Source organism: Sulfitobacter sp. 1A13679 (assembly GCF_043557115.1).
GTDB lineage: Bacteria > Pseudomonadota > Alphaproteobacteria > Rhodobacterales > Rhodobacteraceae > Sulfitobacter > Sulfitobacter faviae.
In genome coordinates, this window is the sequence record NZ_JBIFFO010000007.1 from 1 (window position 1) to 56,196 (window position 56,196).

General features: G+C 63.5%; 55 protein-coding genes (1 of these 55 only partly in view). 28 read left to right on the forward strand and 27 right to left on the reverse strand.

Annotated features, from left to right (window positions below; all coding sequences use genetic code 11):
- The first annotated feature begins 5 nt into the window (after positions 1-5).
- From ACGYLA_RS07110 to msrB, 3 genes are all read left to right on the forward strand, one after another.
- Positions 6-698 carry an anti-sigma factor domain-containing protein gene (locus ACGYLA_RS07110; RefSeq protein WP_394431658.1) on the forward strand — a complete coding sequence of 231 codons (693 nt, stop codon included), beginning with the start codon at positions 6-8 and terminating at the stop codon, positions 696-698.
- A gap of 172 nt (positions 699-870) precedes the next feature.
- Entirely contained in the window at positions 871-1,425 is a 555-nt protein-coding gene (locus ACGYLA_RS07115; protein ID WP_067268384.1) for a fasciclin domain-containing protein, read from the forward strand.
- Between the two features lie 83 nt (positions 1,426-1,508).
- Positions 1,509-1,991: a peptide-methionine (R)-S-oxide reductase MsrB gene (msrB, locus tag ACGYLA_RS07120; protein ID WP_394431431.1), complete on the forward strand. Its 483-nt coding sequence runs from the start codon at positions 1,509-1,511 to the stop codon at positions 1,989-1,991.
- Between the two features lie 54 nt (positions 1,992-2,045).
- Here the strand turns inward: msrB and hrpB are convergent, their stop codons facing one another.
- Positions 2,046-4,469, reverse strand: a complete 2,424-nt coding sequence (gene hrpB / locus ACGYLA_RS07125) for an ATP-dependent helicase HrpB (RefSeq protein ID WP_394431660.1) — start codon at positions 4,467-4,469, stop codon at positions 2,046-2,048.
- 80 nt (positions 4,470-4,549) lie between these two features.
- Between hrpB and meaB the strand changes: the two genes are divergently transcribed.
- Complete coding sequence (meaB, locus tag ACGYLA_RS07130; RefSeq protein WP_394431433.1) at positions 4,550-5,524, forward strand: methylmalonyl Co-A mutase-associated GTPase MeaB; 975 nt, start codon at positions 4,550-4,552, stop codon at positions 5,522-5,524.
- On the opposite strand, the gene ACGYLA_RS07135 is transcribed toward meaB, so the two are convergent.
- From ACGYLA_RS07135 to ACGYLA_RS07145, 3 genes are all read right to left on the reverse strand, one after another.
- Positions 5,521-5,949: a PACE efflux transporter gene (locus tag ACGYLA_RS07135; protein WP_394431435.1), complete on the reverse strand. Its 429-nt coding sequence runs from the start codon at positions 5,947-5,949 to the stop codon at positions 5,521-5,523. The two genes, meaB and ACGYLA_RS07135, sit on opposite strands and share 4 nt — an antisense overlap.
- A gap of 106 nt (positions 5,950-6,055) precedes the next feature.
- Positions 6,056-7,000: a tyrosine recombinase XerC gene (locus ACGYLA_RS07140; RefSeq protein WP_394431437.1), complete on the reverse strand. Its 945-nt coding sequence runs from the start codon at positions 6,998-7,000 to the stop codon at positions 6,056-6,058.
- On the reverse strand, positions 6,997-7,704 hold the full coding sequence (locus ACGYLA_RS07145) for a DUF484 family protein (RefSeq protein WP_394431439.1): 708 nt from the start codon (positions 7,702-7,704) through the stop codon (positions 6,997-6,999). Before ACGYLA_RS07145 ends, ACGYLA_RS07140 begins: the two co-directional genes overlap by 4 nt.
- A gap of 271 nt (positions 7,705-7,975) precedes the next feature.
- Between ACGYLA_RS07145 and ACGYLA_RS07150 the strand changes: the two genes are divergently transcribed.
- Entirely contained in the window at positions 7,976-8,896 is a 921-nt protein-coding gene (locus ACGYLA_RS07150; RefSeq protein ID WP_394431441.1) for a nitrilase-related carbon-nitrogen hydrolase, read from the forward strand.
- A 63-nt stretch (positions 8,897-8,959) separates the two neighbouring features.
- On the opposite strand, the gene fsa is transcribed toward ACGYLA_RS07150, so the two are convergent.
- A complete protein-coding gene (gene fsa / locus ACGYLA_RS07155; RefSeq protein WP_067263530.1) occupies positions 8,960-9,613 on the reverse strand; it encodes a fructose-6-phosphate aldolase in 654 nt (217 codons plus the stop codon).
- A gap of 122 nt (positions 9,614-9,735) precedes the next feature.
- On the opposite strand from fsa, the gene ACGYLA_RS07160 reads away from it, so the two are divergent.
- The 4 genes from ACGYLA_RS07160 to ACGYLA_RS07175 all read left to right on the forward strand — a co-directional run bounded on the left by ACGYLA_RS07160 (position 9,736) and on the right by ACGYLA_RS07175 (position 14,828).
- Positions 9,736-11,925, forward strand: coding sequence for a primosomal protein N' (locus ACGYLA_RS07160; RefSeq protein ID WP_394431443.1), 2,190 nt, complete (start codon positions 9,736-9,738; stop codon positions 11,923-11,925).
- Positions 11,926-12,185: 260 nt separating this feature from the next.
- Entirely contained in the window at positions 12,186-13,418 is a 1,233-nt protein-coding gene (locus ACGYLA_RS07165) for an MFS transporter (RefSeq protein WP_394431445.1), read from the forward strand.
- An 82-nt stretch (positions 13,419-13,500) separates the two neighbouring features.
- Positions 13,501-14,373: a 50S ribosomal protein L11 methyltransferase gene (locus ACGYLA_RS07170; protein WP_394431447.1), complete on the forward strand. Its 873-nt coding sequence runs from the start codon at positions 13,501-13,503 to the stop codon at positions 14,371-14,373.
- Positions 14,374-14,483: 110 nt separating this feature from the next.
- Positions 14,484-14,828, forward strand: a complete 345-nt coding sequence (locus tag ACGYLA_RS07175) for a hypothetical protein (RefSeq protein ID WP_271688065.1) — start codon at positions 14,484-14,486, stop codon at positions 14,826-14,828.
- Between the two features lie 89 nt (positions 14,829-14,917).
- Here the strand turns inward: ACGYLA_RS07175 and ACGYLA_RS07180 are convergent, their stop codons facing one another.
- Positions 14,918-15,136 carry a DUF1127 domain-containing protein gene (locus ACGYLA_RS07180; protein ID WP_394431449.1) on the reverse strand — a complete coding sequence of 73 codons (219 nt, stop codon included), beginning with the start codon at positions 15,134-15,136 and terminating at the stop codon, positions 14,918-14,920.
- Positions 15,137-15,489: 353 nt separating this feature from the next.
- Here ACGYLA_RS07180 and ruvC point away from each other — a divergent pair, with 353 nt between their 5' ends.
- The 18 genes from ruvC (at position 15,490) to folD (ending at position 32,702) form a co-directional block, all read left to right on the forward strand.
- Positions 15,490-15,996 carry a crossover junction endodeoxyribonuclease RuvC gene (ruvC, locus tag ACGYLA_RS07185; protein ID WP_394431451.1) on the forward strand — a complete coding sequence of 169 codons (507 nt, stop codon included), beginning with the start codon at positions 15,490-15,492 and terminating at the stop codon, positions 15,994-15,996.
- The gene (ruvA, locus tag ACGYLA_RS07190) at positions 15,993-16,670 is read left to right on the forward strand and encodes a Holliday junction branch migration protein RuvA (protein WP_394431453.1); all 678 of its coding nucleotides are present in this window, start codon (positions 15,993-15,995) and stop codon (positions 16,668-16,670) included. The genes ruvC and ruvA overlap by 4 nt, the downstream gene beginning before the upstream one ends.
- Positions 16,671-16,746: 76 nt before the next feature.
- Positions 16,747-17,766 (forward strand): Holliday junction branch migration DNA helicase RuvB, encoded by a 1,020-nt coding sequence (gene ruvB / locus ACGYLA_RS07195; RefSeq protein WP_067263549.1) that lies wholly within the window; start codon positions 16,747-16,749, stop codon positions 17,764-17,766.
- Between the two features lie 30 nt (positions 17,767-17,796).
- Positions 17,797-18,420: a hypothetical protein gene (locus ACGYLA_RS07200; RefSeq protein WP_271689990.1), complete on the forward strand. Its 624-nt coding sequence runs from the start codon at positions 17,797-17,799 to the stop codon at positions 18,418-18,420.
- On the forward strand, positions 18,417-18,815 hold the full coding sequence (locus ACGYLA_RS07205) for a YbgC/FadM family acyl-CoA thioesterase (RefSeq protein WP_394431455.1): 399 nt from the start codon (positions 18,417-18,419) through the stop codon (positions 18,813-18,815). The genes ACGYLA_RS07200 and ACGYLA_RS07205 overlap by 4 nt, the downstream gene beginning before the upstream one ends.
- Before the next feature lie 130 nt (positions 18,816-18,945).
- Positions 18,946-19,641, forward strand: coding sequence for a protein TolQ (gene tolQ, locus ACGYLA_RS07210; protein WP_394416768.1), 696 nt, complete (start codon positions 18,946-18,948; stop codon positions 19,639-19,641).
- Between the two features lie 3 nt (positions 19,642-19,644).
- On the forward strand, positions 19,645-20,118 hold the full coding sequence (gene tolR, locus ACGYLA_RS07215; RefSeq protein WP_394431457.1) for a protein TolR: 474 nt from the start codon (positions 19,645-19,647) through the stop codon (positions 20,116-20,118).
- A 60-nt stretch (positions 20,119-20,178) separates the two neighbouring features.
- Positions 20,179-21,270, forward strand: a complete 1,092-nt coding sequence (locus tag ACGYLA_RS07220) for an energy transducer TonB (protein ID WP_394431459.1) — start codon at positions 20,179-20,181, stop codon at positions 21,268-21,270.
- A gap of 1 nt (position 21,271) precedes the next feature.
- Complete coding sequence (gene tolB / locus ACGYLA_RS07225; RefSeq protein ID WP_394410222.1) at positions 21,272-22,615, forward strand: Tol-Pal system beta propeller repeat protein TolB; 1,344 nt, start codon at positions 21,272-21,274, stop codon at positions 22,613-22,615.
- Positions 22,616-22,713: 98 nt separating this feature from the next.
- Complete coding sequence (pal, locus tag ACGYLA_RS07230) at positions 22,714-23,238, forward strand: peptidoglycan-associated lipoprotein Pal (protein WP_067262930.1); 525 nt, start codon at positions 22,714-22,716, stop codon at positions 23,236-23,238.
- Between the two features lie 73 nt (positions 23,239-23,311).
- The gene (gene ybgF / locus ACGYLA_RS07235) at positions 23,312-24,172 is read left to right on the forward strand and encodes a tol-pal system protein YbgF (RefSeq protein ID WP_394431662.1); all 861 of its coding nucleotides are present in this window, start codon (positions 23,312-23,314) and stop codon (positions 24,170-24,172) included.
- Between the two features lie 6 nt (positions 24,173-24,178).
- Positions 24,179-25,450 carry a tRNA lysidine(34) synthetase TilS gene (gene tilS, locus ACGYLA_RS07240; protein ID WP_394431462.1) on the forward strand — a complete coding sequence of 424 codons (1,272 nt, stop codon included), beginning with the start codon at positions 24,179-24,181 and terminating at the stop codon, positions 25,448-25,450.
- A 101-nt stretch (positions 25,451-25,551) separates the two neighbouring features.
- Complete coding sequence (gene ftsH, locus ACGYLA_RS07245) at positions 25,552-27,468, forward strand: ATP-dependent zinc metalloprotease FtsH (RefSeq protein ID WP_394431464.1); 1,917 nt, start codon at positions 25,552-25,554, stop codon at positions 27,466-27,468.
- Between the two features lie 161 nt (positions 27,469-27,629).
- On the forward strand, positions 27,630-28,553 hold the full coding sequence (locus ACGYLA_RS07250; protein ID WP_394431466.1) for a COG2958 family protein: 924 nt from the start codon (positions 27,630-27,632) through the stop codon (positions 28,551-28,553).
- 117 nt (positions 28,554-28,670) lie between these two features.
- Complete coding sequence (locus ACGYLA_RS07255) at positions 28,671-29,324, forward strand: hypothetical protein (protein ID WP_394431468.1); 654 nt, start codon at positions 28,671-28,673, stop codon at positions 29,322-29,324.
- A 40-nt stretch (positions 29,325-29,364) separates the two neighbouring features.
- Positions 29,365-29,949 carry an MOSC domain-containing protein gene (locus ACGYLA_RS07260; protein WP_394431470.1) on the forward strand — a complete coding sequence of 195 codons (585 nt, stop codon included), beginning with the start codon at positions 29,365-29,367 and terminating at the stop codon, positions 29,947-29,949.
- 111 nt (positions 29,950-30,060) lie between these two features.
- Positions 30,061-31,737, forward strand: coding sequence for a formate--tetrahydrofolate ligase (locus tag ACGYLA_RS07265; RefSeq protein ID WP_394431472.1), 1,677 nt, complete (start codon positions 30,061-30,063; stop codon positions 31,735-31,737).
- Between the two features lie 74 nt (positions 31,738-31,811).
- The gene (gene folD, locus ACGYLA_RS07270; RefSeq protein WP_394431474.1) at positions 31,812-32,702 is read left to right on the forward strand and encodes a bifunctional methylenetetrahydrofolate dehydrogenase/methenyltetrahydrofolate cyclohydrolase FolD; all 891 of its coding nucleotides are present in this window, start codon (positions 31,812-31,814) and stop codon (positions 32,700-32,702) included.
- On the opposite strand, the gene ACGYLA_RS07275 is transcribed toward folD, so the two are convergent.
- The 16 genes from ACGYLA_RS07275 to ACGYLA_RS07350 all read right to left on the reverse strand — a co-directional run bounded on the left by ACGYLA_RS07275 (position 32,699) and on the right by ACGYLA_RS07350 (position 48,760).
- The gene (locus ACGYLA_RS07275; protein WP_394431476.1) at positions 32,699-33,121 is read right to left on the reverse strand and encodes a PaaI family thioesterase; all 423 of its coding nucleotides are present in this window, start codon (positions 33,119-33,121) and stop codon (positions 32,699-32,701) included. The genes folD and ACGYLA_RS07275 overlap by 4 nt on opposite strands.
- On the reverse strand, positions 33,121-33,792 hold the full coding sequence (gene pdeM / locus ACGYLA_RS07280; protein WP_394431478.1) for a ligase-associated DNA damage response endonuclease PdeM: 672 nt from the start codon (positions 33,790-33,792) through the stop codon (positions 33,121-33,123). Before pdeM ends, ACGYLA_RS07275 begins: the two co-directional genes overlap by 1 nt.
- 285 nt (positions 33,793-34,077) lie before the next feature.
- A complete protein-coding gene (locus tag ACGYLA_RS07285) occupies positions 34,078-36,531 on the reverse strand; it encodes a ligase-associated DNA damage response DEXH box helicase (RefSeq protein ID WP_394431480.1) in 2,454 nt (817 codons plus the stop codon).
- A gap of 38 nt (positions 36,532-36,569) precedes the next feature.
- Positions 36,570-37,877 (reverse strand): ATPase, encoded by a 1,308-nt coding sequence (locus tag ACGYLA_RS07290; RefSeq protein ID WP_394431482.1) that lies wholly within the window; start codon positions 37,875-37,877, stop codon positions 36,570-36,572.
- Between the two features lie 121 nt (positions 37,878-37,998).
- On the reverse strand, positions 37,999-38,493 hold the full coding sequence (locus tag ACGYLA_RS07295) for a prepilin peptidase (RefSeq protein WP_322328221.1): 495 nt from the start codon (positions 38,491-38,493) through the stop codon (positions 37,999-38,001).
- Between the two features lie 3 nt (positions 38,494-38,496).
- Complete coding sequence (locus tag ACGYLA_RS07300) at positions 38,497-39,348, reverse strand: tetratricopeptide repeat protein (protein ID WP_394431484.1); 852 nt, start codon at positions 39,346-39,348, stop codon at positions 38,497-38,499.
- A gap of 27 nt (positions 39,349-39,375) precedes the next feature.
- The gene (locus ACGYLA_RS07305) at positions 39,376-39,975 is read right to left on the reverse strand and encodes a tetratricopeptide repeat protein (RefSeq protein ID WP_394431486.1); all 600 of its coding nucleotides are present in this window, start codon (positions 39,973-39,975) and stop codon (positions 39,376-39,378) included.
- Positions 39,975-40,952: a type II secretion system F family protein gene (locus ACGYLA_RS07310; protein ID WP_394431488.1), complete on the reverse strand. Its 978-nt coding sequence runs from the start codon at positions 40,950-40,952 to the stop codon at positions 39,975-39,977. The genes ACGYLA_RS07305 and ACGYLA_RS07310 overlap by 1 nt, the downstream gene beginning before the upstream one ends.
- Positions 40,953-40,962: 10 nt before the next feature.
- A complete protein-coding gene (locus ACGYLA_RS07315; protein ID WP_271693166.1) occupies positions 40,963-41,925 on the reverse strand; it encodes a type II secretion system F family protein in 963 nt (320 codons plus the stop codon).
- Positions 41,926-41,936: 11 nt separating this feature from the next.
- Entirely contained in the window at positions 41,937-43,406 is a 1,470-nt protein-coding gene (locus ACGYLA_RS07320; protein ID WP_394431490.1) for a CpaF family protein, read from the reverse strand.
- A 24-nt stretch (positions 43,407-43,430) separates the two neighbouring features.
- Positions 43,431-44,675, reverse strand: coding sequence for a CpaE family protein (locus tag ACGYLA_RS07325; RefSeq protein ID WP_394431492.1), 1,245 nt, complete (start codon positions 44,673-44,675; stop codon positions 43,431-43,433).
- 289 nt (positions 44,676-44,964) lie between these two features.
- A complete protein-coding gene (locus tag ACGYLA_RS07330) occupies positions 44,965-45,660 on the reverse strand; it encodes an OmpA family protein (protein ID WP_394431494.1) in 696 nt (231 codons plus the stop codon).
- Entirely contained in the window at positions 45,647-47,074 is a 1,428-nt protein-coding gene (locus tag ACGYLA_RS07335; protein WP_067267251.1) for a type II and III secretion system protein family protein, read from the reverse strand. The genes ACGYLA_RS07330 and ACGYLA_RS07335 overlap by 14 nt, the downstream gene beginning before the upstream one ends.
- Positions 47,075-47,278: 204 nt before the next feature.
- The gene (gene cpaB / locus ACGYLA_RS07340) at positions 47,279-48,139 is read right to left on the reverse strand and encodes a Flp pilus assembly protein CpaB (protein ID WP_394431496.1); all 861 of its coding nucleotides are present in this window, start codon (positions 48,137-48,139) and stop codon (positions 47,279-47,281) included.
- Between the two features lie 142 nt (positions 48,140-48,281).
- On the reverse strand, positions 48,282-48,449 hold the full coding sequence (locus tag ACGYLA_RS07345) for a hypothetical protein (protein ID WP_394431498.1): 168 nt from the start codon (positions 48,447-48,449) through the stop codon (positions 48,282-48,284).
- Between the two features lie 107 nt (positions 48,450-48,556).
- Positions 48,557-48,760 (reverse strand): Flp family type IVb pilin, encoded by a 204-nt coding sequence (locus ACGYLA_RS07350; RefSeq protein WP_394431500.1) that lies wholly within the window; start codon positions 48,758-48,760, stop codon positions 48,557-48,559.
- Positions 48,761-49,119: 359 nt separating this feature from the next.
- Between ACGYLA_RS07350 and ACGYLA_RS07355 the strand changes: the two genes are divergently transcribed.
- The gene (locus tag ACGYLA_RS07355) at positions 49,120-49,935 is read left to right on the forward strand and encodes a lytic transglycosylase domain-containing protein (protein ID WP_394431503.1); all 816 of its coding nucleotides are present in this window, start codon (positions 49,120-49,122) and stop codon (positions 49,933-49,935) included.
- 45 nt (positions 49,936-49,980) lie between these two features.
- Here the strand turns inward: ACGYLA_RS07355 and ACGYLA_RS07360 are convergent, their stop codons facing one another.
- From ACGYLA_RS07360 to dprA, 5 genes are all read right to left on the reverse strand, one after another.
- Positions 49,981-50,604: a CoA transferase subunit B gene (locus ACGYLA_RS07360; RefSeq protein ID WP_067267257.1), complete on the reverse strand. Its 624-nt coding sequence runs from the start codon at positions 50,602-50,604 to the stop codon at positions 49,981-49,983.
- A complete protein-coding gene (locus ACGYLA_RS07365; protein WP_394431505.1) occupies positions 50,604-51,308 on the reverse strand; it encodes a CoA transferase subunit A in 705 nt (234 codons plus the stop codon). The genes ACGYLA_RS07360 and ACGYLA_RS07365 overlap by 1 nt, the downstream gene beginning before the upstream one ends.
- Positions 51,309-51,403: 95 nt before the next feature.
- The gene (locus ACGYLA_RS07370; RefSeq protein WP_394416720.1) at positions 51,404-51,991 is read right to left on the reverse strand and encodes a L,D-transpeptidase; all 588 of its coding nucleotides are present in this window, start codon (positions 51,989-51,991) and stop codon (positions 51,404-51,406) included.
- A 151-nt stretch (positions 51,992-52,142) separates the two neighbouring features.
- A complete protein-coding gene (gene topA / locus ACGYLA_RS07375) occupies positions 52,143-54,812 on the reverse strand; it encodes a type I DNA topoisomerase (RefSeq protein ID WP_394431507.1) in 2,670 nt (889 codons plus the stop codon).
- A gap of 243 nt (positions 54,813-55,055) precedes the next feature.
- Positions 55,056-56,196, reverse strand: the 3' portion of a protein-coding gene (gene dprA, locus ACGYLA_RS07380) for a DNA-processing protein DprA (RefSeq protein WP_394431509.1). Its footprint extends 14 nt past the window's final position; 1,141 of the gene's 1,155 nt are visible here — the last part of the coding sequence; the start codon falls outside the window, past its right edge; it ends in the stop codon at positions 55,056-55,058.

Consider the following 56,196-nt stretch of genomic DNA (forward strand, 5'->3'; position numbering starts at 1 on the left):
TTTGTGTGGCTTTCAACACCACGACCTTGGCACATTGCGATGCCGTCTGGGGAGGGCGGCAACCACTCCATCTGTTGGAGGGCGAAGACCGTGCCGCGGCCCGCGCCCGGCTGATGCAAGACCGTGAATTTGCCCGTCGCGTGGCCGATTGGCAGGAGCGTTTCGTGGCGATGACCGACGATATCGCCCCCGTCGCCCCGCCCGCTAAGCTGCGCCGCGCGCTGATGGCGCGGCTCTTCCCCGCGCGGCATGTGCCACTGTTGCAGCGGCTCTGGCTGTGGCAGGGGGTGTCGGTGGCAGCACTGGCCACCGTGGCCTTCCTTGCCCTGCCGATGCTGCGCGAGCCGCCGATGCAGCCCCCGGCCGAGGTCTATGCCACCCGCATGGCCGCCGAGGACAGCGCGCTGGAATTGCTGGCCGTCATGGATATGTCGCGCGGAAATATCGCGCTGCGCCGTGTCTCGGGCGACGCGCCCGCGGGCCGCGTGCTGGAGCTTTGGGCAATCCTGCCAGACCGCGCGCCGATCTCTCTGGGCGTGCTGCCTGAGGGGGAGGTCAACCGCGTGGCCTTGCCCGCCGATCTGGCGCCTGAGGCGGCGCAGATCACGCTGGCCATCACCGATGAGCCGCCCGGCGGCGCACCCGGCGGTGTCCCCACCGGGGAGGTCATGGCCGCTGGTGCTGTTGCGGAACTTTAAACCCCCGAAACGCCCTGCTTTGACCGAGCAGGGCGTTTCATTTTTCACCCCCCTTACAACGCGTTATGCTTTTGTTGCGAATTTTTTGAACCATTCTGAAACTCCTCTCACGTCTGCCCCGTGGGTCCAGTATCGCCGCCCACAACGGGGGGCATTCAAGGGAGGAAACCCAATGAAGACGCTCAAGACATTCGCCGCCGCCACCGCCACTGCCGCGCTTTTGGCCACCGGTGCCATCGCCGCCAATCCCGAAGTGGGCGGCGCGCCCATGTTCGAGAATAAGAACATTGTCGAAAACGCCGTGAACTCCGCCGATCACACCACGCTGGTCGCCGCCGTGAAGGCCGCCGGTCTGGTCGACACGCTGGCCTCCGAAGGGCCGTTCACCGTTTTCGCCCCGGTCAACTCCGCCTTTGACGCGCTGCCTGCGGGCACTGTCGAGACCCTGCTCAAGCCCGAGAACAAGGACATGCTGACCAAAGTGCTGACCGCCCATGTGGTGGCCGGTAAATGGTCCGCCGCCGACATCGCCGCCAAGGCACGCGCCTCCAGCGATGGGTTCTACCACTTCAACGCCGTGTCCGGCGATGCGCTTTCGGCGCAGGTGAAGGGCCGCAACGTCTATATCATCGACGAAAGCGGCAATGCCTCGCGCGTGACTATCGCAGATGTGAACCAGTCCAACGGGGTGATCCATGTTGTAAACAGCGTGCTGGTGCCCAAATAAGAGGCAACCCATAGGCCTGTTGCCGGGCCAGTACCCCCCATGCTGGCCCGGCGCTATCCCACCCGAACGCGAGGAGTAACACCATGAACAGACGTCATTTTCTGACATCGACCTTTCTGGGCGCCACCGCCATCGGGTTGGGCGCGAGCGGCACCTTGGCGGCCTATGTCGAGGGCGACTTTGAGGTTACCCGCAGCGAGGCCGAGTGGCGCGCGATGCTGAGCGATCTGGAATATGCGGTCATGCGCGAAGGCGATACGGAGCGGGCCTTTACCAGCCCGCTGAACGACGAGAAACGCCCCGGCACCTTCATCTGCAAGGGCTGTGATCAGCCGCTTTACGATGCGGCGACCAAGTTCAAAAGCGGCACCGGCTGGCCGAGCTTCTATCAGCCGCTCGACAATGCGGTTGAGACCATGGCCGACAACAGTTTCTTCATGCGCCGGACCGAGGTGCATTGTGACCGTTGCGGCAGCCATCTGGGCCATATCTTTGATGACGGGCCAGAGCCTACGGGCAAGCGGCATTGCATCAACGGCGTCTCGCTGAAGTTCGTCGCGGCTTAACGGATAGGTCTCACCCCAACGGATCGCGCGCCGCTTTCGGCGCGCGTTGTCTTGTCAGGTGCCGCGCGGTTTGGCGCGCAGGGTCGGGTCCGCCACCGTGGGGTCTTCGGGCCACGGATGACGCGGATACCGCCCGCGCATGTCCTTTCGCACATCGGCATAGGAGCTTGCCCAAAAGCCGGGGATGTCCATCGTGACCTGCACCGGGCGCTGCGCAGGCGACAGCAGGGTAACTTGCAACGGCTGGCCGCCCACCGTCGGGTGCCGCGTCACGCCGAACATCTCTTGCAAACGCAGCGCGATGCCGGGGGTCTCACCGCTGTAGTCGATGGCCACGCGCCGCCCGAGCGGGGTTTCAAAATGGGCAGGGGCCGAGCGGTCCAACTCTTGTTGCTGTTCCCAACTCAGCCGGGCTTTGAGCGCCGGGCTGATGTCGAACCCTTTCCAATCGGCGCTGCTGCGCACGCCCGTCAGATGCGGCAGCAGCCAGTCTTCCAGCGTCTCCATCAGATGCGCTTCGCTGAAATCGGGGAAGGGCGCGGGCATCAGCCGGGCGCGGGCCAGAAACAGCGCCGCCGACTTGCCGGGGTTCAGCCCCAATTGCCGCACCCCGTCCAGCATCGCGACCGCCACTGCATCGGCGGGCGCATCGGGCCATGTGCGGTCCTCTAGAACCAGCGCGCCAAAGACCTCTTGCTTGCGGGCCAGCACACGCCCCTCACGGCGCGACCATAGGCAGACATCCTGCCAGCGGATTTGATCGGCGAAGGTAGCGCGCAGCTCGGCGTCCGAGATCAGCGCCGCCTGCCGGATGCGCGCCTCGCGCGGGTCGCCGTCGAGGTCCGTGGCCACCAAGAGCCGCGCGCCCGCCATCGGGTCGGCCTCTGGCAGCACCGCGCCCTTGCCGCCCGAGAGCACATAACGCGGTGCCTCGCCCTTGCGGCGCAGCCCGACGCGGTCGGGGTAGGCGAGGGCCGCCAGCACGCCCAAGGAGTCCGGCCCGTCGCCCTTCGCGCCGCGTGCAAGGCGTTTCGCCTCGGCCTTGATGCGCGCTAGCGTGGGCGCATGGGGCGGCGTGGCGGTGCGTTTTCCGGCCAGCGCGTCCATCCGCTGCGCAAGGTCGACGGGTGCGCCGCGCATCGGGTCGCGCTCGGCAAGAAGGGCTGCGAGCATCGGTGCGCGAGGGCCGCCGCGCGCCACCATATGCGCCAATCGTGGGTGCAGGGGGAGTTTTGCCAAGGCGCGGCCATGCTCGGTGATGCGGCCCGCAGCGTCGAGCGCGCCCAACATCTGCAGCACCGATTGCGCCTCGGCGAGACGGCCCGCGTGGGGCGGGGTGACGAAGCTAAGATCACTCGCCTGCGCGCCCCAGAGCGCCAGTTCCAGCGCGAAACCGGTGAGGTCGCCGGCCTCGATCTCGGCCGGGGGGAAGGCCGCCAGCGCGCCTTCCTCGCCCCGGGTCCAGAGCTTGTAGGCCACCCCGGTATCCAGCCGCCCGGCACGGCCCGCGCGCTGCGTGGCCTCGGCGCGGGTCACCCGCTCGGTCACCAGTCGCGACATGCCGGAGGCGAGATCGAAAAGCGCGCGCCGCGAACGACCCGCGTCGACGACGATGCGGATGCCTTCGATGGTGAGGGAGGTTTCGGCGATGGAGGTCGCCAGCACCACCTTGCGGCCCGAGGGCGCGGGCGCGATGGCGGCCTGCTGCGCCTTGAAGTCGAGCGCGCCGAACAGGGGCGCCAGGGTGCAGTCTTGGGGCAGGGCGGGGCGCAGAAGCGCCTCGACGCGGCGGATTTCGCCCTCGCCAGGGAGGAAGACCAGCGCCGAGCCCGGCGCCTCCGACAGCGCCTTCAGCGTAAGATCGGCCACGGCATTCTCAAACCGCTGCTTGCCCATGGGCTTGTCGAGCCAGCGCGGTTCAACCTCGAAACTGCGCCCCTCGGAGGTCACGATCGGCGCCTCCATCAGCGCGGCCACCGGGGCGGCGTCGAGCGTGGCGGACATGGCCACCAGCATCAGGTCGTCGCGCAGCGCGCCCGCGACTTCGAGCGCCAGCGCGAGGCCAAGATCGGCGTTCAGCGAGCGTTCGTGGAATTCGTCGAAGATCACCGCGCCGACGCCCGGCAGGTCGGGGTTGTCCTGCAACATGCGGGTCAGGATGCCCTCGGTGACGACTTCGATGCGCGTGCCCTTCGACACCGCGGAGGCGCCGCGCACGCGAAATCCGACGGTCTGGCCGGTTTCCTCCCCGAGGCTTTCCGCCATCCGCGCGGCGGCGGCGCGGGCGGCGAGGCGGCGCGGTTCCAGCATCAGGATGCGGCCTTGGGTCAGCCCGGCCTCCAGCATCGCCAGCGGCACCCGCGTCGTCTTGCCCGCGCCGGGGGGCGCTTGCAGCACGACGCGGCCCGTGTTGCGCAGGGCGGCGATCACATCCGGCAGAACGGCGTCGATGGGCAGGGCGAAATCAGCGTTGGACATGGCGCGGTTATCGGGCAAAGCCGTCGCCGCGCCAAGGGTGGGGATGGACAATTCCACGCCGCCCCCGCAAAAGTTGCCCCATGGATATCGAGACATTGGCCGAAGGCATCATAGCAGGAGAGCGCCGCGCATTGGCGCGGGCGATCACCTTGGTGGAATCGGGCCGCGCCGATCACCGCGTGGCGGCGGCGGAGCTGTTGGCGAAGCTGCCCACCGACCGGCAGGCGCTGCGCATCGGGCTGTCGGGCACGCCCGGTGTGGGCAAATCCACCTTCATCGAAAGCTTCGGCATGATGCTGACGGGGCAGGGCAAACGCGTGGCGGTGCTGGCGGTGGACCCCAGTTCGGCGCGCTCGGGCGGGTCGATCTTGGGCGACAAGACGCGGATGGACCGGCTTAGCCGGGAGCCGCGCGCCTTCATCCGGCCCTCGCCCAGCCAGACCCATTTGGGCGGCGTCGCGCGGCGCTCGCGCGAGGCGGTGCGGCTTTGCGAGGCGGCGGGCTTTGACGTGGTGCTGATCGAGACCGTTGGCGTCGGCCAGTCGGAAACCGTGGTGGCCGAGATGTCGGATGCCTTCGTGCTGCTTCTGGCCCCCGCTGGCGGGGATGAGTTGCAGGGCGTCAAACGCGGCATCATGGAGATTGCCGACCTCATCGTCATCAACAAGGCCGACGGCGATCTGAAATCCACCGCCGCGCGCACCCGGGCCGACTATGCCGGTGCCCTGCGCCTGCTCCGCAAGCGCCCGCAAGACCCCGAGGGCTTTCCGCGCGCCACCGCCGTCTCCGCGTTGGAGGAAAACGGGCTGGAGGAGACTTGGGCCGCCTTGCAGGAACTGACTGACTGGCGCCGGAAGAACGGGTTCTGGGACCGCACCCGCGCCGCACAGGCGCGCTATTGGTTCGAGCAGGACGTGAAGCAGCGGCTTTTGGCGCAGCTTGAGACCCCGCAGGCCAAGGACGATATGACGCGGCTCAGCGATGCCGTGGCCGATGGGGCGCGTGATCCGGCGGAAGCGGCGGCGGAATTCGTTCGCCGCCTTAGGGCAGATTAAGACGCGTTTGCGGGTTCCGAGACGGGGAAGAGCACGTCGTAGATCCAGTTAAAGACGAAGGCGTAGATCAGGTAGAAGAGCGCGAAGCTCACGTCGATGAGGAAGGCCTCCATCAGCGAAATGCTCAGGTACCACGCGATGAAGGGCATCAGCACGAAGAGCAGGCCAATCTCGAAGGTCACGGCGTGAAGTACCCGGATCGGCACCGTCTTGCGGACCGTGCCGCGCAGACGGCGCAGGGCGTGATCGAAGCCAAGGTTGTAGAGGTAGTTCCACCCCGTCGCGATGCTGGCGCTGACAATGGTGACGACGCCGATGATGTGGATTGGCTTGTTGAACAGCCATGCGCTCATGGGGGTGACGATCAGCAGGGCGATGATCTCAAAACTAAGGGCGTGGCGGATGCGGTCTGCGGTGCTGCGCATGGGGTGGTCCCGGTATTGGTCGGGTCGTCCCGAGTGGCTGCCCAAATGGGGGAGGTCGTCCTCGCTTGGGGCCAATATGGCGATTGACGCGCGGGGTGCAAGGGGTTCAGCGGCCCGCCTTGGGGTGGGCGTTGTTATAGACCTCCATCAGCCGCGCAGTATCGACGGCGGTATAGGCCTGCGTGGTTGAGAGCGAGGCATGGCCCAGAAGCTCCTGAATGGCGCGCAGATCGCCGCCCGCGTCGAGCAGATGGGTGGCAAAGCTGTGGCGCATGGCGTGGGGCGTGGCGCTGGCGGGCAGGCCCAGTTGCATCCGCGCATCGGCCATCACCTGCGCCACGGCGCGCGCGCCCAAACCACCGCCGCGGATGGCGCGAAACAGCGGGGCCTGCGCCTCACGCGGGTGCGGGCAGAGGGCGAGGTAGTCTTCGACCGCGGCGCGGGCGGCGGGCAAGACAGGCACGACACGTTCCTTCCCGCCTTTGCCAAGGATGCGCAGGCTGGCGGGCAGGGGCGCATCGCCGCCTTTCAGCGCCAGCGCTTCGGAAATCCGCAGTCCGCAGCCCCAGAGCAGGGTCAGCACCGCCACGTCACGCGCCGCGACCCATGGGGCGCGGGCTTGGGTCTCGACACAGTCGATCAGCGCGCGGGCGGCGTCTTCGGCCAGCGGGCGGGGCAGTTTCTTGGTGAACTTGGGCGACCGGGCGAGGAGGACCGCAGTAGGCTCGAACCCCTCCCGCTCGGCCAGCCAGCGGTAAAAGGCTTTCACCGCCGAGAGCTTGCGCGCGACTGACCGTGACCCCGCCCCGCCGCTGCGGGTGCGGGCCATCCATGCGCGCATATCGCTGATGGTGATTTTCGCCAGCGCTCCCAGACCTTGGGTGTCGCCCTTATGCAGCGTCATGAAGGTAAGGAATTCGGTCACATCACCCCGGTAGGCGATGATCGTATTCTCCGCCGCATCCTTCAGCGCGCTTTGGTGTTCCAACCACGTCTGAAGCGCGTCCCGCGCGGCGGGGCTGATCAGCAGCGGATTTGCCTTCTCGCTCAAGACAGCCAGCGGCGCATGGAGCGCTCCAGCACGCCGGTAAAGAAGGTGAGCAGATCGGTGCTCTGTTGCGGGCCGAACATATGCGGGTCTTCGGCGCCCATGACCAACAGGCCGGGCAGCCGTCCGGGGCCGAAATCAAGCTTGAGACAAGCCTCGGACCGGATCCACCCCGCCTTGCTGCCATAGAGCGCTTCGGACCCATCTTGCAGCGCGCGCAGGGTCACCTGCCGCACCATGCCGCCGCGCCCTTGGCTCAGGTAGTCGTCGATAAACCCTGGCTCGGCCACGCTGAGCACATCGCCCAAACGCTGCACCGCCGGGTCATTGTCGTTCTGGGTGGATTCCAACACCAGCCGCACCGCATCGACGCGCAGGATATCGGCCACTTCGCCGCCGAGATCGCGCAGGAAAGTCTCGAACTCCACTGGGTCGAGCATGCGCAGGATGGCGCGGTGGATCTGGTTGGTCCCGGCAAGGTTCTCATAGGCCGCTGCGATGACGCTGCGATGGGTGTCTTCCAGCCGGTCGAGCCGGGTTTCAAGCCGCTCCATCGCGATGCCGCGCAGGTCGACGATATTGCCGCCCATGGCCTTTTCATTGGCCGCAATCAGCGCCTGCATCACGTCGCTGTCGTCAAGAATGACGTCAGGCGCTGAGATGATCGCCTCCCGCAGGGCGTCGTCGATTTTGGGGCTGCTGCTCATGGGCGTCTCTTTTTGATTTGCGGTGTCATAGCATGCTGGGGCGTCAAGATCTGCCCCCAATTGGTCACGGGTCCTGCCGCCTGCGGTCTTTGTTGCCGCATTGCGTCAAGCCGGGATGTAGAACGAAGCCCGGCGGAACAAAAGCTGCGCAGACGTGTTGGCCTCGGTCGACGCGCGGATTTCAGCCGTAGGGCCGCGCGTACCTGATCGAAGCCTGCCGCATATCCCCGGATGCGGTGGGAGAGGTCTTTGCCGGGAGAGGAAATCTTACATGGAACATGTCTCTGTCGATCTTTGGGCCGCCAACCTTCAGGTCGCGCCGGACTCGCTGCAAAGCTGGCTCGCCAGTGTCGAGACGCGCCTGCAACAGGCCGCCGCGCGTGAGGCGCAGCTTTTGGTAATGCCCGAGTTTTGCTGCGCCCAGTGGCTGAGTTTCGCCCCCGCCGACCTGCCTGCGGAAGAGCAGCTTGGCTGGCTCGCGCAGACCGCCACGCTGGCGCTCGACCCGATGCGGCGCATGGTTGAGCAAACCGGCGTGGCCCTGCTGCCCGGCACCTTTCCCGTGGCCTTCCCTTCGGTCGATGCGCCCGAAGGTTACCTTAATCAAGCGTGGTTTCTGACCCCCGATGGCGGGCTGCAAGTGCAGAACAAGCTGAGCCTGACCCCGCTTGAGGCGAATGGCGCCAGCGGCGTGACCATCGCAGGCACGGGGATCAACCTGTTCGAGTGGAACGGTTTGCGCTGTGTCATCGCGATCTGTCTCGATGCGGAATATACCGCGCTTTGGTCGAAGCTGGGGGAATTGAACCTCGATCTGGTGATCATTCCGGCCAAGACCGACATGATCACCGGCTATAACCGTGTGTTCAGCTGTGCGCGGGCGCGGGCGATCGAATTGCAAACCGCCGTCTGCTGTGTCGGCGCCGTCGGCGCGCCGCTGACCCCATGGCAAGAGGATACCGGCGTGGGCGGGGCGAGCGTTTACCTGCCGTGCGACGTTTCGGTGGCTTTGGACGGAATGCATGCGGCCCTGCCGCCCCAGACGGCGGCGCAGGGCATGGATTTGGTTTTGCAAGCACCCGCAATTCCCGTGGGACAGTGCCGCCGCATCCGCGCAGGCGCGGCCGAGGCCGAGGTGCGTCCGGGCCTGTGGTCGGGCGATCACCTGACGGTCGAAGGGAGTGCGGCCTAAGGCAAAGAAAAACCCCCTCCGCCACGGGCGGAAGGGGTTTGATGTTCGCGCGTTAAGGCCGGATCAGAGGATGTTCTGACCGGTCTTTTTCCAATCGGCCATGAACTGCTCCAGCCCCTTGTCGGTCAGCGGATGCGCGGCCAGTTTCTTGATCACCTCGGGCGGCGCGGTCATCACATCGGCACCGATGCGCGCGGCGTCCAGAATGTGGTTCACGCTGCGGATGGAGGCGGCGAGGATCTGCGTCTCGAAACCGTAGTTGTCATAGATGGTGCGGATGTCTTGGATCAGGTCCATGCCATCGAGGTTGATGTCATCCAAACGGCCAATGAAGGGCGAGATGAAGGTCGCGCCCGCCTTGGCCGCGATCAGCGCTTGGTTCGCCGAGAAGCAGAGTGTCACGTTGATCATGTGACCTTCGCCCGACAGAACCTTACAGGCTTTCAGCCCGTCCCATGTCAGCGGCAGTTTGATGGTGATGTTGTCGGCGATCTCGGCCAGTTTGCGGCCTTCGGCGATCATCGCGTCGGCTTCCAGCGCCACGACTTCGGCGGAAACGGGGCCATCGACGAGGTCACAAATCTCTTTGGTGACTTCAAGGATGTTGCGGCCCGATTTCAGGATCAGGGAGGGGTTGGTGGTCACGCCGTCGACCATGCCAAGGTCGTTGAGTTCGGCGATGGCGTCGATCTCGGCTGTATCTACGAAGAATTTCATGGGCTTTCCTTTCGGGTTGGAATGTGATCGCTATCGGGTCAATTCGTTGCCTTGGCTTTACCGCATGATCTGCGATGCTTAAAGCCTCAATTCCCCCAAGTGACACGGAGCATGCAGCAGGTATGGCTGAATTCTACCACCATGGTGAGTTGTTGTCGGTGATGACCACCCAGCCTTTGGGCCGCGCGCTGGATTATCGCGCGCCCGAGGGCGGTTGCCGTGCAGGGGCCTTTGTCGAGGTGCCGCTGGGGCCGCGCAAGGTGATGGGTGTGGTCTGGGGGCCGGGTGCCGGGGATTACGACATCAACAAGGTGCGCCACGTGATCCGGGTGCTCGACGCGCCGCCGATGCGCGAGGAGATGCGCGAGTTTCTGCTACGGTCCGCAGCCTATACGCTGACCCCGCTGCCCGCCATGCTGCGGTTGGCAACCCGTGCGCCGGGGCTGGGCGATCCGCCCTCGATGCGCAAAATCTACCGGGCCGGTGAGGGCGTGCCGTCGCGCATGACCGATGCGCGCCAGCGGGTCATGGCGGTGCTGGAGGAATATGGCGATCTGGCTTTCACGCTGAAGGAGCTTTCTGAGATGGCCGGGGTGACGTCCTCGGTCGTGAAAGGGCTGGTCGACCAAGGCGCCGTGCGCGAGGAGGAAAGCCCCCGCGACCTGCCGTTCCGCCCGCTCGATCCCTCGCTGCCGGGCAAGGCGCTGACCGAGGATCAGGCCAAGGCAGCGGCGGTGCTGCGCGAGGGGATCAAGTCCGAGACCTACGGCACGACGCTTTTGCGCGGGGTCACCGGCTCGGGCAAGACGGAGGTCTATCTCGAAGCCGTGGCGGCGGCGGTGCAGGCGGGGCGGCAGGCGCTGGTGCTGCTGCCCGAGATCGCGCTGACCGAGCAGTTTTTGGAGCGTGTCGAAGAGCGTTTCGGCGCCAAGCCCGCCGAATGGCACTCGGGCGTGACCATGACCGAGCGGCGCCGCATCTGGCGCATGGTGGGGCAGGGCAACGCGCAGCTGGTGATCGGCGCGCGCTCGGCGCTGTTCCTGCCGTTTCAGAATCTCGGGCTGATCGTCGTGGATGAGGAACATGACACCTCCTACAAGCAGGAGGACGGCGTGCTCTACAATGCGCGGGACATGGCGGTGCTGCGGGCCTCGATCTGCGGCGCGCAGGTGGTGCTCGCAAGCGCCACGCCGAGCCTCGAGACATGGGCCAATGCCGAGGCCGGGAAGTACCGGCGGCTGGAGTTGACCTCGCGTTTCGGCCCGGCGGTAATGCCGCAGATGGGCGCGATCGACATGCGGCAGGCGGGGCTGCCGGGGGATAAATGGATTTCGGGCGAGATGAAGCGCGAGGTCGATGCGCGATTGGCGCGCGGCGAGCAGGCGATGCTCTTCATCAACCGCCGCGGCTATGCGCCGGTCACGCTTTGCCGTGCCTGCGGCGAGCAGATCGGCTGCGATCAATGCGATGCGCGGATGGTCGAACACCGGTTTCTGAAACGCCTAGTCTGTCACCAGTGTGGCGAGAGCAAACCGATGCCCGAGGCCTGCCCCTCCTGCGAGGTCGAGGGCAAGCTTGCGCCCGTGGGCCCCGGGGTGGAGCGTCTGGGCGAGGAGGCCGCAGCGCTCTGGCCGGAGGCGCGGATCGCGACGCTAAGTTCGGATATGTACGGCTCGGCCCGTGCGCTCAAGGCCGAGATCGCGGGCATCGCCGAGGGGGCGGCGGATATCATTATCGGCACGCAGCTGGTGGCCAAGGGGCATAACTTTCCCAAGCTGACGCTGGTGGGGGTGATCGACGCCGATCTCGGGCTCACCGGGTCGGACCTGCGCGCGGCGGAGCGGACGTTCCAATTGATGCGGCAGGTGGCGGGGCGTGCGGGCCGGGCCGAGGCGCCGGGCGCGGCCCTGTTGCAGACCTATCAGCCCGAGCACCCGGTGATCCGGGCGATCTTGGCGGGTGAGGAGGAGGCCTTCTGGGCCGCCGAGGCCGGAGAGCGGCGCCAAGCCGGGGTGCCGCCCTACGGGCGCATGGCGGGGATCATCCTGAGCGGCAGCGATGCGGCGGCGGTCTTTGATCTGGGCAACCATCTGGCGCGGCATGACGGGCCTTTGCGTGCGGTAGGGGCGCAGGTTTTCGGCCCCGCCCCCGCGCCAATCGCCCGGGTGCGCGGGCGGCATCGTGTGCGGTTGTTGGTGAAGGCGGACAAGGGCGTGGCGCTGCAGGAGGCGCTGGGCCGCTGGGTCGGTGGGCTGCGGCTCAAGGGGGATTTGCGGCTGGCGGTGGATATCGATCCGCAGAGTTTTTATTGAGGCTGGCTGGCAAGACGTTTGCACCTCGCGCACCAGCCCGGAATCAAGGGCGTATGCCCGCCGGGCAGCGCCAGACCGTCCCATGGTCTGGCGCTTTTGCAATCGGAGTGGCGGCTTGCGCAAGTTTCATATGACCTGCTGCCATAAAGTGCCCACCTGAAAGTTCGTGTGCGCCAGCCCCCGGTCTGGCACTGCCCGGCTCCTGAGCCGGATCGTCCTTTTCTCTCGCCATCCCCGGGCCTTGGGCGTAATGAAATCCCATGACCCGTTTCATCACCCTCGAAGAGGCCAAGCGCCTGCCGTTCTGGCGCCGTCCCGTGGCCCTGCTGTTTCTCATGGCGCTGGCCATGCCGATTGCGTTCAACACATGGTCGGCGTTGCTGAACAACTTCGTCATCGAGGTCGCCGATTTCGACGGGTCCGACATCGGGCTGCTGCATACGGTGCGCGAGATCCCGGGGTTTTTCGCCATCGGTGTCATCGCCATTCTGCTCTTCATGCGCGAACAGGTGTTGGGGCTGGTCTCGCTCGCGCTTCTGGGCGCGGCCACGGCGGTCACGGCCTATTTCCCCTCCATGGGCGGTATCCTGACGATCACCATGCTCAGCTCCATCGGGTTCCACTACTACGAGACGGTGAACCAGTCGCTGCAACTGCAATGGCTGAAGATTGAGGACGCCCCGCGGATGATCGGCTGGCTCATGGCCGCGGGCTCGCTGGCCACGTTGGTGGCCTATCTCGCGATCATGGCGCTGTGGGAGACGCTGAGCCTCAGCTACAGCATCGTCTATATGATCGGCGGGGGCGTTACCGTCGCCATCGCACTCACCGCCATGCTGGCCTATCCGCAGTTCGAGGCGCCCACGGTGCAGAACAAGAAAATGGTGCTGCGCCGCCGCTACTGGCTCTATTATGCGCTGCAATTCATGTCCGGCGCGCGGCGGCAGATCTTCGTGGTCTTCGCGGGCTTCATGATGGTCGAGCGCTTCGGCTTTGAGGTGCATGAGATCACCATGCTGTACCTCATCAACCTTGTCGCCAATATGCTCTTTGCCCCGCTGATGGGCCGCGCGGTGGGCCATTTCGGCGAACGCCGGACCTTGGCGGTGGAATACATCGGACTGATCTTGGTCTTTCTGGCCTATGGCGGGGTCTATTACCTCGGCTGGGGCGTGGTGATCGCGGCGGCGCTCTATGTCATCGACCACATGTTCTTTGCCCTCGCACTGGCGTTGAAGACCTACTTCCAGAAGATCGCCGATCCGGCGGATATCGCGCCCACGGCGGCGGTGGCCTTCACCATCAACCATATCGCCGCGGTCTTCCTGCCGGTGCTCTTGGGGCTCTTGTGGCTGGCCTCTCCGGCGGCGGTGTTCTTCCTTGCGGCTGGGATGGCGGCTGTGTCGCTGATGCTGTCGCTGCTGATCCCGCGCCACCCTGCACCGGGGCATGAGACGATCTTTCAGCGTGTCCTGCCGCAGGCCGCCGAATAACGGGCAAAACCCGGCATGGCTTGACCCGGCGCGCGCGCGGCCCTAGGCGAAACGCAACCGCACCGCAGCAAAGGACCGCGCCATGCCCACTTTCACCGCCCTGACCACCCTCGAAGGCCGCGACCCCGCCTATGCTCTGGGCGAGGCGATGGAGCGGCTGACCCCTGAGCCCACCGGCGTGGGCGTTTTCGAGGTCGAGGACGGCTCGGGCCTGTGGGAAGTCGGCGGCTATTTCGAAGAAGCGCCCGATACCGCAGCACTTGCCGTGCTGGCCAAGGCCATGGGCGCCAAGGAGTTCACCGTCTCCGAACTGCCGGAAACCGATTGGGTCGCCCATGTGCGCCGCGAATTGGCACCGGTGGAGGCGGGCCGCTTCTTCGTCTACGGCAGCCATGACGCGGACAAGGTGCCCGAAGACTGCGAGCCGCTGCTGATCGAGGCCGCCATGGCCTTCGGCACGGGTCACCACGGCACCACCTTGGGCTGCCTCAAGGCGCTCGACCGGCTGGCGAACGAGGGGTTCCACGGCAAGAACGTGGCCGACATCGGCTGCGGTACCGCGGTGCTGGCGATGGCCGCCGCGCGCATCTGGCCGGAAACCGTGCTGGCAAGCGACATCGACGAAGTCGCGGTCGAGGTGGCGCAGGCCAATGTCGACGCCAACGGGCTAACGGGCCGCGTGACCTGCGTGGAGGCCGCGGGCTTCGACCATCCCGCGTTGGCCGAAGCCGCGCCTTTCGATCTGGTCTTTGCCAATATCCTCAAAGGTCCGCTGGTGGCGCTCGCGCCCGACATGGCGGCGGCGCTGCAGCCCGGCGGCTATGCGATTCTCTCTGGCCTGCTGAACGAACAGGCGGAAGAGGTGATCGAGGTTTATGCACGATCCGGCATCAATCTGACCCACCGCGAGAGCATTGGTGACTGGACGACACTAACGCTTCAAACGAAAGTATAATTCACGCCTCATTTTCGTTGCATTCGACCCTTTTGCCGCTTTGTTGCCACATTTGGACTTTATTCAAATTGGCAGCAAACGGTGGGGGCCGGATTGCTACGGAGGCTGTGATGGCTGAAGGACACGCTCAATTCGCGAAACGGATCGAACTTCTGGGGCGCAAGCATCGGAAGCTGGAACGAGGATATGTCACCCGCGTCGGACGCGATGGGTTGATCTCTGTCTTGCCGAAACGCGCCCGCCGGGGGTTCCCGATGACAGGGCTTTTCCTGATCGTACTGGTGTTTTTTGGCTTCAAAGCCTTCACCCTCGCCGCGATCGGCCCGGTGACCTATAACGAGCGTCTCTCGCGCCTCGCCAATGGGTCGAACCTTGAGCAGATCGGCGCCAAGATGATGGCCATCGACCCGGTGACCCAGACATTGGCCGAGCTGACCGGCCCGATCATGCGGTAACGGGGCATCGCCTCTTGCGTAAAGAAAAAGCCGTAGCGGAGGCTCTCCGCTACGGCTTTTCTAATGGGGCTGATGCTTATCCCGTAGGATCAACGCACGAAGTGGTTTTGCGCCACAAGGTCGATGTCGCCCCGGATCAAGCCGATGTCTTGCAACTCGAGATCGGTCAGGTCCGACAGCGCCTTGCGGGTGGCGCGGCTGTCTTGCCAAGCTTCGACCGCGGCGAAGAAGGTGCCGAAAAAGCCAAGGATGCGTGTGACGGCCGAGGGGGAGCCGTAAGCGGTGCGGGTAGTGTCGAAAGCTGCCATGGGGCCGTCCTTTGTTTGATCTCAGGTTGCGTCGGCAGGGGGGCGGGATGGCGTTCCTTACCGAACGGAATTTTCGGCAAGTATGCCCGAAATTCGCCCCGCGCAATCCCTCAAAAACGACAGTGAGCCTTGCGTTTTTTGCATGGGTCGAGAACAGGGTTAACCCACTATCATTAAGGGAAAAATTCACCGCGCGGCATGTCGGTTTTGAGCCATGGAGAGGCGCAATTCGACGCTGCGGTTCAAAAGCGACAGAGCGCCTGTCGTAAAGCGCCCGCGGCGCATGAGGGCTTTGCGATGTTCGCCTTTCGTGCTAGTGCACCAAAAAAGCAACAATTTTATCGAGGGCAGAGATGATACGGGTGATCGGTATAGATCCGGGGCTGCGCAATCTGGGTTGGGGCGTGATCGATGTCTCGGGCAGCCGAATCGCCCATGTGGCCAATGGCATCTGTCACTCCGAAGGCGACGACCTTGGCGCTCGGCTCTTGTCCTTGCATGGGCAGCTTACGCGCGTGCTGACGGCATGGCGGCCCCAAGCGGCAGCGGTTGAGCAGACCTTCGTGAACAAGGATGGCGCCGGGACGTTGAAACTGGGGCAGGCGCGGGGCATCGCCATGCTGGTGCCCGCGCAGTTTGGTTTGACGGTGGGCGAATATGCCCCCAACAAGGTCAAGAAAACCGTGGTCGGCGTCGGCCATGCGGATAAGGGGCAGGTGGCGCATATGGTTAAGATGCAGATGCCGGGGATCGAGATTGCCGGGCCGGATGCCGCCGACGCGCTGGCCATCGCGATCTGCCACGCGCATCACGGCGGGGCGAGCACCTTGGCCCAAGCGGTGGGGAGGGCAAGCGCATGATCGGCAAGCTTTCGGGCCGCATCGACTACCGCGCCGCCGATCACGTGCTGATCGACGTGCGCGGGGTGGGTTACCTCGTCTATGTCTCCGACCGAACCATGGCAGTACTCCCGGGCGTGGGCGAGGCGGTGGCGCTTTATACCGACCTCGTGGTGCGCGAGGACCTGATGCAGCTCTTTGGCTTCCAGACGCTGGTGGAGAAGGAATGGCACCGGCTACTGACCTCGGTGCAGGGGGTGGGGGCCAAGGCCTCGCTCGCGATCCTCGGCACGCTGGGGCCGGATGGCGTGAGCCGCGCCATCGCGCTTGGTGACTGGAACGCGGTGAAGGCCGCGAAGGGCATCGGCCCGAAAATCGCGCAGCGCGTGGTGCTGGATCTCAAGGACAAGGCGCCCGGCGTCATGGCGATGACCGGCACCGTGGCCGACGCCATGGGTGAGACTGCGGCCGCCGCCGACGAGGCGGTGATCGAAGCCGCCGCCCCGCGCCCCGCGCCGAAACCTGCCGCCGCCAACGCCTCCGCCCAGTCCGAGGCGCTCTCGGCGCTCGGCAACCTCGGTTATGCGCCGGGCGATGCGGCGGGCGCCGTGGCGCAGGCGGCAGGCGAGACGCCCGAGGCCGATACCAAGGCGCTCATTCGCGCGGCGCTGAAGCTGCTGGCGCCGAAGGGGTGAGCACGAATGCGTGCGGCGGCTGGTGCGTGAACCTTCCGCTGGAAGAACCACGCACCCTACGGCATAACGAGGCCCTATGACCGACATCGACCCAACCGTGCGGCCCGACCCGCTGCCCGAAGACACCGACCGCGCGCTGCGGCCGCAGATGCTTGGCGAATTCGTCGGGCAGGCGGAGGCGCGGGCGAATCTGTCGGTCTTTATCCAATCCGCCCGCCAGCGGGGCGAGGCGATGGACCACACGCTGTTTCACGGGCCGCCGGGCTTGGGCAAGACGACACTGGCGCAGATCATGGCGCGCGAGCTTGGCGTCGGCTTTCGCATGACCTCCGGCCCGGTGCTGGCCAAGGCCGGTGACCTCGCCGCGATCCTCACCAATCTCGAGGCGCGCGATGTGCTGTTCATCGACGAGATCCACCGGCTCAATGCCTCGGTTGAAGAGGTGCTCTACCCTGCGATGGAGGATTTCGAGCTCGATCTGGTGATCGGCGAAGGCCCCGCCGCGCGCACCGTGCGGATCGAATTGCAGCCCTTCACGTTGGTCGGCGCCACCACCCGCATGGGGTTGCTGACCACGCCGCTGCGCGACCGGTTCGGCATCCCGACGCGGCTGCAATTCTACACCGAGGACGAGCTTTACATCATCGTCGACCGCAACGCCCGCAAGCTCGGCGCCCCGGCGGACGAAGGCGGCGCGCGCGAGATCGCCAAACGCGCCCGCGGCACGCCGCGCATCGCGGGCCGACTGTTGCGCCGGGTGGTGGATTTCGCCGTGGTCGAAGGCGATGGCCGCGTGACGCGCGAGTTGGCCGATATGGCGCTGACCCGGCTCGGGGTTGATCACCTCGGCCTCGACGGAGCCGACCGGCGCTACCTGCGGCTGATGGCGGAGAACTATCAGGGCGGCCCGGTGGGGATCGAGACGCTTTCCGCCGCGCTTTCGGAAAGCCGCGATGCGCTGGAGGAGGTCATTGAGCCGTTCCTGTTGCAGCAGGGGCTGATCCAGCGTACCCCGCGCGGCAGGATGTTGGCCGCCAAAGCGTGGAGCCATCTCGGGCTTGCCGCGCCCAGAGGGCAGAGCGACCTTTTTGGCTGACGTTTCGGAGCGAAGGTAGACCAGATGACGATGACCGCAGAGCAGATCGAGACCCTTTTCACCCGCCGCGACGGGCAGTTCGCCTTTGCCCGCTGGGGCCGCCCCATCGCTCCTGTGGCCTTTGGGATCGAGGAAGAGGCGCTGCCGGTAGTGAAAGGCGCGCTCGAAGCGGTGGCCAAGCTTGCCGGTCACGACATGGCCGAAACCGACCCGGAGTTGGGCAGCAACCTGATGATGTTCTTCTTCGCCGATTGGGCGGAACTGCTCGACGTGCCGGGTATGGAGGGGCTGGTGCCCGACCTCGCGGCGCAGGTCGAGCGGCTGCAGGCCGCGGGGGCGAACCAGTACCGTTTCTTCCGTTTCGACGAGAACGGCGCGATCAAGGCGGCTTTCGTCTTCCTGCGCATGGACGAGAGCCTGCAAGACATGTCCGCGCAGGTGCTGGCGCTGAGCCAAGCGGTGCAGGTCATCCTCTTGTGGTCCGAGGATGCCTTTCAGGAGCAATCCCCGCTGGCGATGGCCGATGACGCGCTGGTCCTGCGCCCTGAGGTGGCGGATGTGATCCGCGCCGCCTATGACCCGGTGATGCCCCCCGCCGCCAATGATGCCAGCCACGCGCTGCGCCTTGCCGCACGGGTGCAGGTGGCGTCATGAGCCATAGCTTCCCGGTCCGCATCTTCTATGAAGATACCGATATGGCGGGTGTCGTCTATTACGCCAACTACCTGCGCTATATCGAACGGGCGCGGTCGGATATCGTCGAACAGATCGGCCTTGATCAACGTGCCATGCGCGACGAGGGGCTGGTCTTTGTCGTAACGCGGGTGGAGGCGGATTACCTCGGCGCCGCGCGCTTTGGCGACCGGCTGGAGGTGCAGACGACCCATCAGGCCGAAGGGCCGGTGCGTTGGGTGTTCGATCAAGACGTGCTGCGCGATGGCAAGGTCATCTTTCGCGCCAAAGTTACCGCCGTTTGCATGACAACGGGCGGAAAACCCACGCGGCTGCCAGCGAAACTCCGCCTGTCGGAGGGCGATCCGGCGTGGTGATACCATAATTCTGGCAATCTAGGTTGCAGTCCGTTAGCTTTGCTCCAAATTGAGGCCAGAAAATAGGGCCCAGAGATAGAACCCAGAGGCAGAATGCCCCGAAGGGGCGGCAGTAAAAGAGCATAGTTAAATGGAAGCAGAGACGCTGGCATTGGCACAGGGGATCGATTTCTCCCTGTGGGGTCTGTTCGCGAAGGCGACGGTCACGGTCAAACTTGTGATGATCATGCTGATCGGGGCCTCTTTCTGGTCTTGGTCGATCATCATTCAAAAAACCATCCAATACCGCCGCGCCCGCGCTGAGGCGGCGCAGTTCGATCAGGCCTTCTGGTCGGGTGAGCCTTTGGATGGTCTCTTTGACACGATTGGCGCCGACCCCGATGGGCCGTCGGAGAAGATCTTTGCCGCCGGCATGTCGGAATGGCGCCGCTCGCACCGCGAGGATGGCGCGCTGATCCCCGGTGCAACCGCACGCATCGACCGGTCGATGGACGTGGCGATCGCGAAAGAAGCGGAGCGCCTGCAAAAGGGCCTGCCGGTACTGGCGACCGTGGGCTCCACCGCGCCCTTTGTTGGCCTCTTCGGCACTGTCTTCGGCATCATGAACTCTTTCATCGAGATCGCGGCCCAGCAGAACACCAACCTCGCCGTCGTGGCCCCGGGCATCGCCGAGGCGCTTCTGGCGACCGGCATCGGCCTTCTCGCTGCGATCCCGGCGGTGGTCTTCTACAACAAGCTGAGCGCCGACAGTGACCGGATCCTCGGCACCTACGAGGCCTTCTCGGACGAATTTGCGACCATCCTCAGCCGCCAGTTGGACAGCTGAGCCATGGGCGCGGGTGTCATGAAAAAGCAAGGCGGCAAGGGGCGGCGGCGTGGCCGCGCCCAGCCGATGGCCGAGATCAACGTCACGCCCTTCGTGGACGTGATGCTGGTGCTGCTGATCATCTTCATGGTCGCGGCCCCGCTGTTGACCGTCGGGGTGCCAGTGGAACTGCCCAAGACTGCTGCAACGGCTCTGCCGGCCGAGCAAGAAGAGCCGCTAACCGTTACCGTCACTGCCGAAGGCAGCGTGCAGATCCAGACCACCGACACGCCGCGCGACCAGCTGGTGACCAAGCTGCGCGCCATCGCGGCGGAGCGGGCCAGCGACCGGGTTTTCCTGCGCGCCGATGGCGCGGTGCCCTATGCGCAGGTCATGGAAGTCATGGGCGCGCTCAACGCGGGCGGATTTTCCAACATCGGTCTAGTGACCGACATCGGCGGTCCGGCGATGGACGGCAGCGACACGTCGGGTGGCTGAGCGGTGCATACCGGGCATTACATATCAGGTGCCGGGCATCTGGGTCTTATCGGCTGGCTGTTGTTCGGAAACATCTTCACTTCCGAGCCTGAGCCGGTTGAGATGACCGAGGTCTCAGTGATCTCGGCGGCGGAATATGACGCGCTCGTCTCGGCCCAGCAGCCGCCCGCCTCGACCACCGAGGTGGCCCAGCCCGCATTGCCCGCGCCGAGCGAGGAGGCGCCCGAGATCACCGCCGAGCCGGATACAGAGATCGAACAGCCCGAGCCGGTGCAGACCGAAACCCCGCCCGAGGACACGCCGCCAGAGGTGACCGAGCTGGAACTGCCGCCGCAGACCGAAGTGGACGACAGCGCGCCCGAACTGAACGAGCCCATCGGCGACACCGCCGTTCTGGTGCCCGAGATCGCCCCCGAGGCCCGCCCCCGCGAGGCCCCGCGCGTGGCGCCCGAGCCCGTGGCCCCGCCCGAGCCCGAAGCGCGCCCCGACCTTGACGAACAGCCCGCCGTCGCGCCCGAACCTGAGGCCGAGCCGGAAGTTGTCGTCGAAGAAGAGCCGCAAGAGGCGCAGACGCCTGAGGACACCACGACCGAGATCGTGACCGAGGCCGATCAGGCCCCGGCGGCCTCGGCCCGCCCGCCCGGTCGCCGTCCGTCCCCGCCGCCGCCCGTTGAGGTGGCCGAGGCCCAGGAGGAACCCGAGGAGGAAGCCGCCCCCGAACCGACGCCGGAGCCCGCCGAGGAACCTGCGCAGGACACGACCGAAGACGCCATCGCCGATGCGCTGAGCGAAGTCCTCGGCCAGCCGGAGGCCGAGGCCCCGGTGCCGAGCGGCCCGCCGTTGTCCTCGGGCGAGCGCGAGAGCCTGCGCGTCGCGGTCTCGGCCTGCTGGAACATCGGCGCGCTGTCGACCGAAGCGGCGCGGACCACGGTGATCGTGGGGCTGCAGATGAATCAGGACGGCACGCCGGTGATCGGGTCGATCCGGATGCTCAGCGCCTCGGGCGGTGGCGATGCCGCAGCAAGGCAGGCCTTCGAGGCGGCGAAACGTGCAATCATCCGCTGCGGCAGCCGCGGCTACGACCTGCCGCAGGAAAAATACAGCCAGTGGCAAGACATCGAGATGACATTCGACCCAATGAGGAGCCGATAACATGCTGACGAGACTTCTGGGACTTCTGGCACTGGGGGCCGCGACCGTCTTCGCGGCGGCCCCGGACACCGCGCGCGCCGAACCGTTGCGCATCGTGATTGACGACCCGACCATCGAACCCTTGCCCTTCGCCGTCCCCAGCTTTCAGCCCGAAAGCGGCGAGGCCGGGCAACTGGCCGTCGATATCGCCCGCGTCGTCTCGGACGACCTGACCGGCACCGGCCTCTTCCGCGAGATTCCGGCCAGCGCCTATATCTCCACCGTGAGCGACTTCAACGCGCCGGTCGAATACGCCGATTGGAAGGCGATCAACGCGCAGGCGCTGATCACCGGGGCGGTCAATGTCACCGGCAACAGCGTGAACGTGAAGTTCCGCGTCTATGACGTCTTCTCGGGTGAGGAGCTGCTGGATGCCAGCGGGCAGGGCGGTTTGCAATTCAGCGGCACTGTCGATGGCTGGCGGCGCATGGCGCATAAGGTGGCCGATGCGGTTTACAGCCGGATCACCGGCGAGGGTGGCTATTTCGACAGCCGCGTGGTGTTCGTCTCTGAGACCGGGCCGAAGGACAATCGCCAGAAACGTCTGGCCGTGATGGACTATGACGGGGCGAACCTGAAATACCTCACCGAATCCGGCTCTATCGTGCTGGCGCCGCGTTTTTCGCCCAGCGGGGACCGTGTGCTCTACACCAGCTATGAAAGCGGCTTCCCGCGCATTTATGTGCTCGACATCGGCACCGTCCAACGCCGCGCGCTGCAAAGCGCCGAAGGCTCCATGGCTTTCGCGCCGCGGTTCTCGCCCAGCGGTCAGACGGTCGTCTATTCGTTGAGCCAAGGCGGCAACACGGACATCTATTCGATGGACATCAACAGCGGCCAGTCGGTGCGCCTGACGAACACGCCTGCGATTGAGACGGCGCCGAGCTTCTCGCCCGATGGCAGCCAGATCGTCTTTGAGAGTGACCGTTCCGGCAGCCCGCAGCTTTATGTCATGCCCGCCACCGGGGGCGAGGCGACGCGGATTTCCTTTGGCGAGGGGCGCTACGGCACGCCCGTCTGGTCGCCGCGCGGGGATCTGGTGGCCTTCACCAAGCAGAACAAGGGCCGCTTCCACATCGGTGTCATGCGGCTGGATGGCTCGGAAGAGCGTTTGCTGACCGCCTCCTTCCTTGATGAGGGTCCGACTTGGGCCCCCAATGGGCGGGTGATCATGTTCGCGCGCGAAACCCAAGGGGCGGGCGGGTCCTCCTCGCTCTATTCCGTCGATATTTCGGGGCGCAACCTCAAGCCTGTGCGCACGCCCGAGGGCGGTTCTGACCCCTCGTGGTCACCGCTGCAAGATTAAGGTTTCCACATGCCACCCACGGGTGCGGGCAATTCCAATGATCCCGCGCCTGTGTTAATACCAGCAACGATAACGCCACCACATAGAAGGCAGACCCCATGAAACGCATTCTGACCAGCACGCTTTTGATTTCCGCATTGGCCGTGTCGGCCTGTACCAACCCTGACCGCTTTGGTGCCGATGGCATGGGCGGGGCAAATGCAGGGGCCGGGGTCAACGCCGGCGTGGTGCCGGGCAGCGCGAATGACCCGACCTCCACCGCCTATTTCCAGCAGGCCGTGGGCGACCGGGTGCTGTTCCTTGTAGACCAATCCACCCTGACCGACGAAGGTCGCGCCACGCTTGACGGGCAGGTCGCATGGCTTCAGGCCAATTCCGATTACCAAGCCGTGATCGAAGGCCATGCCGATGAGCAGGGCACGCGCGAATACAACATCGCGCTTGGCGGTCGCCGTGCCAACGCGGTGCGCGAATATATGATCTCACGCGGGATCGCGGCCTCGCGGCTCAAGACCATCAGCTACGGCAAGGAACGCCCGATTGAGATCTGCTCGGCAGAGGCTTGCTATGCCAAGAACCGCCGCGCCGTGACCGTGCTGGCTGGCGGCGCGCTGACCAGCTGATCGCGGCAACTTCCCAAGCAATGACCAATCCAAGGAGGCCGATGTGCTGAAGCGATATATCTTCGTGGCCGTGATGGGGCTGATGACCGCCCCCGCTGCGCTTATGGCGCAGGACAACGATCAAACGCTGGCTGACATTCGCCAGCAGCTGACCGTGCTCAACGTCGAGGTGCAAAAGCTGCGCCGCGAATTGTCGACCACCGGCGGCGCCTCGGTCGAGACCGGCGGCAATTCGGTGTTGGAGCGGGTCAGCACCATGGAGAGCGAGTTGCAGCGCCTCACCTCCAAGACAGAGGAGATGGAGAACCGCATCAACCGGATCGTCGCCGATGGCACCAACCGGATTGGCGATCTGGAGTACCGTTTGGTCGAGCTTGAGGGCGGCGATCTGAGCGCTTTGGGTGAGACTTCGACCCTCGGCGGAGGGGAGGCGCCCGCCGTGGCAGCCCCCGCCCCCGAAGCGGGCCGTGAGGTGGTCGAAGTGACCCCCGGTAACGGCGAAGCGGGCGCTTCCGGCGGCATCATCACCCCGATCAACGAAGCAGAGCTGGCGGTCAGCGAGAAGGCCGATTTCGAGCGGGCGCAGGAGGCGCTCGCATCAGGTGACTTTCGCAGCGCCGCCGACCTCTTTGCGGCCTTCAATACGACCTACCCCGGTGGCCCGCTAGCCGCCGAGGCCGAGATGCGCCGGGGCGAAGCCCTCACGGGTCTGGGCGACAACCGCGAAGCGGCGCGCGCCTATCTCGCGGCCTTCAGTACCGATCCCGAAGGGCCAGTGGCCCCGCGGTCGCTCTTCGAGCTGGGCCGCGCCCTTGGCGTGTTGGAGCAGACCCAAGAGGCCTGCGTGACCCTCTCGGAAGTCGCCGTGCGCTTCCCGAACGCCCCGCAGGTCAGCCAAGCCGAGGCGCAGCGCCAGACGCTGGGTTGTTCCTGACCGCAGATGACTGCACCCGCCGCAACGGCTGATGCAGCGCTGACCGAGGGGTTGCTTTCTGGCTTGGGCGGCGCGCTGCCGCCCCGCCTTGGCGTCGCCGTTTCGGGCGGGGGCGATTCCATGGCGCTGCTGTCGCTTCTGCATGGGCTGGCGACAGCGACGGGCAGCCATCTTGAGACCGTGACCGTCGACCATGGACTGCGCCCAGAAGCGGCGGAAGAGGCCGCCATGGTTGCGCGCCATGCCGCCCGACTGGGGCTGGCCCATGAAACCCTGCACTGGCGCGGTTGGGACGGGCAGGGCAATCTTCAAAACGCCGCGCGTGAGGCGCGCTATCGCCTGATGGCCGATTGGGCCGCGCGGCGCGGGCTTCCCGTCGTGGCCCTTGGCCATACGGCGGACGATCAAGCCGAGACGGTGCTGATGCGCTTGGCGCGCCGCTCGGGGGTGGACGGCCTTGCGGCCATGGCGCCGCGCAGCGAAAGGTTCGGTGTCACATGGCTGCGCCCGCTGCTTTTCGCCCGGCGCGCGGCCCTGCGCGATCATCTGCGGCGGGCGGGGCTGCACTGGGTCGAAGACCCCAGCAACGATGACCCGCGCTATGCCCGGATCAGAACCCGCCAAACCCTTGATGCCCTCGCACCGCTTGGCATCGATGTAGAGACTTTGGCCGAGGTCGCGCGCAACATGGCCACCGCCCGGGCGGCATTGGACATCCAAACCGACCGCGCCGCGGGCGATATTCTGCGTATGGAGGCGGGCGCCCAGGTGATGCAGGCCGATGCCTTTTTCGCCGAGCCGGAAGAGATCCGCCGCCGCCTGATGCTCCGGGCACTTGGGCAGATCAACGGCGGCGCTTACCCCCCGCGCCGCGGCCCCGTCGCTACCCTGATCGCGGGGCTAGCGGAAGGGCAGGCGGCCACGCTGGCGGGGTGTCAGGCACTGCTCCGGCGCGGTGAAATCTGGGTCTTTCGCGAGTATTACGCGGTGCGCGATCTGCGCGTGCCTGCGGATCAGCTTTGGGACGGACGCTGGCGTGCGATTCCCCCCGAAGGGCTGCCGCCCGAGGCCGAATTGCGCGCGCTTGGCCCCGAGGGGCTGGCCCAATGCCCCGATTGGCGCAGCCTTGGGCGACCCCGTGCCGCCTTGCTGTCGACCCCGGCCATCTGGCAGGGCCCGCGGCTGCTTGCCGCGCCCCTTGCCGGGCTGGACCAGAAATGGCATGTCCGGCGCGAAAGCGGCGCGGAATGGAACAAAACCGCGCCATTATCGCATTGAACATGAGCGCATCATGTCTATCTTAGTATGGTGGTTGCCCGAACGGGCGCCCCTTGGGTTGCGGGACTTGCCCGCGGCCATGTGAATTTAGGAGAATTCCCTTGGGAAATGTTCGTAACCTCGCCTTCTGGGTTGTCCTGATGTTGCTTGTGCTGGCGCTGTTCAACCTGTTCAGCGGGTCCAGCGGGTCGCTGCAAAACAACGAAGTCAGCTATTCCGAATTCGTCACCTCCGTACAGGATGGGGATGTCCGAAATGTGACATTGGATGGTGAGCAGGTGCGATTCCGCCAAGCGGATGGTGCCGACTACCTGACGATCAAACCCGGCGATGCCGAGCTGACCCAGCTTCTGATCGACAACGACATCCCCGTCAAAGCGCGCCCCCAGCAACAATCCGGTTTCCAGACCTTTCTGATGTCGCTTTTGCCCATCGCGCTGCTGATCGGCGTGTGGATTTACTTCATGAACCGCATGCAGGGCGGCGGTAAGGGCGGGGCCATGGGCTTTGGCAAATCCAAGGCCAAGATGCTGACCGAAAAGCATGGCCGCGTGACCTTTGACGATGTCGCGGGCATCGACGAGGCCAAGGAAGAGCTTGAAGAGATCGTCGAATTCCTGCGCAACCCACAGAAATTCTCGCGCCTCGGCGGCAAGATCCCGAAAGGCGCGCTGCTGGTGGGCCCTCCGGGCACCGGTAAGACGCTGCTGGCCCGTGCGATTGCGGGCGAGGCTGGCGTGCCCTTCTTCACCATTTCGGGCTCCGACTTCGTTGAGATGTTCGTGGGTGTCGGTGCCAGCCGCGTGCGCGACATGTTCGAACAGGCCAAAAAGAACGCCCCCTGTATTGTCTTCATCGACGAGATCGACGCCGTCGGTCGCCACCGTGGCGCAGGCTATGGCGGCGGCAACGATGAGCGTGAGCAGACCCTGAACCAGCTTCTGGTCGAGATGGACGGTTTCGAGAGCAACGAGGGCGTCATCATCCTCGCCGCGACCAACCGTCGCGACGTGCTCGACCCCGCGCTGCTGCGTCCGGGCCGTTTCGACCGTCAGGTCACCGTGCCCAACCCCGACATCAAAGGCCGCGAGAAGATCCTTTCGGTGCATGCCCGCAAGACCCCGCTGGGGCCGGACGTCGACCTGCGCATCATCGCGCGCGGCACGCCGGGCTTCTCGGGTGCTGACCTTGCAAACCTCGTGAACGAGGCCGCGCTGATGGCCGCCCGCGTCGGCCGGCGTTTCGTCACTATGGTCGATTTCGAACAGGCCAAGGACAAGGTGATGATGGGCCCCGAGCGCCGGTCGATGGTGATGACCGCAGAGCAGAAGGAAATGACCGCCTATCACGAGGCCGGTCACGCGCTGGTGGGCATGACGTTGCCCAAATGCGACCCGGTCTACAAGGCCACGATCATCCCGCGCGGCGGCGCGCTCGGCATGGTGATGAGCCTGCCCGAGATCGACCGGCTGAACATGTTCAAGGACGAATGCCATCAGCGTCTGGCCATGGCCATGGCGGGCAAGGCGGCGGAAATCCACAAATACGGGCCGGATTCGGTCTCCAACGGTCCGGCGGGCGACATCCAGCAAGCGTCTGCGCTGGCGCGTGCGATGGTGCTGCAATGGGGCATGTCGGATAAGGTCGGCAATATCGACTATTCCGAAGCCGCGCAGGGCTATCAGGGCAACACTGCGGGCTTCTCCGTCTCAGCCAATACCAAGGAGTTGGTCGAGAAAGAGGTGCAGCAGTTCATCCAAGACGGCTATGACCGCGCGATGAAGATCATCACCGAGAAAGAGGTGGAGTTCGAGCGTCTGGCACAAGGACTGCTGGAATATGAGACCCTGACCGGCGATGAGATCAAACGCGTCATGGACGGCCTGCCGCCGGCAGAGGATTCCGACGACGACAACTCCGACACCGGCAGCGCGCCGAGCGTCACCGCGATCCCCAAGGCGAAGGGCAAGAAGTCCCCGCCGAAGGACGGCGGGATGGAACCTGAACCTTCGGTCTGATCCGACCTACGACATTTGAAAGACCCCGCTTCGGCGGGGTCTTTTCGTTTTCGGCAGTTGCAGTATCATCAATAGGAGATAGCTTATTTTTGGGTTTCGACCCTCTATATTGCGAATTTCAAATTCTCGGAGAGTTTCCAGGATTTATCGAAAGAACCCTTATGCAGAAGAGTTTGCCCAGTTTGATTGTTCAGAGGCTCAAGAGTGAAAAAGAGCTAAGATTGTCGGCCAGACAAATTGCTGAGTGGATTTTTGAAACGCAGCCTCAATGGTGTGAAACGAAAAAACAAAGAAGCGCAGCCATCAACTCAGATGCTGAACTACTTCAGCAAATCGTAGCGGAGATTGGTTCTCAGAGGCCAAGGATTCAGAAACGGTACCCACAACTGAAAACCACAGCCGACCGTCCTAAGAAATACTACTGGAGCGAGAAATCAGAAGAGCAGGAAATAGAGGACATAGATGTTCCGGAAGCTGATCAAGAAGAACCTGCATTCGCCGCTCTCACGGAAAAGGACATGTACCCTCTGCTCGCCAACTACCTATTCTCGGAGTTCGGGGTATACAGTAAACGAATTGACGAGCGACGTTCTTCAAATACGCTTAAATCTGGAAGTAACAAATGGCTCTTTCCGGATTTAGTTTGCATGGAGGATATATACTCTCACTGGCACGGAGACGTGCAACAGTTAGTGGACACCACTTCACAGCCGAAAGCACGACTTTGGTCTGTCGAAGCTAAGCTCAAGATCAATAGAGCAAACTTACGGCAGGTCTATTTCCAAGCCGTTTCAAACTCAACGTGGGCTAATTTCGGATATCTGGTTTCGGCCGAAGTGACAGGTGACGACACCATGAGTGAGCTTCGTATGCTGCATGGCTTGCACGGGATTGGTTTAATATTGCTAGACACCAACAACCCGGACGAAAGCCAGATCGTCATTCCGGCCACCGAGCGGGCGGACGTTGATTGGGCCACTTGCTCTCGCCTCGCTAAAGAAAACTCCGACTTCAGAAAGTACCTGACGCTGATACGCCAATTCTACCTTACTGGAGACCCCCGTAGGGAAGGTTGGAGTACCTGAAGCCAAAAGAGTCAAATGTTCTCCCCCTAGCTTCGATATGCAGGCGGGAATTCCTCTATCGCTTCACAGTCGCCATCGCGTTAGACAGGGACGGAATTCTGGAACAAGCCGGGTCTTATGCGACGCATCCTTTCTGCCCTCGCCCTTCTACTCGCCTTCACCGCCGGACCGGTCTGGGCCGAGCCGCAGACCTATGCGGTCGCTTTAGGCGGGCGGCAGCTGGGGACCTTGCAGTTCAACGGGCAAAGCCGGAACGCGGCCTTCCTCTTGTCGCTCGACAACGCGCCCTTCGGCATCAAGAACGGCAGCTTCAAGGCGGTCACCCAGTCGAGTGGCACCGCGGTCAGCTATCTCGGGTCCAACCGGGGGAGCGAGACGCGCGATATCGCGATTGACCGGGCTGCGGGGCAGGTCACCTCGGTCGCGATCACCCCGGCTTCGGAAATGACGAAAATGTCGGAGGCCGGAGCGGTGCCTGCCGGTGTCCTCTTCCCGCCCGAGCTTTTCGCCGCCCTTGCCACCGGCAAAAGCTGCCCCACGCCGCTGTCGCTCTACGATGGGCGCCGCGTGGTGCAGATCGCGACGCAGGGCAGCCGAGAGGAGGGGGCTTCGGTGTTCTGCGATATGTCCTACCGCGTCGTCATGGGGCCGGGCTATGTCTCTCCCTTTTATCTCAAATCTTTCGGGATGACGCTTGTCTACACGGCGGGCACCCTTGCCGAAGCCTCATTGAGCGGGGGCGGTTTCAAGGTGCATCTGATCCGGCAATAGGCATAGGATGGCGTTGCCAAACCAGCCCAAAGGACGCCCCATGCCCGAACTGCGCAAGACAGACCATACCGCCCGGATCACTTGGCTGGGCATGGTCCCTCAGGACCGCGAGAACATTCGCTCGGTCGGGGTGGAGCAGGCCTTTGCGACCTATGCGGGCATCGAAGGGGATTTCCACGCGGGGCTGACCCGCCCCGCCTGCGTGCGCGTGCGCAACCTGCATGCCAAGGGGACGGAGATACGCAACACGCGCCAACTCTCCATCCTCTCCGCCGAAGAGATGGCCGAGATCGCCGCAGCCATCGACCTTCCCAAGCTCGACCCGACCCTGCTGGGCGCTTCGATCATCCTTGAAGGGATCCTAGATTTCACCCTCGTCCCGCCGGGGTCGCGGCTGCAAAACGCGCATGGCACCACCTTGGTCGTGGATATCGAAAACGGCCCCTGCAACCTGCCTGCCCGCGAGATTGAGGTGGAGGCCCCCGGCCATGGCAAAACCTTTAAAGCCGCCGCCCAAGGCAAACGCGGCGTGACCGCATGGGTCGAGCGGGAGGGGCCGTTGAGCATCGCGGACGAACTACGGCTTTTCGTGCCGAACCAGCCGGTCTGGCCGCATCTGGGCTAAGCACGCGCCGTTTCGCGAACTTTGAGTGTCGGAAACACGGCCCCCCGTCTGGGGCTTGTCGCGCTATGGCTAAAGAATAAAGATCGCCACCAACGGCAACAGGGGATTCTCATGGCTTTTAAAACCGACATTCAAATCGCCCGCGAAGCGGCGAAACGCCCTATCCAAGAAATCGGCGCGAAGCTGAGCATCTCAAGCGACGACCTGCTGCCCTATGGCCATGACAAGGCGAAGGTAAGCCAATCCTTCATCGATTCCGTGCAGGAGCGCGCGAACGGCAAGCTGATCCTCGTCACCGCGATCAACCCAACCCCGGCGGGGGAGGGCAAGACCACCACCACCGTCGGGCTCGGCGACGGGCTGAACCGGATCGGCAAAAAGGCGGCGGTCTGCATCCGCGAAGCCTCGCTCGGGCCGAACTTCGGGATGAAGGGGGGCGCTGCGGGCGGCGGCTATGCCCAAGTTGTGCCGATGGAAGAGATGAACCTGCATTTCACCGGCGATTTCCACGCCATCACCAGCGCCCACAACCTGTTGGCGGCGATGATCGACAATCACATCTATTGGGGCAACGAGTTGGAGATCGACACCCGCCGCGTCACATGGCGCCGGGTGGTCGACATGAACGACCGCGCCCTGCGTCAGATCACCGCCTCCTTGGGCGGTGTGCCCAACGGTTTCCCGCGCGAGACGGGCTTTGACATCACCGTAGCCTCCGAGGTGATGGCGATCCTCTGTCTGGCCAAGAACCTTACCGATCTGCAAGAGCGCCTTGGCGCGATGATCGTCGCCTACCGCCGCGACCGCAGCCCGGTCTACGCCCGCGACATCAAGGCGGATGGGGCGATGACAGTGCTCTTGAAGGACGCGATGCAGCCGAACCTCGTGCAGACGTTGGAAAACAACCCAGCCTTCGTCCACGGCGGGCCCTTCGCCAATATCGCCCACGGCTGCAACTCGGTCATCGCCACGACCACGGCGTTGAAACTGGTGGATTATGTGGTGACAGAGGCAGGCTTTGGCGCCGATCTCGGGGCCGAGAAATTCATGAACATCAAATGCCGCAAGGCGGGGCTGGCGCCTTCGGTGGTGGTCGTCGTCGCCACGGTGCGCGCGATGAAGATGAACGGCGGCGTGGCGAAAGCCGACCTAGGGACCGAGAATGTCGAGGCCGTGCAACAGGGCTGCGCCAACCTTGGCCGCCACATCGAAAACGTGAAATCCTTTGGCGTGCCCGTGGTCGTGGCGATCAACCATTTCGTCACTGATACCGATGCCGAAGTGGCGGCTGTGAAGGACTATGTCGCGGGCCAAGGGGCCGAGGCGATCCTCTCGCGCCACTGGGAACTGGGCTCGGAAGGCTCCGCCGACCTGGCCACCCGCGTGGCAGAGATCGCCGATGGCGATCACGCGAATTTCGCTCCGCTCTATGCTGACGAGATGCCGCTGTTCGAAAAGATCGAGACCATCGCAAAACGTGTCTACCGTGCCGATGAAGTGCTGGCCGACCAAAAGGTGCGCAACCAGTTGAAGGATTGGGAGGTGCAGGGCTATGGCGATCTGCCGGTCTGCATGGCCAAGACCCAATATAGCTTTTCGACCGATCCCGACCTGCGCGGCGCGCCCACCGGTTTCAGCGTCCCCATCCGCGAGGTGCGCCTTTCGGCAGGGGCGGGTTTCGTCGTCGTCATCTGCGGTGAGATCATGACCATGCCGGGCCTGCCGCGGGTGCCTTCTGCCGAGGCAATCAAGCTCAACGCCGATGGCGATGTGGAGGGATTGTTCTAAGGCGGGTTGCAATGACCCGCCGTCGCGGTGATGTAGAGCATGTTCAACCTGCAGCGAGCGAAAGTGAGACGGATATGGCAGCGACAATCATCGATGGCAGAGCCTTTGCAGCAACGGTGCGTGAGAAGGTCGCGGGCCATGTCGACCGGCTGAAGACGGATCACGGCGTCACCCCCGGCCTCGCCGTGGTGCTGGTGGGCGAAGACCCGGCAAGCCATGTCTATGTCCGCTCCAAGGGCAAAATGACTCGCGAGGTCGGCATGAAGTCGGTCGAACACAAGCTGCCCGCGACCGTCGATCAGGACGACCTGCTCAAGCTGATCGACGCGTTGAACAACGACCCCGAGATCCACGGCATCCTCGTGCAACTGCCATTGCCGGATCATCTGGACGAAACCCGTGTGGTCAATGCCGTCTCGCCCGCCAAGGACGTGGACGGTTTTCACATCTCCAACGTCGGTCTGTTGGGCACAGGGCAGAAAAGCATGGTGCCCTGCACCCCGCTGGGCTGCCTGATGATGCTGCGGGACTATCACGGCGATCTGACGGGTATGAACGCGGTGGTCATTGGCCGTTCCAACATTGTCGGCAAACCGATGGCGCAACTGCTCTTGGGCGATAGCTGCACGGTGACCATCGCGCATAGCCGCACCCGCGATCTGCCCGAAGTGGTGCGCCGCGCCGATATCGTGGTCGCCGCCGTTGGCCGCCCCGAAATGGTGCCCGGCGATTGGATCAAAGAGGGCGCGACGGTGATCGACGTGGGCATCAACCGGATCGAAACCGGCGAGAAAACCAAACTGGTTGGCGACGTGGACTTCGACAGCGCCAGCCAGCGCGCCGGGGCCATTACCCCGGTGCCCGGCGGGGTCGGGCCGATGACGATCGCCTGCCTGCTGGCCAATACGGTCACCGCCTGCTGCCGCGCCAATGGGTTGGCAGAGCCCGAAGGCCTGACCGCCTAAGCGCCTGGCACCGGCACGATGGTGCCCTGCAGGATGGCGATGAGCTTGGCCGCGCCATCCGTTTCCGCATGCACCTCTGCCGTGACCACACAAAGCCGCCGGCCCGGTTTGACCACCCGGCCCGTGGCAACCAGCCGGTCTCCCCGGGCGGGGGCCAAAAGGTTGATCTTGATCTCCGAGGTCACGACGTCCACCTCCGGCGGCAACATGCTCAAGGCCGCATAGCCCGCCGCGGAATCGCCGATGGAAAAGGTCAGCCCCGCATGGCCAAAACCCTGCTGCTGCATCGCGCCCGGCAGGACCGGCGCGGCAACCCTGACCAGACCCGACTGCACTTCGATGATCTCGGCCCCCAAGGTCTGCATCATGGTCTGCTTGGCAAAACTCTCCCGCACCCGGCGTTCAATCTGATCGTCCATCATCGCATCTTTCCGGGCATGGGGATCGCCACAGGGTGCGGCCCCGTCAGCACCGCACAGGCCTCTGGTCCCATCAAATCACAAAGCACCCGCGACTGGCTGCGCAGCCCGCCGGTATAGGTGCCATATGCAGGCAGGATCAGCCGCTTGCTGTCAAACAAAAACGCCGGACGCGAGATGCTGCGGCCCCGCGCACGGATCGATGCCTTGGGGTGATAATGCCCTGACACCTCGCCGCAGGCACCCTCCGCGGCAATATGCCGAAAGGTCAGCGGGCCGAGCGCCAACTCAGCCAAATGGGTACCACCCAACCCAACCGGGCCCGGATCATGATTGCCTTCGATCCAATCCCACCGCCGCCCGGCCTGCAGACCAAGAATCCAAAGCCGCTCTTCCTCTGGCAGCGCCTGCGCCGCGCCGAGGTCATCAAAACTATCGCCAAGACAGATCACATGGCGCGCCTGCGTGAAAGACAGGTCGGCCGCTAACCGGTTCAACGTATCGCGCGTCTCATAAGGCGGCAGCGCCGACCCGCCGCGCCGCGCGATCCGTTCCGACTTGCCCAAGTGAAGGTCGCTCACACAAAGCAAATCCCTTTCGCGCCACCAAAGCGCGCCAGAACCAAGCGCAGTGAGCCCGGCCCCGGCGAATGAAAACTTAAGTCCGTTCATCCTTTGTTCATCTGGGATCGGCACAGATTTGGCAAGGGGCCAAACGCGAAGGTTGCGCAGACGGAAAGGTCAGCGCAGAGGTATTTAAGAAAGGATGAATTGCAGAAAGCGCGCCCCGCGATCGGGTGGTCGCCGGACCGGAGACGCGCCTTCATCCTTTGCGGTCATCGGCTCCTCAGCCTGTACCGCGAGAGGAAGATGCGCCACCTTGGTTAAAGAACCCTTAACATCTTCATCCTTTTTCAAATACCTTGCAGACCCTCTCTGCCCGCGAAACGCTCAAGTTCAACGACCATCCCGCCATGGCGGCTGATCCGACGGCGGTGGGGTGAGCTGCGCGAGGCCGGAGGCTTCCATCAAACGTTCCGCCTCTTCTGCCAACAGACGATCCTGCCCGGCGCCTTCGACCGGAACGCGGCCCATTTCGAGAAACAGCGGCGCGGCTAGGGGGCTTACGCGGGAGAGCTTGCGATGGGTGATCCGCCCGGCGATCCGCCCGAGCATTTCTTCGATTCTGCCGAAATCCACCAAACCGCTGAGGGCTTCTTCGCGGGTGATGTCGAGCATCAGGTGGTCCGGTTCATAGCGGTGTAGGGTGTCGTAGAGGATGTCGCTGGAAAAAGTCGTTTGCCGTCCGGATTTGCGCGCCTGCGGGCTGTTGCGCTCGATCAGCCCGGCGATGGTGGCGGCGGCGCGAAAAGTGCGTTTCATCACGGCATTGCCCGCGAGCCAACTGTCGAGCCCTTCGTGCAGCACTGTCGGATCAAGCAGCGGCGCGGGGTCGTCGACAGGGGAGAGCCCCCAGATTAGCGTGGCATAGTCTGTTGCGACGAAGCCCAAGGGGCGCAGGCCGAGGTCCTCCATGCGTTTGGTGAGCAGAAGGCCGAGCGTTTGTTGGCCGTTACGTCCCGCAAAGCCGTAGAAGACCGTCTGTTCGGCAAAGTCATGGGGGAAGCTTTCCACCAGCAGCGTGCCGGGCTGCGGCAGTTGGCTGACCTCACGTTGCAGGCTGAGCCATTCGGCGGTGTGGGGCGGCAGTTCGGGCCAGCTGTCTTGGGTGAACATTTGTTGCACGCGGGCCGAGAGTTGGGTGGAGGTGGCGAATTTCGTACCGCCAAAGGTCGCCACTTTCGGCCTTTTGGCGGCATTTCGGCTGACCTCGACCACGGTTTCGCGCAGCCCTTCGTAGCGCACGATTTGCCCGCCGATCAGGAAGGTATCGCCTTTGGTCAGCGTGGCGGCAAAGCCTTCTTCGATCTCGCCTAGGGGTTTGCCGCTGCGGTTGCGTTTCATGCGGACCTTGAGCTTGTCGGTGTCCTGAATGGTGCCGATGTTCATACGGATGCGTTGCGCGGCGCGGGGGTCACGCAGTTGCCATTGCCCATCGGGGCGTTGCAGCAGCCTTTGCCAGCGGTCATAGGCGCGCAGCGCGTAGCCCCCCGTGGCGCAGAAATCGAGGCAAGCATCGAAGGCGGCGCGCGAGAGGTTGGCATAGGCGCCGGCGGTGCGGATTTGGGCAAAGAGGTCCTCGGCGTCGAAGGGGCCGGCGCAGGCAGCGATGAGGATGTGCTGGCAGAGCACGTCGCGCGGGCCTTGCCCGCGCGGATCGCCGTCGAGTGCACCTTCGAGCACGGCCTCTAGCGCCGCCACGCATTCCACCACTTCAAAGCGGTTGGCGGGGACCAGGAGCGCTTTGGAGGGGGCGTTGTAGCGGTGGTTGGCGCGGCCGATGCGCTGGACCAGACGTTTCACGTTCTTCGGCGCGCCGATCTGGATGATGAGGTCCACGTCGCCCCAGTCGATCCCCAGATCAAGCGTGCCGGTGCAGACGATGGCGCGCAGATCGCCGCGTACCATCGCCGCCTCGACCTTTTCGCGCTGCGCGCGGTCGAGGCTGCCGTGGTGGATGGCGATGGGCAGGGCGTCCTCGTTGGCGAGCCAGAGCTTGTGGAAGAAGATCTCGGCCTGCGCGCGGGTGTTGTGGAAGATGAGCGTCGTCTTGTGTTGGCGCACCTGTTCGAGGACCGCGGGGATCGCATAAGCCGCACCGCCGCCGGCCCAGGGCGGGGCCTCCTCGGTGCGCAGCATCTGGATGTCGGGGGCGGGGCCGGGATCGGCCAAGAGCACTTCGCAGGCGTCGGGGTGGCGGGCCATCAAGTGGGCGATGGCCGAAGGGTCTTCGACAGTGGCCGAGAGGCCCACGCGTTTCAGGTCGGGGCAGAGTGCTTGCAGGCGGGTCAGCGCCAGCATCAGTTGGTCGCCGCGTTTGCTTTCGGCCAGCGCGTGGATCTCGTCGATCACCACGCGTTTGAGGCCCCGAAAGGTGCGCGCGGCGTCCTCGTAGGAGGTCAGCAGGGCGAGGCTCTCGGGTGTGGTCAGCAGGATATGTGGCGGGTCGGCGCGTTGGCGGCGGCGGCGCGACTGCGAGGTGTCGCCGGTGCGGTCCTCAATACGGATCGGTAGGCGCATCTCCTCGACCGGGCGGGTGAGGTTGCGTTTGATGTCCGCCGCCAGCGCCTTGAGCGGCGATATATAGAGCGTGTGCATCCCCTCGTGCTCTTCTTCGGCCAGATCGACGAGGGTTGGCAGGAAACCGGCCAGCGTTTTGCCGCCCCCTGTGGGGGCGATGAGAAGCAGGGCGGGGGCCTCGGCACGGTCCAGCATCTCTTGCTGGTGCGGGTGCAAAGACCAGCCGTTCTGGGCGAACCAATCGGCGAATTTGGGGGGTAGGGCGCGCATGCACCCAATGTAGTATCGGCTGGGCGCGGTGCCAGCGGCTATTTAACGATCACCTCATCGCGAACGAACATATTGGCCCATGCCCGGTCCACCAGATCGGGGTTCATCTGATAGGGGATGCCTTCGAAATCACAGATCGCGATCATCTGGTCGATCAGGAAATTCGGCTGATAGTTCGCGTAGACATTGTCGATGGTGGGGTATTTCACCTTGAGCAGATGAACCAGCGTCGCCTCATCCAGCGGCATGCCGCGTTTGCGGGCGACCATGGCAAAGATCTTGAGGAAGTTCTCTTGGTCCGGCCCGTCGATCTTGATCTTGAAAAAGATACGCCGCAGGGCGGCTTGGTCGAAAATCTCGTTCGGGTGGAAGTTGGTAGAGAAGATCACCAGCGTGTCGAAGGGCACCTCGAATTTCTCGCCCGATTGCAGGGCGAGGATGTCTTTGCTTTCCTCCAGCGGGACAATCCAGCGGTTGATGATGCTTTGCGGCGGCTCTTTTTGGCGGCCAAGGTCGTCGACGATGAAGATGCCGCCTGTAGCCTTGAGTTGCAGCGGCGCCTGATAGGTCCGCGCCGTGGGGTTGTAGACCAGATCGAGCATGTCGAGCGTCAACTCGCCGCCCGTGATGACGGTGGGGCGTTCGCAGCAGACATAGCGGGCGTCATAGCGCGTGATCCGGCGCAGGGAGGTTGGGTCTTGCACCTCGGCCTCGGCGGCGGAATGAACGATCGGGTCATAGACGGTGATGACTTGGCCTGCGTATTCGATGGCGCGGGGGACATAGACCCGATCGCCAAGCGCGTCGCGTATGCCATTGGAAATGCTGGATTTGCCGTTTCCCGGCGGGCCGTACATCAGGATCGACCGCCCGGCAGAGACGGCGGGGCCGAGGTGATCCAGCAGGCTGTCGTGCAGCACCAAATGGCCCATGGCGCCGGTCAACTGGTCACGGGTGATTTGCAGATTGCGCACGGATTGGCGTTTGACCTGCTCGCGATAAACCTCAAGCGGGACGGGCATGGCGCCGAAATATTCCGACTGCGCCAGCGCATCCAATGCGCGCGCCTTGCCCGCATCAGTCAACTGATAGCCCATCTCATTGCCGCTGGTGGCGCTGAGCGTGCCGGTGGCTTCGATCAGGCGCTGGCTGCGGGCTTGGTCGACCATCTCCTGCGTGACCGGGATCGGCAGGCAGAGCGCTTGAGCCAGATCGCTGACCATCTCGACGTTCTTGCGAAAGATCGTTTTCAGAAGGATATCGCGCATCATCACGATGGGCAGCTTCATATCCTCCAACCGCTTGGGGGGCGGCGGGGCAAGCACGGTGCTGGTCGGGGCGTTCATCTATGGCTTCCTTGGAAAGTCATGCGGCGGTGCGGCTTGTCAGTCAGACTGGACGGTAAATCTTGAATATGGCGTGAATGTGGACGCTTTCTCGCGATGAAAAGAGTTTGCAGCGGGGCGGTCAGACCCCGAAGAGCGCCCCCAAGATCAGATAGAGCCCCAGCGTGGTGCCAAGGGCGAGGCCCATGGGGAATTTCTTGGTCTCCTGCCAGCTTTGCCAATCGGGCGCGAGACGGCGCAGGGGGGTGTATTTCACCCCGCGGTGCGTGGCGGCGGCGGCGAGAAGGGTGGCCATGAAAAGCATCATTAAGAGGCGCAGATCGCCCCATGCGATATAGGGCGCGGCGGCGGCGGCGAACTTTGCGTCACCGGCCCCCATGACTCCGGCGGCGTTCAGGACGATGCCGACCACCAGCACCACGACAAGGCTCAGCAGGCGCCAGAGATAGGTGTCAAAGGGCAGTAGAAACAGCCCCAGCAGCACAAAGATCGCGGTCAGCACTAAGACCGCCTGATTGGTGATCCGCATCTGCTTCATGTCGGTGAAGGCGACATAGAGGCAGATCGGCAGGACGAAGGGCAGAAACCACAGGGCCGCCGTGGCAGAGATCGCCATGGATCAGCCGTTTTCCAATGCGCGCAGAGAGCGGACGGCGGCTTCGAAGTGCTGGGGGTGCGTGTCGATCGCTTCGCGCAGCAGGCCCTTGCCGGTCTCCACATCGCCGCGTTTGATCGCCGACAGGGCCATCGTGTGCAAAAGCTGGGCGCGCTCAGATTGCTCCATCGGCATGACGGGCAGGGTATAGTCGCGCTGTGCGGCGCGGGCCATGACGAGGTTGTTCTTGGCGGTGAAAAGCGTGTTGTCTTGGCGGATCGCCTCGCCAAACAGACGCTCGGCTTCGGGGTAATCGCCGCGGGTTAGTTTGGAGTAGCCCCAGTTGTTCATCACGGCGGCGGGGGTCGTGGTCAGGCCGACGGCGATTTCATAAAAACTGTCGGCGCGTTCCCACTGTTCCTTGCTGTCGGCAACCATAGCCTCAAGCCGGTAGCGGGCAAAGGTCTCATGAGTGGGCGGGATGCCGTTGAGCACCGTCTCGGCCCGCGCCCAGTTGCCCGAGCGGATCAGCGCATCGGCCAATTGCACGCTGTCTTCGGGGGTGGCGCCTTCCATCTTGGTGACCTTGTCCCATTCGGAAACGGCCTCAGTCGTGCGTTTGGCGCGGACCAGTGACGCGGCGAGCCCGCGCTGGTGGTCGATCCGGTCGGGGCTTTCCTTGATGGACCTCGCGAAATAGCTCACCGCCTCATTGGGGTCGGCCACGGTCAGCATGACGTCAGAAAGGTTGGTTTCATCCACCACATTGACGTCCTTGAAGGCCCGTTCAACGGTGGCGTTCGCGTCTTTTTCACCGCAGCCTGCAAGGGCGGTGACGCCTGCCATGCAGACGGCCAGAATGATTGGATGGCGCATTTTGCGTCCTCTTACTGCTCTGCCGGGTCATGGTGTCGGACGGATCAGGTAATCCCCGCTGCCGCGCCGCACCAATTTGTAATTATCCTCATTGACTTCTGTTATAACAGATTTTTCCGTTTTTGCGAGCGCCAAGCGCAGATTGTCCCGAATTGCGTCACTTTCGCCATTATCGAGGGCATAGGCTTTGCGGAAAATCTGCTCGGCCTCGGCGGTCTGGCCGCTTTCCATCAGCACGACGCCAAGGTTGTTCCAGACTTCCGGCTCGGCGGCGTCTTTCTCAACGGCGCGGCGCAGCAGGGTTTCCGCCTGTCCCAAACGCCCAAGCCCAAGGTTGGCGCTGCCGAGAGCCGAGAGGATTTCCCCGGTCAGCCCATGCTCCAGTGCGGCGCGGTTGAAGGATTTGATGGCCAATTCATATTGCCCCGCCGCGATGAGCCTATGGCCCACCTCGATCCCATCAACCGCCTCGGCCCGTTGGTTCACGCCGGGGGCATAGAGGTTTTCGGGTGTCTGATCCCCGCGCAACGCGGAAAAGCCGCCTGTCGAACAGGCGGCCAGAGCAAGGCCCAAGATCGGCCCGATGAAAACGGCGCGGAGAAGGCTGCGCCGAATTTCCTTTTTCATTAATTCCCCATCTGACCCAGTTGCGAGATGCCATGCGCCGAGGGGCCGACCAGAATGATCAGCAGCGGCGGCACGGTGAGGCCCATAGTGGCAAGGGTCATCTTGGTTGGCAACTTGTTTGCCGCTTCCTCGGCCCGCATCACACGTTTGTCGCGCATCTCGGCGGCATAGACGCGCAGGGCGTCGGCGATGGAGGTGCCGAAAGCCGCCGATTGGATCAGCACGGTCACGAAAGAGGAGACATCCTGCACGCCGCAACGCTCGCCCATGTCGTTGAGCACCGATACCTTGTCCTTACCCGCTTTCATCTCATAGGCGACCATCTCGAACTCTTCGGAAAGGGCGCGGTAGGAGGCGCGCAGCTCGCGGGCGACGCGGACGATGCATTGGTCCAGCGATTGCCCGGCTTCGACGCAGACAAGCATCATATCCAGCGCGTCGGGGAAGCCGCGGGTGATCTCTTCTTTGCGGGAATCGACCCGGCGGCGGACCCAGTATTTCGGCAGGTAGTAACCAATGGCGCCGGGGCCGATGGCCCACATCATGGTCTGCTGCGTGGTCAGCCCTTCGCCGCCGCCCAAGACATTGGTATAGACCAGACCGCCGACCAGCCCGAGCATCCCGAGTGCAAATTGGGCAAAGTAATAAAGCCGCACCGCATCGCGCGAACGATAGCCCGCTTGGCGCAGCATCAACTGTTTGGCGCTGAGTTCGGCCACGTCCTCGGGCTCAAGAAACTTGGCGAATTTTTGCAACTGCGCGTTTTGATCCGATTGGCGCAGCTTTTCGCGCGAACTGTCGCCCGTCGGGGCAGAGCTAGTGCGCTTAAGCTTGGTCAGCGGGTCTTCGGGCTGGCGCAGCATCAAGACCAGCGTGATCGCCACCAAGGCCACGCCCAAAGTGCCGATGATGATGATCAGCCCCATCGGCCCCAAGGCTTGGTTGATCTGATCGTTAAGCTGATTGAAAAATTCCATCACCGGCCTCTCAGACTTTGATATTGGTAAGGATGCGCATCACGAAAAGGTTTAGCACAAGGAAGATCCCCACAAGGAAACAGGCGGGAATGAAATAGGGGTGATCGCGCACCTCGTCGTAGTAATGCGGATCGCCGAGGTTGATCACCACCAGCGCGGCCAGCGGGAAGCCCGACAGGAACTTGCCCGACCATTTCGCCTCGGCCGTGATGGCTTTGACACGGCGGAACAGGCGGAAGCGGGCGCGGATCACCTTGGCCAGACCGGCGAGGATCTCGGCCAAGTTGCCGCCCGATTGCTGCTGAATGGTCACGGCGACGGCGAGAAAGCGCAAATCCTGCATGTCGAGCCGTTCGGCCATATCCTTCAGCGCCTCGCCCAGATCGCGGCCATAGGCGGCCTCATCGGCGATCACGCCAAATTCCGAGGCAAGCGGGTCTTGGATTTCCTTGGACACGATGGAAATCGCGTTGGAGAAAGGGTGCCCCACCCGCAGGCTGCGCACCATCAGTTCCACCGCATCGGGAAGCTGCTCTTCGATCATCGCCATGCGTTTGCTGGCCTTATGCGACACCCAAAAGAACACTGCGCCCACGCCCATGGCGATGGACATCAGCGCGCGCACCGACACGGAGGTATCGGTGCCGATGGTCAGCCCCAGAAAGGCCAAAGCGGCCAACCCGGCCATGATCATCAGCAACTGCTGCGGCGTGAAGGCAATTGCGGCCTTCTGCGCACGTTCTGACAGCAGGGAGTAGAGCGGGATCGACTTGGCGTTCATATGCTGCTGCATTTCCTTGCGCAGCTTGTCGAGCACCTCTTCGCGGCGGGCGCCTTTCTCTAGCATCTCAAGGCGGCGGTTCACGCGGCTGTTGAGGCTGATGGATTTGCCGAATGCGACAAGGTACAGCCCTTCGACCAGCACCAGAACGCCGATGAAGATCAGACCATAGATGATTGGTTCGGCACTCATTGCATCAATCCTTACTGGGCCGCCACGGGTTCGTAGATGGAGGCGGGCAGGTCATAGCCCCACATGCGGAACCGCTCAGAGAAGTGGCTGCGCACGCCGGTGGCGGTGAAATGGCCGATAATCTTGTTCTCGGGCGTCAGGCCGACGCGCTGGAAGCGGAAGATCTCCTGCATCGAGATGACCTCGCCCTCCATGCCCGTGATCTCGGTGATCGAGGTCATCCGGCGCGAGCCGTCTTGCAAGCGGCTGGCCTGCACGATCAGGTTCACAGCCGAGGAGATCTGGCTTCGCATCGCCTTGAGCGGCATTTCGATCCCGGCCATGGCAATCATGTTTTCCAGACGGCTGATGCCATCGCGGGGCGAGTTGGCGTGAATCGTGGTCATGGAGCCGTCGTGGCCAGTGTTCATCGCCTGCAACATGTCGATGACCTCTTCGCCGCGCGTCTCGCCGACGATGATGCGGTCGGGGCGCATCCGAAGGGCGTTTTTCAGACAGTCGCGGGGCGAGACTTCGCCCTTGCCTTCGACATTGGGCGGGCGGCTTTCCATCCGGCCCACATGGGTCTGTTGCAGTTGCAATTCGGCGGTGTCTTCGATGGTCAGAATGCGTTCAGCATTGTCGATGAAAGACGACAGCGCGTTGAGCGTGGTGGTCTTACCCGAGCCCGTACCGCCCGACACGATGATGTTGAGACGCGTGGCCACGGCGGCCTGCAAATAGGCGGCCATCTCTTCCGAGAAGGCGCCGAAGTTCACCAGATCGTCGATGCCCAGCTTGTCTTTCTTGAACTTACGAATAGACACGAGCGAGCCATCGACGGCCACCGGGGGCACCATGGCGTTGAAACGCGAGCCATCCTTGAGACGCGCGTCAACGTAAGGGTTGCTTTCATCCACCCGACGCCCCACCGCCGAGACGATCTTGTCGATGATCCGCAGCAGGTGTTTTTCGTCTTTGAATGTGATGTCGGTCAATTGCAGCTTGCCGTCGCGTTCGACGAAAATCTGCTGCGGGCCGTTCACCAGAATATCGTTGACGCTGTCGTCTTTCAGCAGCGTCTCAAGCGGGCCAAGACCGGTGACCTCGTCATAAAGCTCGGAGTTCAGCGTCATGCGGTCTTCGCGGTTGAGCACGATGCTCTTTTCGGAAAGGATCTCGACGGCGATATCGTTGATTTCCTGCCGCAAATCAGCTTCCGAGGCATGTTCCAGCGCGGCGAGGTTGAGGTTGTCCAAGAGCGCGCGGTGCAATTCGAGTTTGATCTCACTCATCCGCTGCTTGCGCTTGACCTCACGGTCCTCGGGGGAGGCGGCGGCGGGTTTGACCGCGCGGCGCATTGAAACCGGTTTGGCCGCCGGCGCGGGCGCAGGTGCCGCGGGGGCGGGCTGGGCGGCTTTGGCTGGCTTGGCCTCACGCGCCGGCGCGGGGGCGGCGGCTTTCGGGGTGGCAGAGGCTGGTTTCTTGTATTTCGAGAACATCGGTACGCTCTTTCGCTAGGGGGCTCAGGCGGCTTTGGCCTGCTCGCCCTTGAGATCTTGGATGGAGCTTGCCAGTTTGGCGATTTCGCGGCGCAGCGGGCTTTTCGGGGCGGAATTGGCCAGCGGCAGCCCGTGGTCATTGGCCTGCGTCACCGCCTTGCCGCCATCGGGCATCTGCACGTCGATCGAAATGCTCAGCGATTCGGCCATGCGCTTGACCCGGCTCTTGGCGCTGAGATCGGTGAATTTCGGCGCGCGGTTCATCACATAGCGCAGCTTTTCAAAGGGCAGTTCCTCAGACTGCAGCGCCCGTTTGAAGCGCAGCGCGTTCTGGGCCGAGCGCATGTCGAGTTCCAGCATGGCAAAGTAGACATGCGCGCTGGTCAGCACCGTCTCGGACCATTGAACCAGCGTCGAGGGCATGTCGACGATGACATAGTCGAACTGGTTGCGCGCCATGTTGAGGATGCGGTCGATATCTTCGTTGGTCACGATATCAAGCGGCAGCATCTCTGCCGGGGCGGTCAGCACATGCAGCTTGTCCTCAAAGGTTTGCAGCGCTTGGCCAAAGATCTCTTCGTCCATGGATTCCGTGTCGGACATCATCTCATAGACCGCCTCGCGGCGTTGCAGATCAAGGAAGGTCGCGACCGAGCCATATTGCAGGTCGAAATCCAGCAGGCAGACCGAGGGCGGGTTTTTCTTGTCGGCATTTGCCAGTTCCCAAGCGAGGTTCACGGCAAGGGTCGTGGCCCCGGTGCCCCCAGCCAAACCATGCACGACGATCAGTGCGCCATCCTTTTGCGCACCGGCCTTCAGCTGCGGCGCACTGCTGTCGGCTGCGGGGGCAGGGGGGGCGTTCTCTCCGGCCCGGACGCGGGCAATGGCCTGGGCCAATTCGCCTTCGGGCAGCGGATAGGGGACGAATTCATCCGCCCCCTGCCGCAGCAGCGAATGCAACGCGGCGGGGGTCATGTCTTCGGCGATCAGGATCACCCGGATGTCGCGCGCCTTGGCCTGCGTGATGATTTCGCTCATCAAAACGAGGTTGTCCTCATCGGTCTCATCCATGGCGAGGGCGACGAATTCCATCGCCTCGGCTTCGGGTTGGCTGAAGAATGCCAGCGCCTCGGCGAATCCCAGATCACCCCAGCTTTCGCCCAAAGTGGCTTCCATATCTTCGATCAAGAGGTCGAAGTTCTGTACATCACGGCTGATTGTGCAGGCAACGATCGGCGCTGCTTCGGGTTGTGGCATAGTGCTGCTCATGACCTTTTGTCCTTTACATCAACGGTTTGGCCGGAGGGCGGCGATATTCTGTCGCTGCGAACGCTCTGACCTCTGCCTTATGCGCGGCTCTTGAGCCGGGCACATTTATCCTTCTGCGTCGAATATCACCCCCAACTGGGGCGAGATTGGGGCCAAAAAGCCTCTATTGTTGGGTATCTTGAAACGATACGTCCATTCGCGCCCGATTGGACATGGCTTTTCAGAGACGAAAACCCCCGCGGCCCAAAGGCGCGGGGGGATATTATCCATGCGAAAGAAGGGCTTACCCTTACTCCCCGCCGCCGCCACCTGCTTCGGTGGCACCGGAGCTTAGCTGAGAGGGGGGCACGGCGCTGGCTACATATTCGCGGTAGATGATCTGCGCATATTTGCCGTCCAGCAGCATCGGGTGGCCGTGGACGAAGCCGCTGACCTCGGTCACCGTGCGCCGGTTGCGACGCTCGCGGCCCTGGGTCACGATCAGAGGCTGAGTTTCGCCAAAGGAAACAACGGCTTCCAAACGGCTGGGGCTGATTCCCAAGGTCGAGAGATAGCGCACCACGGCCTGCGCCCGGCGCAGCCCCAAGGCGCGGTTATAGGCCTGCGAGCCGACCAGATCAGTGTGGCCATAGACGCGGAAGCGAATCTCGGGGAATTGGCGAATCCAGCTGGCCTGCTGGCGCAGGACGGCTTTCGCATTCGCGTCCAGTCGGGCCGAGTTGAAGGCGAAGGTCACGGTCGAGCGGACTTCGTTAGAGAAACGGTTCGCCAAATCAAAGGTCACACGCTTTTCGCCGGTCATGACTTGGCGGTTGTGCAGCGTGGCATTGCCGAATTGGCCCGTGTCCACGATCGACCCCGACTCGCGGTAGAACTGCGTATAGACCGGATCGTTGCTGGGCGCGCAGGCGGCGAGCCCGGCCAGGGCCGCGGTGCCCGCGATCAACGTAATATGTCTGCGTGTCATCGGATCAATCCAGTACATAACCGTAGGAGCCGCGGAAGTCCTGCTTGGCCACTTCGCCCGCAGCGCCCCGACTGGGGGTGCGGGTGCCATCCGCCGTGCGCCCGTGCAGGAACAGGTCTTTCTCAGAGGGCGGTTTGATGCGATCCGTGGGCAGGGCCAGCGCTTCGCCACGGGTCGGGGTGACCAGATGGGCGGTGACGATGATGACCAATTCGGTCTGGCTGCGCTGGTAATCCGCCGAACGGAACAGCGCGCCCAACACCGGGACATCGCCGATCCACGGCAGTTGCCGCGTGCTGTCGGTGAAGTCGTCGGTCAAGAGGCCCGCGATGGCAAAGCTTTCCCCGTCACGCATCTCGACCGTGGTCGAGGTTTCGCGCCGGGTGAAGGCGGAAATCTCGATGCCGTTGCCCAATGAAATGCTGTTGCTTGCGTCGATGGCCGAAACGGCGGCGTTCATCTCAAGGTTGATGATATCCTTGTCCACGACGCGCGGAATAAAGGCGAGTTCTACGCCGAAGGGTTTGAACTCCACCGATACCGTATCACTGGTTTGGGCGACTGGGATCGGGTACTCGCCCCCGGCGAGGAACTTGGCCTCTTGGCCCGAAAGCGCCACGAGGTTCGGCTCTGCCAAGAACCGGACGACGCCTTTTTCTTCCAATGCTTCCAACAGGATGCCCACTTGGGTAGAGCCTGCGTTGAAGCCGAATAGCACTGCGCCTGCGTTCTGGTTCGCCGATGGGATCGACCCGCCCAGCGAGGTGGCGACCCCGCCTGACGTATTGGTGCTGCCGGTGCCCGCGCTGAAATCGGAGCCGCCGTTGATTGCCAGCGAAGAGCCGAGCGATTTCGACACGTTGCGCTGCATCTCGGCAAAACGGACCTTCATCATGACCTGCTGGATGCCGCCCACGCTCATCAGGTTGCTGACCCGTTCGGGAGCGTAGCGTTCGGCCAGATCGAGCGCGCGTTGCAGCCGTTGTGTGGAAGAGACGATGCCCGACAGCACGATACCGTCATTAGCCGTGCGCACTTCGATCTTCTCACCCGGCAGGATTTGACGCAGCCGTTCTTTGAATTCAGAGACATCCGCCGCGACGCGGACATCGACATTGGTGATCAGCTGCCCCGCCGCGTCGAGCAGCGTGAGCGTGGTCAACCCCGGCGATTTGCCCAACACATAGATCGTGCGGTCAGACAGAGAGGAAATATCCGCGATGCCGGGGTTGGCGATGCTGAGTTCCGCGAAGGGAATGTCGCTTTCCACCACCACGGCGCGGTTCATCGGGACGTCGAGGCTGGAATTAGTGCCGCGTTTGACAACGCGCAGCGTGTCGGCGCCAGCTGAACTGGGCAGGGTCAATGCCATCGGCATTGCGCCCAGTGTCAGCCCCAGCAGGGCCGCTTTCAGAAATCTATCGATTTTCATGTGACCTGCCTTTTTGATCACGCCTCGGGATGGGTCTTTTTGCCCTCGTTTGGCAACACTCTGCGGCAATTCCAAATTTATTGCAAGAATCAAGCTCTTCGCGGGCGCTGTGCATGTGGGCTATGCGCAACATACCTGCAAAAATGAAAGACGCCGCAGGGGGGTGCGGCGCCTTCGTTAACTTAGCAAGAGGTTGTTTTTAGGTCAGTTTGTGCAGGGGATCGGCAGTTCGACCACCTCAGCCCCGCGGCGGGTGCGGATCGTGCAAACCTTCTCTTTGGTTACTTCGGCGATGGTCTCTTGCGCCTCGATTCCCAGAAGCGAGCGTTGGTCGACTTCGATGGCCTCGGCCACGGTGTCGTCATTCGTGCCGACGAGGGAAAGGTAGAGTTTGCCGGTCGATTGTGCCTGTGCAAGCGCGGCAACCTGCTGCGGGTTCACGGCAACCGTCACCGTTTTGGCAATCGAGGCTTCCCCCACGACCAACGCATCGGCGCTTTGGTCGATGGCGATTAGCTGAATGGCCGATTCGATCAGCTTGGTGACATCGCCATTGCTGGACTGGTTGCCAACGTTTACGCGGCCCGTCCAATAGATATCCACCCGGTCACCGGGGCGCAGGAAGCCCGAAACGCCGCTGGAAACATCAACTTTAAGTGCAAAGGCCCGCATTCCGCGCGCAAGGCGGGAGGTCAGGCCAGAGTCCTCGCCCGGCTCGGTCACCTTCACGGCCATGATCGCTTCATCTTTCTCGATGTTGCGCAGCACGATGCGTTGTTCTTTTGTGTTTTCAGGGAACAATACGGTTTCCTCGAAGAAGGAACCCTCAGGAATGGCGTTCTCGGGCCACTTCACGGGGCGGACGTCTTCGCGGGTCAGGGGTTGCCCGTATTTCAACGGTTTGTCAGCCACCCAAACGGTCTTGGTTGGCACGACCTGCGCAAGCGCGGCCTGGGCGCGGGCGTTGGCAGCCTGATACTGTGAAATCCGGTCTTTCGCCAGATAAACGGCGCCGCCGGCAAGTGCGACACCTACCAAAAGAACCAATCCGAATACGGCTCGCATGATGTTACCTCTTTGCTATGGAAGCGAGTCTCGGCCCGCTTTGATCTCCTAGGCAGGTTAGCTGCCGAATATGGCGAGAATTGGTCTGCCCGGAGGCGATCCGAAGGAGCTTGCCGTGCCGCGTTTGGGGGGCGCTGTCGTCTTAAGCGGTCAGCTGGACCCGGATGTATTCAACTAGCACATCAAGGCTGTCCGAGAATACGCCTAGCATGAGGATCGCGAGGCCAACCAGTCCGACCGTCAAGACAATCCAATCAACGCTGATGGCGCCATTCTGGTCGCGTGCGAAGTTCGCAAAGAATCTGCTCATTTTTGTTTCCGTTGATTTGGTAGGCGACATTCGGGTCAACAAACAAAAAGGGCTGCCTTCCGGACGAAGCCAGCCCTTTAATGGAAGTGATCTATTGCCCAAACATATTAGGTGTCGTTGTCGGTGCTATCCTCAGTAACCGAAACATCACCAATCGCATCTGCTATTTCACCTGTGAGCGTTTCCGTATTCGTGCCGATTGTGTTGAAAGCAACCACGGCCAAGCCAACGATCGCAGCGGTCAGAACGACCCAGTCAACTGTCACGGCACCGTCTTCGTCTTTGCGGAAGTTTTTGATAAAGTTCATCATGTCATGTCCCTCCAAGGATCACTGAGTAAAAGGTCTTAACCTCGCCGTCCGGTGTGCCTCGTTCTCTCATTTGAGGCTGTCCGACTTGGTATGACCCTATATAGCCGTCGGATTGGGGCGCGAATTTGGCAGCAAACGTGCCTTTTCCAGACTGTCCGCGATTTTCTTGCGGAAACATGTTAACCCTTTGTTTATTGGCGTTTTAATTCTCGTATCGGGTCTTCCGCCTGCGCTTTCCCACCGTCTAACACCGCAATTGCGGCGAAATTGCCATGATCCCCGCCTCAAACGCTGGCCCGATTCCACGATTCGTGAGATATTGCCGCGCAAAGGCGCGTCAGACGCAAGGTAGAGCAGGCATGTATCGCATATTGGCATTCTCGCTGGTCACGGCTCTCATGGCCCCTGCCGCCATGGCAGAAGGGCCGAAACCGTTCCCTGAGTTCTCGGCCAAACGGGTCGGCCCGCCCAAGAAGGGGGCCAAACGCATCACCGTGCAAATCGATCCGGCGGCCCGCGCCGCGGCAGCGGCGGAGGTGGACACAGGCCCCGCGGTCGCCGCGACCCCGAGCGGCGCGATCGCGCCTTTGAACGCCGGGCAGTTCGATTGGTTCTGGGATAAAATCTCTCCCGCGGCTGAGCGGAGCGGGGCAGGGCGATTGGCCCCCGCGATGGCGGCGCTTTCGGGCGGCAAAGTGCCCGCACCGCGCCTGCAACATTTGCAAGATATCGCGCGCAGCAATGGGGTGGACATCTTGCGCGCCACCGTGGGCACCAAGGTCTCTCCGGCGCTCGTGTTGGCGGTGATCAGCGTGGAATCAGCAGGCCGGGCCGATGCGGTGAGCCGGGCGGGGGCGGCTGGCCTGATGCAACTGATGCCCGATACCGCCGCCCGTTTTGGCGTGCGCGACAGTATTGTCGCGGCCGAGAATATCTCAGGCGGGGTCAAATACCTCGACTGGCTGATGGGGGAGTTCGACCGCGATCCGATTCTCGTGCTGGCGGGCTATAACGCGGGGGAGGGGTCGGTGCGGAAACATGCGGGCGTGCCGCCTTTTGCTGAGACGCGCGACTATGTGCCCAAGGTGCTGGCGGCGTTTCAAGTGGCGCAGGGGCTTTGCCTGACACCGCCAGAGCTGATCAGCGATGGCTGTGTTTTTGCCGCAATGAACTGATCGCGACGGGCATGCCCCCGGCGGATGCCGCCGAGGGCTGTTTTCTCAAACGATCGTCGCTTGGGTCGCCGCGCGCAGCTCATCCTCGGTCACGCCATCGGCGCATTCGACGATCTTCAAGCCACCTTCGACCACATCAAGCACACCGAGGTTGGTGATGATCCGGTCGACCACGCCTTTGCCGGTCAGCGGCAGGGTGCATTCTTTCAGCACCTTCGAGTCCCCGGCCTTGTTCTGGTGGTCCATCACGACGATGACCTTGCGGACACCGGCCACGAGGTCCATCGCGCCGCCCATGCCCTTGACGAGCTTGCCGGGGATCATCCAGTTTGCCAGATCGCCGTTCTCGGCCACTTCCATCGCGCCGAGGATCGCCGCTGCGATCTTGCCGCCGCGGATCATGCCAAAAGACATGGCGCTGTCGAAATAGGCGGTGCGGCTCAGCTCGGTAATGGTCTGCTTGCCGGCGTTGATGAGGTCGGGGTCTTCCTCGCCCTCATAAGGGAAGGGGCCCATGCCCAACATGCCGTTTTCCGACTGAAGCGTGATGTCCTTGTCGCCGACATAGTTCGCCACCAGCGTCGGAATACCGATGCCGAGGTTCACATACATGCCGTCTTCGAGTTCCTCTGCGGCGCGTGCCGCCATCTGATCTCTATCCCAAGGCATTAGGCTTCCTCCCGCTTGCGTGTCGTGACCTTTTCGATGCGTTTCTCGTGCTCGCCTTGGATGATGCGATGCACATAGATGCCCGGCAGGTGGATGTGGTCGGGGTCGAGGCTGCCGCGAGGGACGATCTCTTCGACTTCAACGATGCAGACCTTGCCGCACATGGCCGCGGGCGGGTTGAAGTTGCGCGCGGTCTTGCGGAAGACGAGGTTGCCGGTGTCGTCGGCTTTCCATGCCTTCACGATCGACAGATCGGCAAAGATGCCTTCTTCGAGGATGTAATCCTCACCGTGGAACTGCTTCACTTCCTTGCCTTCGGCGATCTGGGTGCCGACGCCGGTCTTGGTGTAGAACCCCGGGATGCCGGCACCGCCAGCGCGCATGCGCTCGGCCAATGTGCCCTGAGGATTGAATTCAAGCTCAAGTTCGCCCGACAGATACTGGCGCATGAATTCGGCATTCTCCCCCACATAGGAGGAGATCATCTTTTTAACCTGCCGCGATTGCAGCAGAATGCCGATGCCGAAGTCATCGACGCCCGCATTGTTCGACGCAAAGGTGAGGTCTTTGGCCCCGTTATCCTTGATCGCCTGCAACAGCAATTCCGGAATGCCGCAAAGGCCAAAGCCCCCGGCGGCGATCAGCATGCCATCCGACAGAACGCCTTCCAGCGCCTCGGCGGCGGATCCATAGATTTTGTTCACGGGCGACCTCCCTACAGTTTCGCTGCGCCATATGTGACCCTGCGTCGGGGCAGTGTCAATTACGTGGTGCTACGCAGGAAAGGCCGCCCGGAAGGTCAGATGATGCGCACCTGCGTGCCCACGGGGCAGAGGCCGAAAAGTTCTTCGATCTTCTCGTTATAAAGCCCGATGCAACCGTCCGAGGACCGCCGCCCGATCTTGCGCGTGTCATGGGTGCCGTGGATGATATAGGCAGGCCAGCTAAGATACATCGCGTGGGTGCCGAGCGGATTGTCTGGGCCCGGTGGCATGTATTTGTAATGCGGGAAACGCTCCATCATCGAGGCGGTGGGCGTCCAATCGGGGCCGACTTTCTTGCGCACGATTTCGGTATAGCCGCGTTTGGTCAGCTCTTCGGTGGCGGGCACGGAGGTGGGGTAGACCTTATAGGTCTGACCGTCCGCGCTCCAGTAATGCAGCGCTCGGCTGGTGGTGTCGGCCACGATCGCGCCTTTGCCAAGGCTGTCGAAATGGTCCCGCCAACGCTGGGTGGCAAAGCTCGACGTGTTGCGCGACACCGGAGGTTCGGCGGAATATTCGCGGGGCGCTTGGCCGGGTTCCTGCGCGCGCAGGATCTGCGGCGTCATCAGCGCCGCGCCGCTTGCGGCGATAAGCCCGCGCCGGGTGAATTTCATGCCTGACATTGATCTGCCTTTCATAGTGGTCTTGCCGCCGCCCCTGATCCGAAAATCGAAGGCGAATGGCAAATCACATATTCATGATGCTGGATATAAAGGCAGGCCACAGGCGGAACCGCGCCGATCCCCCGGCGCGGTTGCTGTGCCTAGGCGCGGCTTACGCGCCGTCGGCTTTTTTCGCGGTTGTTTTCTTGGCCGCAGGTTTCTTGGTCGCCGTCTTTGCCGGGGCCTTTTTGGTGGACGTCTTTTTCGCCGCGGGCTTTTTGGCTGCCGTCTTCTTGGCCGGCGCTTTCTTTGTCGCCGCTTTACGTTTGGCGGGGGATTTGGCGAGCTTCTCTTCGATCAGCTCCACCGCGCGCTCCATGGTCAGGTCCGCCGGTTCGATCTCTTTCGGGATCGTGGCGTTGACCTTTTCCCATTTCACATAAGGCCCGTATTTGCCTTCCATGACGTTGACCGCGCCGCCCATATCCGGGTGCTCGCCCATCTCACGGATCGGTTTCGCGGCCTTGCCCCGGCCACCGCGGCTGGCGACTTTCTCGGCCAACAACTGCACCGCGCGGTTCATGCCGACGGTCCAAACCTCATCGATGCCTTCGAGATTGGCATTGGTGCCGCCCCGGTGCGAGGTGCTTTCGGCGTGCTTGATGTAAGGCCCATAGCGCCCGATGTTGGCCCAGACCATGACGCCATCCTCGGGGTGGGGGCCGATCTCACGCGGGAGCGACAGGAGCATCACGCCCTGTTCCAGCGTCAGATCCTCGGGCACCCAATCCTTGGGGATCGACTGGCGCGGGGGTTTCTTGTTCTCTTCCGTCACCGGGCCGCGCTGGACATAGGGCCCGAAACGGCCCTTGAATACGCGGATCTCGTCGCCCTGATCCTCACCCAGCAGCTTGCCGTCGGGCGGAATGGCCGAGGCTTCGGCCTCCGGGTCTGGTGGGCCGAAGGGGCGGGTATAGCGGCATTCGGGGTAGTTCGAACAGCCGATGAAGGCACCGCCCGAGCGCGCGGTGCGCATCGACAGGCGGCCAATCTCGCAATTGGGGCAAAGCCGCGGGTCACTGCCGTCTTCGGTGGGCGGGAAGAGATGCGGCTCCAGTACCTCGTTGATCTTTTCCAGCACCTCGGTGATGCGAAGCTCCGACGTCTCCGCGATGGCGGCCGAGAAATCGCGCCAGAAGCGGCGCAGCACTTCTTTATAGGCGGCATCCCCGGCGCTGACCTTATCGAGCTGGTCTTCCAGATCGGCGGTGAAGTCATAGCCGATGTAGCGGCGGAAGTAGTTTTCAAGAAAGGCGGTCACCAGACGGCCCTTGTCCTCGGGGATCAGGCGGTTGCCATCCTTGCGAACATATTCGCGGTCCTGAATCGTGGTGACGATGCTGGCATAGGTCGAGGGGCGGCCGATGCCCAGCTCTTCCATCTTCTTGACCAGCGTCGCCTCGGTGTAGCGCGGCGGGGGCTGGGTGAAATGTTGCTCGGGCGTGACGCTGCGCTTGTCCATCGCGTCGCCTTGGCTGATCTGGGGCAGGCGTTTGTCGTCCTCGTCGACGACATCGTCGCGGCCTTCTTCGTAGACCCGCAGGAAACCGTCGAAGAGCACGACCTGACCATTGGCGCGCAACCCGACCTGCGCGTCGTCGCTGCCGATCTCGACGGTGGTGCGCTCCAGCCGGGCGCTTTCCATCTGGCAGGCGAGGGTGCGTTTCCAGATCAGGTCATAGAGTTTCGCCTGATCGGCATCGAGCTTCAGCGCCTTGGCGTCCTTGGTCATATCCGTGGGGCGGATACATTCGTGGGCTTCCTGCGCGTTCTTCGCCTTGTTCTTGTAGATGCGCGGCTCTTTCGGCACGTAGTCCGCGCCAAAACGGTCCTTGATCGCTTCGCGCGCCATCGAGACGGCCTCGGGCGCCATGTCGATACCGTCGGTCCGCATGTAGGTGATGTGCCCGGCCTCATAGAGGCGCTGTGCGGTCGACATGGTCTGGCGTGCGCCCATGGAGAACTTGCGGCTGGCCTCCTGCTGCAGGGTCGAGGTCATGAAGGGGGCCGAAGGGTTGCGGCTCGCCGGTTTCGCCTCGACGTTCATCACCTTCAGCGCCCGGCTGGTGATCGCCTGCACCGCCATTTCGGCCTGCGTGGCGTCTGCGAGATCGAACCGCTCCAGCTTCTTGCCAGCGAGCGAGACGAGACGGGCTTCGAACTCCTGACCGCGCGGGGTGGCGAGCAGCGCCTTTACTGACCAATACTCACGGGCGCGGAAAGCCTCGATCTCCATCTCGCGCTCGACGATGAGGCGCAGGGTGACCGATTGCACGCGGCCCGCAGACTTGGCGCCCGGCAGCTTGCGCCAGAGCACGGGCGAGAGGTTGAACCCCACCAGATAGTCCAGCGCGCGGCGGGCGAGGTAGGCCTCTACCAGCGGCATGTCGACCTGACGCGGGTTCTGCATCGCCTCGGTCACCGCCTTTTGGGTGATCTGGTTAAAGACCACGCGGCTCACCGGCGTGTCCTTCTTGATCGATTTGCGCTTGGTCAGTGCCTCTTGCAGGTGCCAGCTGATCGCCTCACCTTCGCGGTCGGGGTCAGTCGCGAGGATCAATGCGTTGTCTTGGGCCAGCGCATCGGCGATGGCCTTGACGTGTTTCTTGCTGTCGCTGGCGACCTCCCATTTCATGTCGAAATCGGCGTCGGTATCCACCGAGCCGTCTTTTGGCGGCAGGTCGCGGACGTGGCCGTAAGAGGCGAGAACGGTGTAATCGTCGCCCAGATATTTGTTGATCGTTTTGGCCTTGGCTGGGGATTCGACGACGACGACGGGCATAAATACAGGCACCTTAGATCAAAAACGGGGGCGGCTTTGCGCTGTCTCATGTGGGATTGCAGGGGTGTTTGTCAATGCAGCTGCTGCGTATCACGGGTTTGCGGCGCAGCGGTTTCGCGGGCCGGATGGGCCCTTTCGGCGGCATCGACCCTCGGCATTCGAGGCTTGCTTGGCCCGACCAACTGCCCCCCGGTTGGTCCCCGGTTTCGCGGCGCTTTGACCGGGCCGCGCTCCTTCGTGGCGTCATGCAGAGCGGCTGAGCAGCCCGCCGGGTTGGCGCTGAATTTCCCCCTCCATCTCAAGATCGAGGAGCGCGGGGGCGACATCGCTACTCGGCACTTGCAAATCGCGGATCAACTGATCCTCCGCAACCGGCGCATGGCCGAGACGGGAGAGGATCTGTGCATGGAGCTTCGCGACCGGGCTTTGGTTTCGCAGCGGTGTTTCCGGGCGCGGGGCCGCGGGGGGCTTGATGGGCGGTGCCGCGGTTTGAGCTCCCCCCTCCGGAAAGACCTCCAACACATCCGCGGCAGAGCGCACCAGCACCGCGCCGTCGCGGATCAGCATGTTGCAACCTGCCGCGCGGGCGTCCATCGGATGGCCGGGGACCGCAAGCACGTCGCGGCCCTGATCGAGAGCGTCGCGGGCGGTGATCAAACTGCCCGAGCGGGCCGCCGCCTCAACCACCACCGTCGCGCGGCTCAGGCCCGAGATGATGCGATTGCGGCGGGGGAAGTGCCGGGCCATCGGTTGCAGCCCCATCGGTTGCTCTGACAGCCGCAGCCCCTGCGCGGCGATCTGGCCCGCCAGCGCGGTGTTCTCATTAGGGTATATAATGTCGACCCCGCCCGCCTGCACGGCGATGGTGCCGCGGGGCAATGCGGCCTCATGCGCCGCCGCGTCGATCCCCCGAGCAAGGCCGGAGACGACGACAAACCCAGCTTCCCCCAATTCGGCGGCGAGGCTGCGGGCCATGCGCAGACCAAGCGAAGAGGCGTTTCGCGCGCCCACGAGGGAGATCATCGGACGGCCCAGCAATGGCGGGTCGCCGATCAGCCATAGGAAGGGCGGCGCATCGGGTAGGTCGCTGAGCAGGCGCGGGTAGGGTGCCTCCCCCTCAACCAACAGCCGGGCCCCGGCGCGGCGGGCGGCGTTGAGTTCCGCCTGAACCACCCCTTCGGGGCAGATGCGGTAGTCTGATATCCCGGCGGCACGCGCGACTTCCGGCAGCGCCTTCAGCGCCTCTTGGGCAGAGCCATGTTCATCCAACAAGCGCCGATAGGTCGAAATACCCACACGGCGAGAGCGCAACAGACGAAGCCGGGCAAACTGTTCATCTTCCTGGGTGGGTGGGAGTGGGGGGTGAGTGGAAGAAGGATGTAGG

Coding starts and splice junctions, on each gene's coding strand:
- meaB (WP_394431433.1), top strand. CDS start 4,550: ATGGATATCGAGACATTGGCCGAAGGCATCATAGCAGGAGAGCGCCGC.
- hrpB (WP_394431660.1), bottom strand. CDS start 4,469: ATGTCCAACGCTGATTTCGCCCTGCCCATCGACGCCGTTCTGCCGGAT.
- ACGYLA_RS07360 (WP_067267257.1), bottom strand. CDS start 50,604: ATGCCTTGGGATAGAGATCAGATGGCGGCACGCGCCGCAGAGGAACTC.
- ACGYLA_RS07320 (WP_394431490.1), bottom strand. CDS start 43,406: ATGTTCTCGAAATACAAGAAACCAGCCTCTGCCACCCCGAAAGCCGCC.
- ACGYLA_RS07135 (WP_394431435.1), bottom strand. CDS start 5,949: ATGCGCAGCACCGCAGACCGCATCCGCCACGCCCTTAGTTTTGAGATC.
- tolQ (WP_394416768.1), top strand. CDS start 18,946: ATGGAAGCAGAGACGCTGGCATTGGCACAGGGGATCGATTTCTCCCTG.
- ACGYLA_RS07350 (WP_394431500.1), bottom strand. CDS start 48,760: ATGATGAACTTTATCAAAAACTTCCGCAAAGACGAAGACGGTGCCGTG.
- ACGYLA_RS07200 (WP_271689990.1), top strand. CDS start 17,797: ATGACCGCAGAGCAGATCGAGACCCTTTTCACCCGCCGCGACGGGCAG.
- ACGYLA_RS07175 (WP_271688065.1), top strand. CDS start 14,484: ATGGCTGAAGGACACGCTCAATTCGCGAAACGGATCGAACTTCTGGGG.
- ACGYLA_RS07265 (WP_394431472.1), top strand. CDS start 30,061: ATGGCTTTTAAAACCGACATTCAAATCGCCCGCGAAGCGGCGAAACGC.
- ruvB (WP_067263549.1), top strand. CDS start 16,747: ATGACCGACATCGACCCAACCGTGCGGCCCGACCCGCTGCCCGAAGAC.
- folD (WP_394431474.1), top strand. CDS start 31,812: ATGGCAGCGACAATCATCGATGGCAGAGCCTTTGCAGCAACGGTGCGT.
- ACGYLA_RS07305 (WP_394431486.1), bottom strand. CDS start 39,975: ATGAAAAAGGAAATTCGGCGCAGCCTTCTCCGCGCCGTTTTCATCGGG.
- ACGYLA_RS07310 (WP_394431488.1), bottom strand. CDS start 40,952: ATGGAATTTTTCAATCAGCTTAACGATCAGATCAACCAAGCCTTGGGG.
- ybgF (WP_394431662.1), top strand. CDS start 23,312: ATGGGGCTGATGACCGCCCCCGCTGCGCTTATGGCGCAGGACAACGAT.
- ACGYLA_RS07345 (WP_394431498.1), bottom strand. CDS start 48,449: ATGAGCAGATTCTTTGCGAACTTCGCACGCGACCAGAATGGCGCCATC.
- fsa (WP_067263530.1), bottom strand. CDS start 9,613: ATGAAATTCTTCGTAGATACAGCCGAGATCGACGCCATCGCCGAACTC.
- tolB (WP_394410222.1), top strand. CDS start 21,272: ATGCTGACGAGACTTCTGGGACTTCTGGCACTGGGGGCCGCGACCGTC.
- cpaB (WP_394431496.1), bottom strand. CDS start 48,139: ATGCGAGCCGTATTCGGATTGGTTCTTTTGGTAGGTGTCGCACTTGCC.
- ACGYLA_RS07300 (WP_394431484.1), bottom strand. CDS start 39,348: ATGCGCCATCCAATCATTCTGGCCGTCTGCATGGCAGGCGTCACCGCC.
- ACGYLA_RS07355 (WP_394431503.1), top strand. CDS start 49,120: ATGTATCGCATATTGGCATTCTCGCTGGTCACGGCTCTCATGGCCCCT.
- ruvA (WP_394431453.1), top strand. CDS start 15,993: ATGATCGGCAAGCTTTCGGGCCGCATCGACTACCGCGCCGCCGATCAC.
- ACGYLA_RS07170 (WP_394431447.1), top strand. CDS start 13,501: ATGCCCACTTTCACCGCCCTGACCACCCTCGAAGGCCGCGACCCCGCC.
- ACGYLA_RS07150 (WP_394431441.1), top strand. CDS start 7,976: ATGGAACATGTCTCTGTCGATCTTTGGGCCGCCAACCTTCAGGTCGCG.
- ACGYLA_RS07290 (WP_394431482.1), bottom strand. CDS start 37,877: ATGAACGCCCCGACCAGCACCGTGCTTGCCCCGCCGCCCCCCAAGCGG.
- pdeM (WP_394431478.1), bottom strand. CDS start 33,792: ATGAACGGACTTAAGTTTTCATTCGCCGGGGCCGGGCTCACTGCGCTT.
- ACGYLA_RS07285 (WP_394431480.1), bottom strand. CDS start 36,531: ATGCGCGCCCTACCCCCCAAATTCGCCGATTGGTTCGCCCAGAACGGC.
- ACGYLA_RS07255 (WP_394431468.1), top strand. CDS start 28,671: ATGCGACGCATCCTTTCTGCCCTCGCCCTTCTACTCGCCTTCACCGCC.
- ACGYLA_RS07180 (WP_394431449.1), bottom strand. CDS start 15,136: ATGGCAGCTTTCGACACTACCCGCACCGCTTACGGCTCCCCCTCGGCC.
- ACGYLA_RS07325 (WP_394431492.1), bottom strand. CDS start 44,675: ATGAGCAGCACTATGCCACAACCCGAAGCAGCGCCGATCGTTGCCTGC.
- ACGYLA_RS07260 (WP_394431470.1), top strand. CDS start 29,365: ATGCCCGAACTGCGCAAGACAGACCATACCGCCCGGATCACTTGGCTG.
- pal (WP_067262930.1), top strand. CDS start 22,714: ATGAAACGCATTCTGACCAGCACGCTTTTGATTTCCGCATTGGCCGTG.
- ACGYLA_RS07160 (WP_394431443.1), top strand. CDS start 9,736: ATGGCTGAATTCTACCACCATGGTGAGTTGTTGTCGGTGATGACCACC.
- ruvC (WP_394431451.1), top strand. CDS start 15,490: ATGATACGGGTGATCGGTATAGATCCGGGGCTGCGCAATCTGGGTTGG.
- ACGYLA_RS07145 (WP_394431439.1), bottom strand. CDS start 7,704: ATGAGCAGCAGCCCCAAAATCGACGACGCCCTGCGGGAGGCGATCATC.
- ACGYLA_RS07335 (WP_067267251.1), bottom strand. CDS start 47,074: ATGAAAATCGATAGATTTCTGAAAGCGGCCCTGCTGGGGCTGACACTG.
- ACGYLA_RS07330 (WP_394431494.1), bottom strand. CDS start 45,660: ATGTACTGGATTGATCCGATGACACGCAGACATATTACGTTGATCGCG.
- ACGYLA_RS07370 (WP_394416720.1), bottom strand. CDS start 51,991: ATGTCAGGCATGAAATTCACCCGGCGCGGGCTTATCGCCGCAAGCGGC.
- ACGYLA_RS07205 (WP_394431455.1), top strand. CDS start 18,417: ATGAGCCATAGCTTCCCGGTCCGCATCTTCTATGAAGATACCGATATG.
- ACGYLA_RS07165 (WP_394431445.1), top strand. CDS start 12,186: ATGACCCGTTTCATCACCCTCGAAGAGGCCAAGCGCCTGCCGTTCTGG.
- ACGYLA_RS07250 (WP_394431466.1), top strand. CDS start 27,630: ATGCAGAAGAGTTTGCCCAGTTTGATTGTTCAGAGGCTCAAGAGTGAA.
- tolR (WP_394431457.1), top strand. CDS start 19,645: ATGGGCGCGGGTGTCATGAAAAAGCAAGGCGGCAAGGGGCGGCGGCGT.
- ACGYLA_RS07295 (WP_322328221.1), bottom strand. CDS start 38,493: ATGGCGATCTCTGCCACGGCGGCCCTGTGGTTTCTGCCCTTCGTCCTG.
- topA (WP_394431507.1), bottom strand. CDS start 54,812: ATGCCCGTCGTCGTCGTCGAATCCCCAGCCAAGGCCAAAACGATCAAC.
- msrB (WP_394431431.1), top strand. CDS start 1,509: ATGAACAGACGTCATTTTCTGACATCGACCTTTCTGGGCGCCACCGCC.
- ACGYLA_RS07315 (WP_271693166.1), bottom strand. CDS start 41,925: ATGAGTGCCGAACCAATCATCTATGGTCTGATCTTCATCGGCGTTCTG.
- ACGYLA_RS07115 (WP_067268384.1), top strand. CDS start 871: ATGAAGACGCTCAAGACATTCGCCGCCGCCACCGCCACTGCCGCGCTT.
- tilS (WP_394431462.1), top strand. CDS start 24,179: ATGACTGCACCCGCCGCAACGGCTGATGCAGCGCTGACCGAGGGGTTG.
- ACGYLA_RS07275 (WP_394431476.1), bottom strand. CDS start 33,121: ATGGACGATCAGATTGAACGCCGGGTGCGGGAGAGTTTTGCCAAGCAG.